Annotated in this window: 57 protein-coding genes (2 of these 57 running past the window's edge); 26 read left to right on the forward strand and 31 right to left on the reverse strand. The window is 66.0% G+C overall.

Annotated features, from left to right (window positions below; all coding sequences use genetic code 11):
* A protein-coding gene (gene paaX / locus ACFPO9_RS24475) for a phenylacetic acid degradation operon negative regulatory protein PaaX (protein ID WP_379776169.1) crosses the window boundary here: on the forward strand, window positions 1–468 show its 3' portion. The gene continues 453 nt to the left of window position 1, outside the view; 468 of the gene's 921 nt are visible here — the last part of the coding sequence; its start codon lies beyond the left edge, outside the window; it ends in the stop codon at window positions 466–468.
* Here paaX and ACFPO9_RS24480 read toward each other — a convergent pair.
* Window positions 441–704, reverse strand: coding sequence for a DUF2442 domain-containing protein (locus tag ACFPO9_RS24480; protein WP_379776172.1), 264 nt, complete (start codon window positions 702–704; stop codon window positions 441–443). The genes paaX and ACFPO9_RS24480 overlap by 28 nt on opposite strands.
* Window positions 705–831: 127 nt before the next feature.
* Here ACFPO9_RS24480 and ACFPO9_RS24485 point away from each other — a divergent pair, with 127 nt between their 5' ends.
* Window positions 832–1965: a M14 family metallopeptidase gene (locus ACFPO9_RS24485; protein WP_379776175.1), complete on the forward strand. Its 1134-nt coding sequence runs from the start codon at window positions 832–834 to the stop codon at window positions 1963–1965.
* Between the two features lie 75 nt (window positions 1966–2040).
* On the forward strand, window positions 2041–2871 hold the full coding sequence (locus tag ACFPO9_RS24490) for a hypothetical protein (protein WP_379776178.1): 831 nt from the start codon (window positions 2041–2043) through the stop codon (window positions 2869–2871).
* Here the strand turns inward: ACFPO9_RS24490 and nfsB are convergent.
* Complete coding sequence (gene nfsB / locus ACFPO9_RS24495; RefSeq protein ID WP_379776181.1) at window positions 2858–3511, reverse strand: oxygen-insensitive NAD(P)H nitroreductase; 654 nt, start codon at window positions 3509–3511, stop codon at window positions 2858–2860. The two genes, ACFPO9_RS24490 and nfsB, sit on opposite strands and share 14 nt — an antisense overlap.
* Window positions 3512–3563: 52 nt before the next feature.
* Window positions 3564–4916: a metalloprotease PmbA gene (gene pmbA, locus ACFPO9_RS24500; protein ID WP_379776183.1), complete on the reverse strand. Its 1353-nt coding sequence runs from the start codon at window positions 4914–4916 to the stop codon at window positions 3564–3566.
* Between the two features lie 93 nt (window positions 4917–5009).
* On the opposite strand from pmbA, the gene yjgA reads away from it, so the two are divergent.
* From yjgA to ACFPO9_RS24520, 4 genes are read left to right on the forward strand one after another with little or no spacing between them, the layout of a single operon-like run.
* Window positions 5010–5612 carry a ribosome biogenesis factor YjgA gene (gene yjgA, locus ACFPO9_RS24505; RefSeq protein WP_379776186.1) on the forward strand — a complete coding sequence of 201 codons (603 nt, stop codon included), beginning with the start codon at window positions 5010–5012 and terminating at the stop codon, window positions 5610–5612.
* Complete coding sequence (gene mog / locus ACFPO9_RS24510; RefSeq protein WP_379776189.1) at window positions 5596–6204, forward strand: molybdopterin adenylyltransferase; 609 nt, start codon at window positions 5596–5598, stop codon at window positions 6202–6204. The genes yjgA and mog overlap by 17 nt, the downstream gene beginning before the upstream one ends.
* Before the next feature lie 17 nt (window positions 6205–6221).
* Entirely contained in the window at window positions 6222–6890 is a 669-nt protein-coding gene (locus ACFPO9_RS24515) for an alpha/beta hydrolase (RefSeq protein ID WP_379776191.1), read from the forward strand.
* A 6-nt stretch (window positions 6891–6896) separates the two neighbouring features.
* A complete protein-coding gene (locus ACFPO9_RS24520; protein WP_379776193.1) occupies window positions 6897–7094 on the forward strand; it encodes a hypothetical protein in 198 nt (65 codons plus the stop codon).
* 22 nt (window positions 7095–7116) lie between these two features.
* Here ACFPO9_RS24520 and ACFPO9_RS24525 read toward each other — a convergent pair whose 3' ends face one another.
* The 5 genes from ACFPO9_RS24525 to ACFPO9_RS24545 all read right to left on the reverse strand — a co-directional run bounded on the left by ACFPO9_RS24525 (window position 7117) and on the right by ACFPO9_RS24545 (window position 11235).
* Entirely contained in the window at window positions 7117–8175 is a 1059-nt protein-coding gene (locus tag ACFPO9_RS24525; protein ID WP_379776195.1) for a S41 family peptidase, read from the reverse strand.
* Between the two features lie 32 nt (window positions 8176–8207).
* Window positions 8208–8942 (reverse strand): LytR/AlgR family response regulator transcription factor, encoded by a 735-nt coding sequence (locus tag ACFPO9_RS24530; protein WP_379776198.1) that lies wholly within the window; start codon window positions 8940–8942, stop codon window positions 8208–8210.
* Entirely contained in the window at window positions 8939–9985 is a 1047-nt protein-coding gene (locus tag ACFPO9_RS24535; RefSeq protein WP_379776200.1) for a sensor histidine kinase, read from the reverse strand. Before ACFPO9_RS24535 ends, ACFPO9_RS24530 begins: the two co-directional genes overlap by 4 nt.
* The gene (locus ACFPO9_RS24540; RefSeq protein ID WP_379776203.1) at window positions 9982–10545 is read right to left on the reverse strand and encodes a transcriptional regulator; all 564 of its coding nucleotides are present in this window, start codon (window positions 10543–10545) and stop codon (window positions 9982–9984) included. Before ACFPO9_RS24540 ends, ACFPO9_RS24535 begins: the two co-directional genes overlap by 4 nt.
* Window positions 10546–10680: 135 nt before the next feature.
* Window positions 10681–11235 carry a carboxymuconolactone decarboxylase family protein gene (locus tag ACFPO9_RS24545; RefSeq protein ID WP_379776206.1) on the reverse strand — a complete coding sequence of 185 codons (555 nt, stop codon included), beginning with the start codon at window positions 11233–11235 and terminating at the stop codon, window positions 10681–10683.
* Between the two features lie 116 nt (window positions 11236–11351).
* Between ACFPO9_RS24545 and ACFPO9_RS24550 the strand changes: the two genes are divergently transcribed.
* Window positions 11352–12683, forward strand: coding sequence for an aspartate aminotransferase family protein (locus ACFPO9_RS24550; protein ID WP_379776209.1), 1332 nt, complete (start codon window positions 11352–11354; stop codon window positions 12681–12683).
* Between the two features lie 81 nt (window positions 12684–12764).
* Here the strand turns inward: ACFPO9_RS24550 and ACFPO9_RS24555 are convergent, their stop codons facing one another.
* From ACFPO9_RS24555 to ACFPO9_RS24565, 3 genes are read right to left on the reverse strand one after another with little or no spacing between them, the layout of a single operon-like run.
* Window positions 12765–13613: a fumarylacetoacetate hydrolase family protein gene (locus tag ACFPO9_RS24555; protein WP_379776212.1), complete on the reverse strand. Its 849-nt coding sequence runs from the start codon at window positions 13611–13613 to the stop codon at window positions 12765–12767.
* Window positions 13582–14892 (reverse strand): MFS transporter, encoded by a 1311-nt coding sequence (locus tag ACFPO9_RS24560; RefSeq protein ID WP_379776215.1) that lies wholly within the window; start codon window positions 14890–14892, stop codon window positions 13582–13584. Before ACFPO9_RS24560 ends, ACFPO9_RS24555 begins: the two co-directional genes overlap by 32 nt.
* Window positions 14893–14913: 21 nt before the next feature.
* Window positions 14914–16326 carry a KamA family radical SAM protein gene (locus ACFPO9_RS24565; protein WP_379776217.1) on the reverse strand — a complete coding sequence of 471 codons (1413 nt, stop codon included), beginning with the start codon at window positions 16324–16326 and terminating at the stop codon, window positions 14914–14916.
* Between the two features lie 283 nt (window positions 16327–16609).
* Here ACFPO9_RS24565 and ACFPO9_RS24570 point away from each other — a divergent pair, with 283 nt between their 5' ends.
* On the forward strand, window positions 16610–17059 hold the full coding sequence (locus tag ACFPO9_RS24570; protein WP_379776220.1) for a cache domain-containing protein: 450 nt from the start codon (window positions 16610–16612) through the stop codon (window positions 17057–17059).
* A gap of 39 nt (window positions 17060–17098) precedes the next feature.
* Window positions 17099–18784, forward strand: a complete 1686-nt coding sequence (locus tag ACFPO9_RS24575; RefSeq protein WP_379776222.1) for a methyl-accepting chemotaxis protein — start codon at window positions 17099–17101, stop codon at window positions 18782–18784.
* 7 nt (window positions 18785–18791) lie between these two features.
* Here the strand turns inward: ACFPO9_RS24575 and ACFPO9_RS24580 are convergent, their stop codons facing one another.
* The gene (locus tag ACFPO9_RS24580; RefSeq protein WP_379776224.1) at window positions 18792–19361 is read right to left on the reverse strand and encodes a DNA-3-methyladenine glycosylase; all 570 of its coding nucleotides are present in this window, start codon (window positions 19359–19361) and stop codon (window positions 18792–18794) included.
* A 177-nt stretch (window positions 19362–19538) separates the two neighbouring features.
* Between ACFPO9_RS24580 and ACFPO9_RS24585 the strand changes: the two genes are divergently transcribed.
* Both ACFPO9_RS24585 and ACFPO9_RS24590 read left to right on the forward strand, forming a co-directional pair.
* Complete coding sequence (locus ACFPO9_RS24585; RefSeq protein WP_379776226.1) at window positions 19539–20408, forward strand: HDOD domain-containing protein; 870 nt, start codon at window positions 19539–19541, stop codon at window positions 20406–20408.
* A gap of 69 nt (window positions 20409–20477) precedes the next feature.
* The gene (locus ACFPO9_RS24590) at window positions 20478–21635 is read left to right on the forward strand and encodes a tetratricopeptide repeat protein (RefSeq protein WP_379776228.1); all 1158 of its coding nucleotides are present in this window, start codon (window positions 20478–20480) and stop codon (window positions 21633–21635) included.
* A gap of 113 nt (window positions 21636–21748) precedes the next feature.
* On the opposite strand, the gene infA (ACFPO9_RS24595) is transcribed toward ACFPO9_RS24590, so the two are convergent.
* The 8 genes from infA (ACFPO9_RS24595) to ACFPO9_RS24630 form a co-directional block, all read right to left on the reverse strand.
* Window positions 21749–22009, reverse strand: a complete 261-nt coding sequence (gene infA, locus ACFPO9_RS24595; protein ID WP_379776231.1) for a translation initiation factor IF-1 — start codon at window positions 22007–22009, stop codon at window positions 21749–21751.
* Between the two features lie 218 nt (window positions 22010–22227).
* Window positions 22228–22494, reverse strand: coding sequence for a translation initiation factor IF-1 (infA, locus tag ACFPO9_RS24600; protein WP_230026758.1), 267 nt, complete (start codon window positions 22492–22494; stop codon window positions 22228–22230).
* A 323-nt stretch (window positions 22495–22817) separates the two neighbouring features.
* Entirely contained in the window at window positions 22818–23357 is a 540-nt protein-coding gene (locus ACFPO9_RS24605; RefSeq protein ID WP_379776235.1) for a DNA-deoxyinosine glycosylase, read from the reverse strand.
* Window positions 23358–23574: 217 nt separating this feature from the next.
* Window positions 23575–25179 carry an efflux transporter outer membrane subunit gene (locus tag ACFPO9_RS24610; protein ID WP_379776238.1) on the reverse strand — a complete coding sequence of 535 codons (1605 nt, stop codon included), beginning with the start codon at window positions 25177–25179 and terminating at the stop codon, window positions 23575–23577.
* Window positions 25176–28370 (reverse strand): efflux RND transporter permease subunit, encoded by a 3195-nt coding sequence (locus ACFPO9_RS24615; protein WP_379776241.1) that lies wholly within the window; start codon window positions 28368–28370, stop codon window positions 25176–25178. The genes ACFPO9_RS24610 and ACFPO9_RS24615 overlap by 4 nt, the downstream gene beginning before the upstream one ends.
* A 15-nt stretch (window positions 28371–28385) precedes the next feature.
* Window positions 28386–29591, reverse strand: coding sequence for an efflux RND transporter periplasmic adaptor subunit (locus ACFPO9_RS24620; RefSeq protein WP_379776243.1), 1206 nt, complete (start codon window positions 29589–29591; stop codon window positions 28386–28388).
* 161 nt (window positions 29592–29752) lie between these two features.
* A complete protein-coding gene (locus ACFPO9_RS24625; RefSeq protein ID WP_379776246.1) occupies window positions 29753–30622 on the reverse strand; it encodes an alpha/beta hydrolase in 870 nt (289 codons plus the stop codon).
* Complete coding sequence (locus tag ACFPO9_RS24630; RefSeq protein WP_379776249.1) at window positions 30619–30783, reverse strand: hypothetical protein; 165 nt, start codon at window positions 30781–30783, stop codon at window positions 30619–30621. Before ACFPO9_RS24630 ends, ACFPO9_RS24625 begins: the two co-directional genes overlap by 4 nt.
* Window positions 30784–30904: 121 nt before the next feature.
* Between ACFPO9_RS24630 and ACFPO9_RS24635 the strand changes: the two genes are divergently transcribed.
* The 7 genes from ACFPO9_RS24635 (at window position 30905) to ACFPO9_RS24665 (ending at window position 35442) form a co-directional block, all read left to right on the forward strand.
* Window positions 30905–31906, forward strand: coding sequence for a LysR family transcriptional regulator (locus tag ACFPO9_RS24635; RefSeq protein WP_379776253.1), 1002 nt, complete (start codon window positions 30905–30907; stop codon window positions 31904–31906).
* A gap of 16 nt (window positions 31907–31922) precedes the next feature.
* Entirely contained in the window at window positions 31923–32351 is a 429-nt protein-coding gene (locus tag ACFPO9_RS24640) for an Mpo1 family 2-hydroxy fatty acid dioxygenase (RefSeq protein ID WP_379776255.1), read from the forward strand.
* 74 nt (window positions 32352–32425) lie between these two features.
* A complete protein-coding gene (locus ACFPO9_RS24645) occupies window positions 32426–32872 on the forward strand; it encodes an outer membrane lipoprotein (RefSeq protein WP_379776258.1) in 447 nt (148 codons plus the stop codon).
* Window positions 32873–32898: 26 nt separating this feature from the next.
* Window positions 32899–33846 (forward strand): DMT family transporter, encoded by a 948-nt coding sequence (locus tag ACFPO9_RS24650; RefSeq protein WP_379776261.1) that lies wholly within the window; start codon window positions 32899–32901, stop codon window positions 33844–33846.
* Window positions 33843–34340, forward strand: a complete 498-nt coding sequence (locus tag ACFPO9_RS24655) for a GNAT family N-acetyltransferase (RefSeq protein WP_379776264.1) — start codon at window positions 33843–33845, stop codon at window positions 34338–34340. The genes ACFPO9_RS24650 and ACFPO9_RS24655 overlap by 4 nt, the downstream gene beginning before the upstream one ends.
* A gap of 183 nt (window positions 34341–34523) precedes the next feature.
* A complete protein-coding gene (locus ACFPO9_RS24660; RefSeq protein ID WP_379776266.1) occupies window positions 34524–35204 on the forward strand; it encodes a hypothetical protein in 681 nt (226 codons plus the stop codon).
* A 58-nt stretch (window positions 35205–35262) separates the two neighbouring features.
* On the forward strand, window positions 35263–35442 hold the full coding sequence (locus ACFPO9_RS24665; RefSeq protein WP_379776269.1) for a hypothetical protein: 180 nt from the start codon (window positions 35263–35265) through the stop codon (window positions 35440–35442).
* On the opposite strand, the gene ACFPO9_RS24670 is transcribed toward ACFPO9_RS24665, so the two are convergent.
* The 8 genes from ACFPO9_RS24670 to ACFPO9_RS24705 form a co-directional block, all read right to left on the reverse strand.
* Window positions 35434–36912, reverse strand: coding sequence for a glycine betaine ABC transporter substrate-binding protein (locus tag ACFPO9_RS24670; protein ID WP_379776272.1), 1479 nt, complete (start codon window positions 36910–36912; stop codon window positions 35434–35436). The two genes, ACFPO9_RS24665 and ACFPO9_RS24670, sit on opposite strands and share 9 nt — an antisense overlap.
* 59 nt (window positions 36913–36971) lie before the next feature.
* Window positions 36972–38198 (reverse strand): imidazolonepropionase, encoded by a 1227-nt coding sequence (gene hutI / locus ACFPO9_RS24675; RefSeq protein ID WP_379776563.1) that lies wholly within the window; start codon window positions 38196–38198, stop codon window positions 36972–36974.
* On the reverse strand, window positions 38191–38808 hold the full coding sequence (locus ACFPO9_RS24680) for a HutD/Ves family protein (protein WP_379776275.1): 618 nt from the start codon (window positions 38806–38808) through the stop codon (window positions 38191–38193). The genes hutI and ACFPO9_RS24680 overlap by 8 nt, the downstream gene beginning before the upstream one ends.
* A 12-nt stretch (window positions 38809–38820) precedes the next feature.
* Window positions 38821–40194 (reverse strand): formimidoylglutamate deiminase, encoded by a 1374-nt coding sequence (locus ACFPO9_RS24685; protein ID WP_379776278.1) that lies wholly within the window; start codon window positions 40192–40194, stop codon window positions 38821–38823.
* Window positions 40191–40979, reverse strand: coding sequence for an N-formylglutamate deformylase (gene hutG, locus ACFPO9_RS24690; RefSeq protein ID WP_379776565.1), 789 nt, complete (start codon window positions 40977–40979; stop codon window positions 40191–40193). The genes ACFPO9_RS24685 and hutG overlap by 4 nt, the downstream gene beginning before the upstream one ends.
* A gap of 19 nt (window positions 40980–40998) precedes the next feature.
* The gene (hutH, locus tag ACFPO9_RS24695; protein ID WP_379776282.1) at window positions 40999–42549 is read right to left on the reverse strand and encodes a histidine ammonia-lyase; all 1551 of its coding nucleotides are present in this window, start codon (window positions 42547–42549) and stop codon (window positions 40999–41001) included.
* A 5-nt stretch (window positions 42550–42554) separates the two neighbouring features.
* Window positions 42555–44261 carry a urocanate hydratase gene (gene hutU / locus ACFPO9_RS24700; protein WP_379776285.1) on the reverse strand — a complete coding sequence of 569 codons (1707 nt, stop codon included), beginning with the start codon at window positions 44259–44261 and terminating at the stop codon, window positions 42555–42557.
* Window positions 44262–44327: 66 nt separating this feature from the next.
* On the reverse strand, window positions 44328–45998 hold the full coding sequence (locus tag ACFPO9_RS24705; protein ID WP_379776288.1) for an amidohydrolase: 1671 nt from the start codon (window positions 45996–45998) through the stop codon (window positions 44328–44330).
* A gap of 230 nt (window positions 45999–46228) precedes the next feature.
* On the opposite strand from ACFPO9_RS24705, the gene ACFPO9_RS24710 reads away from it, so the two are divergent.
* Window positions 46229–46867, forward strand: coding sequence for a transposase (locus ACFPO9_RS24710; protein WP_379776290.1), 639 nt, complete (start codon window positions 46229–46231; stop codon window positions 46865–46867).
* A gap of 39 nt (window positions 46868–46906) precedes the next feature.
* On the opposite strand, the gene ada is transcribed toward ACFPO9_RS24710, so the two are convergent.
* Window positions 46907–47968, reverse strand: coding sequence for a bifunctional DNA-binding transcriptional regulator/O6-methylguanine-DNA methyltransferase Ada (gene ada, locus ACFPO9_RS24715; RefSeq protein WP_379776293.1), 1062 nt, complete (start codon window positions 47966–47968; stop codon window positions 46907–46909).
* A gap of 156 nt (window positions 47969–48124) precedes the next feature.
* Here ada and hutC point away from each other — a divergent pair, with 156 nt between their 5' ends.
* From hutC to ACFPO9_RS24740, 5 genes are all read left to right on the forward strand, one after another.
* Window positions 48125–48844: a histidine utilization repressor gene (gene hutC, locus ACFPO9_RS24720; protein WP_379776296.1), complete on the forward strand. Its 720-nt coding sequence runs from the start codon at window positions 48125–48127 to the stop codon at window positions 48842–48844.
* Window positions 48845–49149: 305 nt separating this feature from the next.
* Window positions 49150–49476, forward strand: coding sequence for a thioredoxin TrxA (gene trxA / locus ACFPO9_RS24725; protein ID WP_036236119.1), 327 nt, complete (start codon window positions 49150–49152; stop codon window positions 49474–49476).
* Between the two features lie 130 nt (window positions 49477–49606).
* The gene (gene rho / locus ACFPO9_RS24730; RefSeq protein ID WP_047821459.1) at window positions 49607–50869 is read left to right on the forward strand and encodes a transcription termination factor Rho; all 1263 of its coding nucleotides are present in this window, start codon (window positions 49607–49609) and stop codon (window positions 50867–50869) included.
* Window positions 50870–51088: 219 nt separating this feature from the next.
* Window positions 51089–51358, forward strand: a complete 270-nt coding sequence (locus ACFPO9_RS24735; protein WP_379776300.1) for a type B 50S ribosomal protein L31 — start codon at window positions 51089–51091, stop codon at window positions 51356–51358.
* A gap of 118 nt (window positions 51359–51476) precedes the next feature.
* Window positions 51477–53258, forward strand: a complete 1782-nt coding sequence (locus tag ACFPO9_RS24740; RefSeq protein ID WP_379776303.1) for an ArnT family glycosyltransferase — start codon at window positions 51477–51479, stop codon at window positions 53256–53258.
* Between the two features lie 69 nt (window positions 53259–53327).
* Here the strand turns inward: ACFPO9_RS24740 and ACFPO9_RS24745 are convergent, their stop codons facing one another.
* Window positions 53328–53921, reverse strand: a complete 594-nt coding sequence (locus ACFPO9_RS24745) for an FxDxF family PEP-CTERM protein (RefSeq protein ID WP_379776306.1) — start codon at window positions 53919–53921, stop codon at window positions 53328–53330.
* Window positions 53922–54211: 290 nt separating this feature from the next.
* Here ACFPO9_RS24745 and ACFPO9_RS24750 point away from each other — a divergent pair, with 290 nt between their 5' ends.
* Window positions 54212–54661 carry a hypothetical protein gene (locus ACFPO9_RS24750; protein ID WP_379776308.1) on the forward strand — a complete coding sequence of 150 codons (450 nt, stop codon included), beginning with the start codon at window positions 54212–54214 and terminating at the stop codon, window positions 54659–54661.
* A 3-nt stretch (window positions 54662–54664) separates the two neighbouring features.
* Here ACFPO9_RS24750 and ACFPO9_RS24755 read toward each other — a convergent pair whose 3' ends face one another.
* Window positions 54665–54982 carry the end of an APC family permease gene (locus tag ACFPO9_RS24755; RefSeq protein WP_379776311.1) on the reverse strand. It continues 1641 nt past the right edge of the window, so only the last 318 of its 1959 coding nucleotides appear in the window; its start codon lies beyond the right edge, outside the window; the stop codon is at window positions 54665–54667.

Raw genomic sequence — 54982 nt, forward strand, 5'->3', positions numbered from 1 at the left:
GCCCCGACCCTGGCCGACATCCTCGAGCGCGTCAAAGGCACCGGCAAGATCTTCGTCTGCAGCGCGGCCGAGCTGCCGGACTCGGGTTCGCGTCCCTTGGGCGAGCTGGTGCGCGAGGGCTGGGATTTATCGGGCGTGGTGGCCGACTACCGCCGCTTCATCGCCGAATTCACGCCGCTGCTGGCGGCCCTGCGCGAGGAGTCCGGGCTCACGGACCAGGACGCCTTCGTGGTGCGCAGCCTGCTGATCCACGCCTACCGCCGCGTCCAGCTGCACGATCCGATGCTGCCGCTCGACCTGCTGCCCCAGCCCTGGCCGGGTTCGGAAGCGTATGCGCTGGCGCAGGCGATCTACCGCCTGACCTGGGACAAGGCCGAGCAGCACCTGATGGCCGTGCTGGGACGCGAGGATGCGGAGGCGCCGGCGGCGGATGCCGGCTTCTACGACAGGTTCGGCGGATTGCGCTGAGGCCTTGCCATCGACAGGCGGATGCTGGCTATCCCCAGTTCGAGGTCCAGCCCCGGCCAGTACAGGCAGGTATCGCCGAAGCATTCGACCCGGCACAGCTGCGCCACGGTGGCGTGCTCGAACCAGGGGAACATGGCGAACGGCAGATACAGCTCTTCACGACGGCAGCGCAGCCAGAAGCCTTGCCCGTCGATGCTGGTGATCTCGGCGCGCGCCACGCGGATTTCGTTTTTCATCGTTTTTATTCCTCCCAAACGAGCACGTTAGCAAAAGCCGGAAGTCCGGCATTTGAGCCGCAGCAGATGCGCTGAAACGCGCTATCATGCTCGCCTCAGTACCTACAACACGCCAGGACACCTACCCATGTCTATTAAAATCAGCAGCCAGTTCGACGCTGGCGCCATCGAGATCGTCAGCGCCACGAGCGCCGGCGCCATCGACCTGAACATCCGCAAGGATTCGCACGCCGACATCACCCAGTGGTTCTACTTCCGCCTGCAGGGCGCGCAGGCCCAGCCCTGCACGATCCGCCTGCTCAACGCCGGCCAGTCGGCCTACCCGAAGGGCTGGGAAGACTACAACGCGATGGCGAGCTACGACCGCATCAACTGGTTCCGCGTGCCGACCAGCTTCGACGGCCAGGTGCTGACCATCGAGCACACCCCGGCCATGGACAGCGTCTACTACGCCTACTTCGAGCCCTATTCGTGGGAACGCCACCTGGAGCTGCTGGACCGCGCCCAGCTGTCCGAGCAGGTGCGCATGGTCGACCTGGGGTCGACCGTCGACGGCCGCGACCTGAACATGCTGGTCATCGGCGAACCGGCCGCGGGCAAGAAGAAGGTGTGGGTGATCGCACGCCAGCACCCGGGCGAGACCATGGCCGAGTGGTTCGTCGAAGGCATGCTGGACGCCCTGCTCGACCCGGCCCATCCCTTCGGGCGGCAGCTGCTGAAAGAGTCGGTGTTCTATGTGGTGCCGAACATGAACCCGGACGGCTCGGTGCGCGGCAACCTGCGCACGAATGCCGCCGGCGCCAACCTGAACCGCGAGTGGCTGAACCCGAGCATGGAGCGCAGCCCGGAAGTGTTCCTGGTGAAGCAGAAGATGCACGAGACCGGCGTCGACATGTGCCTGGACGTGCATGGCGATGAAGGCCTGCCCTATGTGTTCGTGGCCGGCAGCGAATCCCTGCCGAACTTTACCGCCGAACAGGCCGCCGCCCAGAAGGCCTTCTCGGACGCCTTCATGATCGCCAGCCCGGACTTCCAGGACGTGCACGGCTACGGTGAGTCGCCCTACAGCGAAGAAACGCTGACCATGGGCTCGCCGCACATCACGCACGCCTTCGGCTGCCTGTCGCTGACCCTCGAACTGCCGTTCAAGGACAACGCCAACGACCCGGATCCGCAAGTCGGCTGGGACGGCGCACGCAGCGCCCGCCTCGGCGCCGCCGTGCTGCAGCCGGTGCTGCAAGCCGTACGCGCCATCAAGTAAGCATCCACCCAGCCGGGAACAGTCTGCGCCGCCCCATGTCAAAAGCATGAGTGGCGGTCAGAAGCGGGGAACGGTATGGGGATTGTCTATCGGCCAGGTGAAGATCCGGAACGGGGAGCGCCGTCTCCCGCCGGACTGGCGCTGGGCGACTCCTGGTTCTGGCACGCCGAGCAGACCTTGCTGCAGGCGCTGGTCGAGCATCCGCGGGTGGCGCCCGAGCATGCGGCCATCCGCCTGCTCGGCTTCAACGGCGCGCGCCTGAACCAGTACATCGGCGACGGTCCGTATGCCGGGGTGGTCCACATGGAGCTGGCGCCGAACTTCCACTTCACCGAGTTCTATCTCGGCGGCTTCGCCAACGATGCGCTCGAGCACAGGCTGGCCCTGCGCGACGACTGCACCTCCGCCCCCGACCCGGCAGCCTGCTTTTCAGCCGCACGCCTCGACCTGATGCTTTACCACATCAGCGAAGGCGTGAACGGCATCATCCGGGCCATCCGCTGGGCCTACCGCAAGACGCACTGGCAGCAGCCGATCTTCCTGAACGGCTACGACTACCCGGTGCCCGACGGCCGCGGTTTCGTCGACAGCCATGGCGGCTGGATCACGACGGTGATGGACGACGCCAACGTCGATCCCGACCCGGCCTTCCGCACCCAAGTCATGAGGCACCTGATCGACGCCGTCAACGACGAGGTGCTGGCGGAATTCCACGCGCCCCTTGAACACGTGTTCCACGTCGACAGCCGCGGCGTGCTGGCCACGGCCGCGCCGCAATATAGGGAAGACTGGGAAAACGAGGGCTATCCGACGCGCGAAGGTTTTGCCAAGATCCTGGAGCGGGCCTGGTTTCCCATGCTCGCTCCGTTCGGCATCGTGAACCCGGAAGGTTTTACAGGAAGGTGAAGACCTGTTCCTCGGCCAGGCGCGACTTCGGCAGGCCGGCGTTGAAGTCGGTCTCGGCGTGGTAGCCGAAACTCAGCATCACGAGGCTGGTCAGGCCGCGCTCGTGCAGGCCGAACTCGGCGTCCAGCACGGGCACATCGATCCCTTCCATCGGCGTGGTGTCGATGCCCAGCTTGGCCGCGCCCAGCATGGCGGCGCCGAGGGCGATGTAGACCTGCTTTTCCAGCCACTGCGGCAGGTCTTTCTGGGTGTAGCGGTGCAGGTTCACGTAGCCGAGGCGGCCCTTGGCCTGGCCGGCTCTCGCGGCTTCGTCGCGGAAACGGCCGTCGCGCTGCTCCTGCTCCAGGATATTGTCCAGGTGCGCCTGGTCGGCGTCGGCACGTACGCAGAACAGGATCACGTGCGAGGCGTTGAGGATCTTCGGTTCGTTGTACGAGAAGCCGCCCTGCGCCCCCTTGGCCATGCGCGCCTTGGCGTCGGGCGTGCTGGCGACGATGAAGTGCCAGGGCTGGGAGTTGACGGACGAGGGGCTGTTGCGCAGCAGGCCGTAGATCTGCTGCATCAGCTCGTCGGGGACGCTGCGGGTCGGGTCGTAGGCTTTGACGGTGTGGCGTTTGGTGGCGGCGGCAAGAATGTCCATGGATTCCTTTTATGTGCGATGCATAGATCGCACATTATTGCAGGAACCGGATTCAGCTGCCGGCGATGACCATCTTCTCGATCAGGATCGACCCGGTCGACTTATTGCCACGCGTCAGCACATCATTGCCGATGCCGACGATGGACTGGAACATGTCCTTCATGTTGCCGGCGATGGTGATCTCTTCGACCGGATACTGGATGACGCCGTTCTCGACCCAGTAGCCGGAAGCGCCGCGCGAATAGTCGCCGGTGACGTAGTTGGTGCCCTGCCCCATCAGCTCGGTGACCAGCAGGCCGGTGCCCATCTTGCGCAGCATGCCTTCGAAGTCGTCGGCACGCCTGGTGTCCTTCGAGCTCATGGTCAGGTTGTGCGAGCCGCCGGCATTGCCGGTGGTCTGCATGCCCAGCTTGCGCGCCGTGTACGAGGACAGGAAATAGCCCTGCAGCACGCCATCGCTGACGACCTTGCGGGTCTGGGTGCGTACGCCTTCCTCGTCGAAGGGCGAGGAGCCGACCGCGCCGACGATGTGCGGGTCTTCCACGATATTGATGTGCGACGGGAAGATCGATTGTCCGAGAGAATCCAGCAGGAAGGTCGACTTGCGGTAGAGGGCGCCGCCCGACGTTGCCTGGACGAAAGAGCCGAGCAGGCCGGCGGCCAGCGGGGCTTCGAACAGCACCGGGCAGGTACGCGTGTCGAGCTTGCGTGCGTTCAGGCGGGCCAATGCGCGCTCGGCGGCATAGCGGCCGACCTTTTCGGGATCGGCCAGCTTGTTCGGGTCGCGCGCCGAGCTGTACCAGTCGTCGCGCTGCATCTTGTTGCCCTTGCCGGCGATCGGCGCCACCGACAGGGTGTGGCGCGAGAACGGGTAGCCGGCGCAGAAACCGAGGCTGTTGGCGGCCACGAAGTGCGACTGCTGCACGTAGACGCTGGCGCCTTCGCTGTTGGTGATGCGCTTGTCGACGCCGAAGGCGGCCGCTTCGCAGCGCTGGGCCAGCTGTACCGCGCCCGCGGCGTCGATGTCCCATGGGTAGCACAGGCGCAGGTCGCGCGGGTTCATTTCCAGGAGGTCGGCGTCGGGCAGGCCGGCGGCCGGGTCTTCGGCGGTGAAGCGGGCGATGTTGTAGGCCGCTTCCACGGTGGCGCGCAGCGAGGCGCTGGAGAAATCGGAGGTGCTGGCATGGCCGCGGCGCTGGCCGCAGTAGACGGTCACGCCGATGCCCTTGTCCTTGTTCTGCTCGATGGTCTCGACCTGGCCCTTGCGCACCGTTACCGCCAGCCCGCTACCCTCGCTGATCTCGACCGCCGCATCGCTGGCGCCGGTTTCCCTGGCAATCGCCAGTACGTCCTGCGCGAGCTGCTTGAGCTGATCCTGGGAGTGGGTGAAGACGGTGTCGTTCATGTGCGTTTTTCGTAGCGAGCCCTAAAACAGTTATCATAGCAGCCGTTTACTGTTTTTACCGTCCAGACTTGCGTCTGACGAATCTAGATCATCATGCCAAATGCAAACCGCGGCGCTGTCGGCTTCCGCTCCGACGAGTTCGAACCCGAATACGATCGTCCCTCCAAGTCCGAACTGAAACGGCAGAGTAACGAGTTGCAGAAGCTCGGCGAAACGCTCATCGAAGCGCCGCGCGACCGCGTCAAGCGCGTGCCGATGCCGGACGAAGTGAAGGACGCGATCCTGATGGCCCAGACCATCAGCAACCACGAAGGCCGCCGCCGCCAGCTGCAGTTCGTCGGCAAGCTGATGCGCACGCTGGACGAAGAGGAAGTCGCCGTCATCCAGCGCACCATCGAGAGCTGGAAAGGCGCCTCGAAGGCCGAAACCGCTTCCCTGCACGCGCTCGAGCGCCGCCGCGACAAGCTGCTGGCCGACGACAAGGCCCTCACCCAGCTGCTGGAAGAACATCCGCAGCTGGACGTGCAGCACCTGCGCACCCTGATCCGCAACGCCCGCAAGGAACAGGCCGAGAACAAGCCGCCCAAGGCCTACCGCGAGATCTTCCAGATCCTGAAGGACCTGGCCAAGCCGGCCAAGGCGGCGCCCGCGGAAGGCGAAGAAGGCGAGGAAGCCGACGATGAGTCTGGAGAATAAGGCGCAGTCGAGCACCGGGCTGGTCGTCGGCCTGGTCTCGGTCTCGGACCGCGCCAGCGGCGGCATCTACGAGGACAAGGGCATTCCGGCCCTGCAGGAATGGCTGGGCAAAGCCCTGACCACGCCCTTCCGCGTCGAGACCCGCCTGATTCCCGATGACCGCGCCAGCATCGAGGCCACGCTCATCGAGCTGGTCGACAGCCGGCGCTGCCACCTGGTGCTGACCACCGGCGGCACCGGCCCGGCGCGGCGCGACGTCACCCCGGAAGCGACTCTCGCCATCGGCACGAAAGAGATGCCCGGTTTCGGCGAGCAGATGCGCCAGGTCAGCCTGCACTTCGTGCCGACCGCGATCCTGTCGCGCCAGGTGGCCGTGATCCGCGAGACGCCGGACCACGCCGCCCTGGTCCTGAACCTGCCGGGCCAGCCGAAATCGATCAAGGAAACCCTCGAGGGCCTGAAGGATGCGGACGGCAAAACCGTCGTGGGCGGCATCTTCGCCGCCGTCCCCTACTGCATCGACCTGATCGGCGGCCCGTTCAGCGACACCAACCCGGACGTCTGCACCGCCTGGCGTCCGAAGAAGAAATAAGCCCCAAGGATAAACGCATGAGCGAACTGCTCGACCACGTCACGATCGACACCAGCGACAAACCGGAAATCTCCGTCATCTGGCTGCACGGCCTGGGCGCCGACGGCAACGACTTCGTGCCCATCGTGCGCGAGCTGGACCTGACCGGCCTGCCCGGCATCCGCTTCATCTTCCCGCATGCGCGCAGCATCCCGGTCACCATCAACGGCGGCTACGTGATGCGCGCCTGGTACGACATCACCGGCGCGGAACTCACGCGCCGCGAAGACGAGAACGGCCTGCGCGCCTCGCAGAAGGAAGTCGAAGCCTTCATCGAACGCGAAAAGGCGCGCGGCATCCCGGCTTCGCGCATCGTGCTGGCCGGCTTCTCGCAGGGCTGCGCGATGACCATCCAGGCCGGCCTGCGCCACCCGGAACCGCTGGCCGGCATGCTCTGCCTGTCGGGCTATGTGCCCTTGTCGGCCAAGCTGGCCACCGAGCGCACCCAGGAAAGCCTGAAGACGCCGATCTTCATGGCCCACGGCCTCCACGACAACGTGGTGCCCTTCAGCCGCGCCGAGCAATCGCGCGACCTGCTGGTGTCGCTGGGCTACCAGGTCGAGTGGCACGAGTACACCATGCAGCACTCGGTGTGCCTGGAAGAGGTGCAGCACATGTCTGCATTCTTCAAACGTATTTTGGGGTAAGTTGCGATGGCAAAGAAGGAAGAACTCGACGAAGAGACGATGGCGCTGATTAACTGGTGCATCGAAGTCGAAAAATACCTGGTGGCCGGCGGCGCCACCCAGAAGCAGGCGCAGGAACACATCGAAGAGAACGTCGAGTGGTTCACCGACATGTTCTACGATGAGTTGACGCCGGAGCAGGCGGCCAAGGAAGCGCTGGCCTGATCCGGGTTGCAAGGCCTGCCGCCTAGGCGGCCGGCGGCGCCTTGGCCGCGCACTGCGGCGAATTGGCCGCCGCCCATTCCGCGGCCGTCTTCACCGCGTCCTCGGCCGGCGCGTCCTGCGCTGCCGGATGCATCGCCGGAATACCTCCCTGATAGACCGGACCATCGCCCAGCGCATAGCGCGAGGTGGTCAGCACCAGCATCGACCCATCCGCCAGCGGATAGCTGCTATTCGCCGTCGACTTGCCGAACGAGGTGCTGCCGAAGGTCTGCACCCGCTCCTCGCCCAGCAGCGCCACCAGCAGCATCTCGCCGGCGCTGGCCGTGCGCTTGCCCACCACCACAGCCAGCGGACCACTGCCGAAGCGGACCAGCGGATTGATGCGGTCCGGGGCATATTGCCGGTTCATTCCCTGCAGCCTGGCGGGACTGACGAAAGCCGTGCGCTTGCCGTCGCGGTCCACCCAGTTCGCCTTGTTGGCGGCGCCGAACAACGGATACATGGCCACGAAGGGCGGCCAGGCGTTGCCGCCCGTCTGTTCGCTCAGGTCGACCACGAGGGCGCAGGCGCCGCCGATATCGGGGCGCGCGGCGGCTTCGTCATAGAAGCTTTTCAGGTAGGGCGCGATGGCGCCCGGGCCGCTGCCGACGATGGCCGGCGGCGTCCAGCGGAGCACGCTGCCGCGGCCGGTCATGACCAGCGTGAAGACGGGCGGACGGAGGTCTTCCTGTACGCCCGGCCGGCGCGCCGCATGCAGGGTCTGGCCCGCGGGGATGATGAAGGAATGCTTGTCCGTGTCCAGGGTGCCGAGCAGCTTGCGGATGCGGCCGTACATGTTCTTGCGGTCGATGTCGGCCGGCTCGCCGTCGAAAGCGGCCAGCAGTTCGGCCCTGGCCTGGGCATATTCGGACTGCTGGCGCGGGTACAGGCCCCGGCTCTCGACCAGTTCGATGGTCCTGTCCACGACCTGGTGCGCGACCGGGGCCGGCAAGGTGGCCGCCGGCTGGTCCGCGGCCGCCGCATGCATACTCGGGGCGCATGACATCGCGCAGAACGTGGCAATCGCAAATCGACGAATCATCTTGAGCTCCTATGCGTTTTGGGAAGGTGATTTCACATACCGCGAAACAGGTGCTGGAAACGCTGGCTGACCGGCAGCCTGGCGCCATGCCCGCGTAACTGCACCCACAAACTGCCATCTTCGGCGCGCGCCGCTGCGGCGATGCGCTTGACCGCCACCATGTAGCCGCGGTGGATCTGCCAGAACGCTTCGCCATCCAGCGAGTCCGCCAGCTCCTTCAGGCTCAGGCGAATGTGCGCTTCCATCGCGTCCGTCACCACCCGCGTGTACTTGGCGTCGGCGCAAAAATAGACGACGTCGGCCAGGTCGATGAAGTGGATGGTGCTGCCGGCCGTGGCCTGCAGCCAGGCCGGCTGCTGGGTTTTGCGAGGCGCCTGCATCAGGCGCGACAAATCCGGCGGCGGCTGGTCCAGGCGCGCACGCACCCGCTCGAGCGCGCGCGCCAGGCGCTCCATGCCCAGCGGTTTCATCACATAGTCGACCGCGCCTTCGTCGAAGGCGGCCAGTGCATGCTCGCCATAGGCCGTCACGAACACCACGTGGGTGCGGGCGCCGAACACGCGCGCCAGTTCCAGGCCGTCCAGGCCGGGCATGCGGATGTCGAGGAAGGCCACCCGCGGCGCCAGCTCGCGGCCCAGGCGCAGCGCCGCGATGCCGTCCTCCGCCTCGACGATGCGGGCTTCCGGCCACAGCCTCGACAGCGCTTCGGCCAACTCCGCGCGCAGCAGCGGCTCGTCGTCCGCAACCAGGATGCAGGGTGGGTTCATGCGGCCATTTCCAGTTTCATGCACGGCAGTGTCAGCACCGCCTCCGTGATACCACCGGATGTACGGCGCAGGTCGAAGGCCGCTCTCCCGCCATATAGCGCGGCCAGGCGCTGGCGCAGGTTGCGCAGGCCGACGCCGCTGCCCAGCGCTGCATCGACCAGGCCGGCGCCATCGTCGCCGACCACGATCGTCACCGCGGCGCCGGCGCGCTGCGCGTCGAGCGTCACGCTGACGGCGCCGGGCTTGCGCTCGACCCCGTGCTTGACCGCGTTTTCCACCAGCGTCATCAGGAGCAGCGGCGGCACCGGCATGCCGGCCAGGCCGGGCGGGCAATCGAGGCGATACCGCAGGCGCTCGCCGAAGCGGATCGCCATCAGCGCCAGGTAGTGCCCGGCGAGGTCGAATTCGCGTCCCAGCGTGGAGTCGCGGCTGCGCATGTCCGGCAAAGCGCTGTGCAGGTAGGCGATCAGGTGCTCCAGCATCTGCGCGGCGCGCTCCGGATCCTGGCGCGCCAGGTAGCGGGTGTTGGCGAGGGTGTTATACAAAAAATGCGGTTCGACCTGGGCCTGCAGGGCCTTCAGCTCGGCCGCCAGTACCGCATGGCGCAGTTCGGCCAGCTGCTGGGCGTGGGCGCGGACCTGGGCCTGGCGCAGCGGCAGGCCGAGCACCAGTATGCTGATGCCAAAGGCGCAGGCCAGCACCTGCAGATTCGGCAGGCCGGACGAGCCATGCGCCGTCATCCACGCGCGATAGGCCGGGAGCGCCGCCAGCGACCCGGCGGTGCTGGCGAACACCAGCGCGCCCCAGGCCTCGCGCCAGCCGAAACGGCTGGCGAACACGCGTGCGCCCAGCAGCAGCAAGGCGCAGGCCAGCAGCATTGGCGCCAGGATGGCCGCGAACAAGCCGATCAGGGAATACCGTTGCAGCCAGGCGGCGCCCGCCACGAACACGCACAGGTGGACCAGGCTGAGCATGCCCTGGCGCGCGCTGCAGCCGTAGAGGCGCCGCACGGCCGCGGCCGCGGTGTCGTCGCGCGGATTCAAAGGACAGGCGCCGTCGGCAGGGCGTGGCCGCGATCCAGCGTATCGACCGGAACGTCCTGGCCGACCGTTTCGAAGCCGAGGCGGTCGATCCATACCTGGCCCTTGCCGTTGTTGACCACGCCGAACACGATGACGGCGGCATCCGGCGGCACGTCGAGCACCACGCTGCGTTCCTGCCAGTCGGCGCTGCCCTTGATCGGCCGGTCGGCGCTGTTGTAGAAGGCGATGCCGCGGCCGGCGCGGTTGTCGATCCGCATCCACAGCCCCGCCCAGCCGCTCACGTCGCGGGTCTTCACGAAGGCGCGGAAGCGGATCCGCTGGCCGAGGTAGTTCTGGGCCGAGATCGGCTGTGCCAGCGCGGCCCAGGCCTTCGGATCGTCTGCCGCGTTGCGCAGGAACTTGGCGCCCTTGAAGCCCTCGTCCTGGTCGATGCCGGCGCTGAATTTCTGCGGATGGCCACCGGCCAGCTGCCAGGGCGCCGGCAGCGGTTCGGGGGCGGCGGCCAGCGCCAGGACCGAGCTTGCGGCAATCGCCGCGGCGAGCACGTAATGTGGTTTCATGTGTTTTCAGTTCCTTCAAGGGCTGCTACAGGCCCTACTTTGCCCGCCGGCGGCGCATCGCGTCCGGGTACGCGACGAAAGCCCGCCCGGCGGCGACGAGCGCGGCATCGCGCCGACGAGCTGGCCCGGCAGCGCCTATTCGGGTAGCGGATCGGCGCTCGACGCCGGCGCCTCGGTCTGCGCCGTGTTCATCACCATCGCCAGGAAGGTGTAGTAGCCGTTCACGCCCATCAAATCGACCACGCCCTGCTCGCCGAACAAAGCCAGGGCGTCGTTGTAGACGCGGTCGGAGACGCGCTTGTCGCGGTGCAGCTCGAGGCAGAAATCGTAGACCACGGATTCGTCGACCAGCATGGCGGCCGGGCGATGGCGCCGCGCGATGGCGCCGATCACGTCGGCGGTGATGCCGACCTGCTGCGCGATCGGTGCGTGGATCGCCCACTCGACCTGCTGGTCCCATTCGCGCGCGGTGACGAGGATCGCCAGTTCCGACAGGCGCACGCCGATCGCGCTGCGGTAGCGCAGATACTCCCCCAGGCGCTGCGCATAGCCCATCAGCTCGGGGCTGCGCAGCAGCGGCACGAAGGGGCCGTACAGGCCGCCGCGCGGGCCGTTGACAATCTCCTGGGCCGCTTCGCGCTGGGCGGCTGTCCATTCGGCTTCGGGAATCGGGCGTAGGCGGTCGGTCATGGGCGCTCAAATAATGTCCAGAAAGAAAATATTCGCACGGCTTCCGGCAAAAATCAAAAGAATCCTGGCGCGCAGCGTTTATTGTCAATCGTCAACTTTTCGAAGGAGATTCCCCCATGAGCCGCATCCTTCACCGCAGCCTGCACCAGACGCCGCCCATGGCGGTCGGCGGCCAGGGCATCTGCCTGCGCGACAGCCAGGGCAAGACCTATATCGACGCAAGCGGCGGCGCGGCCGTGTCTTCGCTTGGCCATGGCCACCCGGACGTGATCGCCGCCATGCATGCCCAGATCGACCGCTGCGCCTACGCGCACACGGCCTTCTTCACCACCGAGGTGGCGGAGCAGCTGGCCGACCGCCTGGTGGCCCGCGCGCCGGCGGGGATCGGCGCGGTCTACCTGGTGTCGGGCGGCTCGGAAGCGATGGAGACCGCGCTCAAGCTGGCGCGCCAGTACTTCGTCGAAGGCGGCGAGGATCAGCGCTCGCTGTTCATCGCGCGCCGCCAGAGCTACCACGGAAACACGCTGGGCGCGCTGGCGGTGGGCGGCAACGAGTGGCGCCGCAAGCCCTTCGCGCCGCTGCTGATGGACGTGCCGCGCGTGGCGCCCTGCTACGAATACCGCGACCGCCTGGAAGGCCAGACCACGGCCCAGTACACCGCCATGCTGCTGGACGAGCTGGAAGCGACGATCCTGCTGGCCGGACCCGAGCGCGTGATCGGCTTCTGCGCCGAGCCGGTGGTGGGCGCCACCGGCGGCGCGATCCCGCCGACGCCGGACTACTTCCGCGGCGTGCGCGCGCTGTGCGACAAGTACGGCATCCTGTTCATCGCCGACGAGGTCATGTGCGGCATGGGACGCACCGGCACCATGTTCGCGATCGAGCAGGATGGCGTGGCGCCGGACCTGATTGCGGTGGCGAAAGGGCTGGGCGCGGGCTATGCGCCGATCGGCGCGGTGCTGGCCAACGGCGCTATCATCGAGCGCCTGCGCAGCGGCAGCGGGACCTTCCTGCACGGGCACACCTACATCGGCCATCCGGTGGCGGCGGCCGCCGCGCTGGCGGTGCAGGACGTGATCGAGCGCGACGACTTGCTGGTGCAGGTGCAGAAGCGCGGCGCTACCCTGCGGCGCATGCTGGGCGACGTCTTCGCCAGCCACCCGCATGTGGGCGACATCCGCGGCCGCGGTCTGTTTCTGGCGCTGGAACTGGTGCGCGACCGCGCCACCAGGGAGCCCTTCGCCCCGGAGCTGAAGCTGCACGCGGCGATCAAGGCGAAAGCGATGGAATGCGGTCTGATGGTGTACCCGATGGGCGGCACCATCGACGGCCGCCGGGGCGACCACGTGCTGCTGGCGCCGCCCTTCATCGTCAGCGCGGCGCAGTTGTCGGAAATCGTGACGCGGCTGGATGATGCGCTGAAGGCCGCACTCAGGCAGGTATCCTGACCGTCGTCCCCGCGCAGGCGGGGACCCAAGTTTTTTGAACACTTGGCGAACTTGGATTCCCGCCTGCGCGGGAATGACGAATCATTTCGAAAACGCCACCACTTCCTGCTGCTGTTCGCCGAGACCGGCGATACCGAGCCGCAGCTTGTCGCCCTTTTTGAGGAAGCGCTGCGGCGTGCGCCCCAGGCCCACGCCCGGCGGGGTGCCGGTGGTGATGATGTCGCCCGGCTCGAGGGTCATGAAGCGCGACAGGTAGCTGACGATTCTAGCAACCGTGAAGATCATGTTCGACGTGTTCCCGCTCTGCATGCGCTTGCCGTTCAGTTCCAGATAGAGGTCGAGGTCCTGCACGTCGAAGATCTCGTCCTTCGTCACCAGGAAGGGGCCGACCGGGCCGAAGGTGTCGCAGCCCTTGCCCTTGTCCCACTGCGAGCCCATCTCGAACTGGAAGGCGCGCTCGGAGACGTCGTTGACCACGCAATAGCCGGCCACGTATTTCATGGCGTCCGCTTCGCTGACGTACTGCGCGCGCTCGCCGATGACGACGCCCAGCTCGACCTCCCAGTCGGTTTTCTTCGAGCCTTGCGGCAGGCGGATGCCGTCGTCCGGGCCGGACAGGCAGCTGGTGGCCTTCATGAACATGATCGGCTCCTTCGGAATCGGCGCGCCGACCTCGGCCGCGTGGTCCGAGTAGTTCATGCCGATGCCGATGAATTTGCCGACGCCCTTGACCGGCACGCCGAAGCGAGGTTCGCCGCGCACGATGGGCAGGGTCTTCCAGTCGACCTTGGCCAGCTTGCGCAGCGCCTTTTCCGACAGCACCGAGGCGTCGATGTCGTCGACGATGCCGGCCAGCGAGCGCAGGCGGCCTTCTTCGTCGAACAGTCCGGGCTTTTCCTTACCGGGGCGACCGTAACGTACCAATCTCATATTCTTCCTTCTCTGCGAGTAAAGCGATCCCGCATTTTACCGGACGCCGCCGGCGTAGGAAGTCGAGGTAGTAACGGATCAGGCCCGGCAGCTGCAACAGCACCAGCACGCCGAAGGCCACGCGGTAGGCCTGCGCCGGGTAGTGGCCGAGCAGGTCGGGACGCCAGAACCCGACCACCTGGCCGAAGCCGGCCTGCACCAGGAAGGCGCCGATGAAGATCAGCAGGTTCAGGCAGGTCGCCGCGCGCCCGGTCAGCTCGCGCGGCAGGCTTTGCGCCACGATCGCATACTCGATGCCGGTGATGGTGCCGACCAGCGTGAACAGCACCGACAGGGTCTGCAGGCTGGGCTTGTAGCCGATCACGAGGAGTGCCTGCACGATCACGAACAGGGCCACGCCAACCGCCGCCACGTCCAGCGAGCGTATCCCGCGCCGCCCTGCCCACTCGGTGATCATGCCGACCGCGATCGCGCCGAAGATCACCGAGGCCATGCCCATGTAGAGCAGATAGGCCACGGCGCTTTCCGGAAAGCGCGCGACGTCGGACAGCCAGCGGCCGATCCACAAACCCTGGATGCCGAAGAAGACCGCATGCGGCAGCAGAACCAGCGAGATCGTGTTGCGGAAGGCCGGCGTGCGGTAGACGTCGAGCACCGAACGCACCGTCGGCGCCTTGCCGCCCTGCGGCTTCGAACGCGGACTCACCAGCCAGATCAACAGGCCCGAGCAGGCCGACAGGACGGCCAGCAGGATGAACAGGCCGCGCCAGTCGGTATGCTGCAGCAGCGCGCGCACCGGCATGGTGCTCGATGCCGCGCCCAGCCCGCCGACCGCGATCAGGTAGCCCTGCACCGAGGGCAGCTTCTTCGGCGAGATCCAGATCGAAATCGCCTTCACCGCCGACATGAAACAGCCGCCCAGGCCAAGGCCGATGATGGCGCGCGCCACCACCAGCTGCGCGAAGCTGTGCCCGTGCCCGAACATCCACGCGCCGCTGGCGGCAAGGAACATCAGCACCAGCTGCACCTTGCGCGGCCCGTAGCGGTCGAGCGCGATCCCGACCGGCAGCTGGACCAGCGCGAAGGCGAAGAAGAAGGCGCTGGTGAGCAATCCGAGCTGGCCGGGCGTGAGCGCCAGCGCGCCGACCAGCTGCGGGGCCAGCACGGCGTTCACGTTGCGCAACAGGGAAGACAGGTAGTGTCCCAGCGCGAACGGCAGGAACACGTAGAAAAAAACCGCCACGCCGGAGAGGCGTGGCGTCGTCTGGTCAGCGTCCATGACAGGAAGCTCGGGCGCGAGTTACGCGGCGTCGGGCTGCGAATCGCTGGCGCGGCGGTCGCGCGGCGCCTGGACGATGGGGGTCACGCGCCCGGCCGGCACATGGAAATCGGCGTCCCCGCTGTCGGCGTCGGCTTCGAAGAAGAATTTCTTGCGGCCGAAGGCGGGCTTCAGGTGATCCAGCCAGGTCGCGTCCGGGTCGTATTTGGCAAAGAAGGGACGGCGCACCCACGCCGGATTGCGGGCCTGCAGGAACTGCAGCGCGAACAGCTTTTCGCCGTTGATGGTGACCACGCCGTCGATCACGACCTTGCCCGGGAAGGCGCTCATCGACGGCCCGCGCACCGTGCGCGACAGCCCCGACACCATGCTGTAGGCGGACTGGAAGATCTCGTGGGCGCGCGCCAGCGGCAGCGAGAAGTACTCGCGCGGGCCGGTGTCGCGCTCGACGAACATGTAGTACGGGATCGCGCCCAGGCGCACGCCGGTGGTCCACAGCTCGGCCCAGCTGTGCGGATCTTCGTTGATGTGGCGGATCAGCGGGCCCTGCATGCGCAGCGTGGCGCCGGTGCCGACGATGCGCTTGACGGCCTGCTGGGCAATGCTGCTGCGCAGCTCGACCGCATGGTTGTAGTGGCCCATGATGGCCAGGTTCTTGCCGGCCCTGACCACCTTCTCGAACAGGCGCAGCAGGTCGTCGCTGTCCTTGTCGGACACGTAGCGCTGCGGCCAGTAGGCCACCGACTTGGTGCCGATGCGGATGTTCTGGATGTGGGCCAGCTCCGGCGCCAGCAGCGGCTCGATGAATTCGGTCAGCGAGCGCGTATTCATGATCATCGGGTCGCCGCCGGTGATCAGGACGTCGGTCACGTCCGGGTGGGTCGCCAGGTAAGCCACCAGCTCGGTGCATTCGCGGGCGTCGAACTTCATGTCGTCCATGCCGACGAACTGCGGCCAGCGGAAGCAGAAAGTGCAGTAGGCGTGGCAGGTCTGGCCGGCGCTGGGGAAGAACAGCACCGTCTCCTTGTACTTGTGCTGCAGGCCCTTGAGCGGGGCGTCGTTCACGCGCGGCACGTTGTGGGTCATCTGCCCCGCCGGGTGCGGGTTCATGCGCATGCGGATGTCGTGCACCAGCTTCGCGATCGCGGCATCGTCCTTCTTATATAGCACCAGGTCGCGCAGCTGCTCGTACTCCTTGGCGGGCAGCATGTCGCGGTGCGGGAAGGTCAGGCGATAGATCGGATCGTCAGGGATGCGGTTCCAGTCGATCAGTTGCTCCATCACGTATTCGTTGGTGCGGAAAGGCAGGACGTGGGATACCACCTGGACTGCTTCCTGCAGGTCCGGGCTCATCCACTGCCACTGGCGTGCGGTGGCGATCGACTGGCGGGTATAAGGCTTGAATTTCGCTGGCAGGGCGTCTGGCGTGGTCACGGGAGTTCTCCATGGAGAAGAAAGGTTGACGTAAGGAACCGAAATTGCCGGCAGGAACTGATGGTAGACAGCGCCCCGCGACCTTGAGTTGCCATGAATCAAGTCTAATCCGACACCCTGTCGGAATATGACTAAGCACTGTGGAAGATCAGTTCCGGCTTTGCGACGCCACATCGGCGAGTGCTTGCGTTAAGACAATTCCTCAAGAGTGCCCACGGCGTAGAGTACTAAATGCAATTTGGCAACATTCAGACCAGCCGTCACTTCGAAAGGATTCGCCACTATGAAGCTGCTCGCTACCGCAACCGCCCTGTGCCTGGTCTCCGCCGCCGCACTGGCCAATGAACCGACCGAGAAAGACGCCATCGCCATGGCCGAGCGCGGCGCCGCCATGGTCAAGGCCAAGGGCAAGGAGGAGGTGATGAAACGCATCAGCGCCAAGGACCCGGATTTCGTCCAGGGCTCGCTGTACATCGACATGCGCGACGTCAAGACCGGCATTGTGCTGGCCCATCCCTACAACCCTTCGATCGTCGGCAAGGACCTGACCGACGTCCCCGATGCCAATGGCAAGAAGTACCGCCGCGGGATCATCGAGCTGGCCGCCGCCAAGGGCAAGGGCTGGGTCGACTACCAGTACAAGAACCCGACCAGCGGCAAGATCGAGCCGAAGACCACGTATATCCTCCTGGTCGACGGCGTGGTCCTCGAGGCAGGCCTGTACAAGAAGTAAGCACCAGCGCTCGAAAAAATGCCCGACAAGGAGTAGACCATGCTGAACAAACTGCGGATCGGTCCCAAGCTGCTGCTGGCCCCCGGACTGGTGCTGGTACTGCTGCTGATGCTGTCGGGCGCTGCGTACTACGGGATGGTGCGCCAGAACGCATCGCTGGAAAACATGGTGCAGGTGCGGGCCGCGCGGCTGCAGAACACGGCCGACGTGGCCGGCGACGCCAAATACGTCCACGCCAACGCCTACCAGCTGCTGGCCTGGATCAACGGCAGCTTCGCCAAGAACCGGCTCGACGCCCTGATCGCCGACATCGGCCGCCGCCATGCTTCGCTCAAGACCCAGCTGGGCGAGCTGGCGAAGGTCACCAGTGGCGCCGAACGCAAGCCGGTCGACGCCTCGCTGGCGGCGCTGGCGGCCTACGTCAAGGCGGTGCAGGAGACCATCGAGATGGCCCAGGTCGACCAGTCGATCGCGACCAACTCGATGCAGAAGGCGGAAAAGGAATTCGGCACCCTGAACCAGCAACTGGGCCAGCTGGCCGCGCTGGAAAAGAGCCTCAGCGAACAGGCCTATGCCGCCGCGCGCGAGGAATTCCACAGCCTGGGCAAGACCATGGCCTTCCTGGTGCTGCTGTCGATCGCGGTGTCGATCGTCGTGACCATGCGGGTGCGGCGCGCGATGCTGGGCGATATCGGCGCGATCTCCACGGTGGTCGACGAACTGGCCGCCGGCCGCCTCTCGGCCAGCGTCAGGAACGAGGGCCGCGACGAGATCGCCGGCGTCTCGCGCGCGCTCGATCACACCATCGCCACGCTCAACCAGACCCTGCGCAGCGTGCTCGATTCGGTGCGCTCGATCGACACCGCCTCGAAGGAAATCGCCAGCGGCAACCTGGACCTGTCGACCCGCACCGAGCTGCAGGCCGGCTCGCTGCAGCAAACCGCCAGCGCGATGGAGACGCTGACGACGGCCGTCAAGGACAACGCCAACAACGCGCGCCTGGCCACCGAGCTGGCGGCCGAGGCGGCGCGGCTGGCGTCCAGCGGCGGCGAGTCGGTCGAGCGCGCGGTGGCGACCATGGAATCGATCCGCGCCAGCTCGCGCAAGATCGTCGACATCATCGGCGTCATCGACGGCATCTCCTTCCAGACCAACCTGCTGGCCCTGAACGCGGCGGTGGAAGCGGCGCGCGCCGGCGAACAGGGACGCGGCTTCGCGGTGGTGGCCAGCGAGGTCCGCACGCTGGCCCAGCGCTCGGCCTCGGCCGCCAAGGAGATCAAGGCCCTGATTGCCGATTCGGTCGCCATCATCGACAGCGGCAACGCCTCGGTCCACGAGGCGGGCGCCAGCATGGGCAGCGTGGTGGCCTCGGTGCAGCAGGTGAACGACATCATCAACCGCATCAGCTCCGCCAGCACCGAGCAGGCGGACGGCATCGCCGACGTCAACCGCGCGGTCGGCCAGATGGACGACATGACCCAGCAGAACGCGGCCCTGGTCGAGGAAGCCGCGGCGGCGGCGGCCAGCCTGCACGAGCAGACCGTCAACCTGGCGCGCGCGGTGTCGGTCTTCAAGATCGAAGGCGCCGAGCAGGCCGCCGACGCCGGCGGCGAAGAGCAGGACGACGATGCGTTCGCGCGGGTCGACCGGCGCGCGCCCGCCAGTCCGATGCGCGGCCAGCGCCCGGTGCTGGAGCATCGCGCTCCCTCAAGGAAGCGCGCTTGAAGGGCGCTCAGGGAAAGCGCTTGCTGACGTAGCGCGAGTGCTTCAAGCCAAAGCGCCACGGCACCTCGATCGCCTTCGAAATGCCGATGCGCGGCCCGGTCACCACCTCGATTCCCTTGAGCGCGGCCACCAGCTCGAACGGCGGCTGCGCCAGCGGCATGCCGTTCTGCGCCCGCGTCACGCCCAGCGCCTGGGTCAGCTTGCCCGGCCCGGAGCAGAGCAGCCACTCGTCAGTCGTGCCGCGCCGCTCGCGCATCTGCTCCAGCCCGGTGACCGGCTCCAGCGCGCGGATCAGGACCCCGGCGCCATGCCCCTCTTCGCGGCAGACGAAGTTCAGGCACCAGTGGATGCCGTAGGAGCGGTAGACGTAGGCGTGGGCGGGCGGCCCGAACATCGCGAAGTTGCGGTCGGTCGGGCCGGAATAGCTGTGCGAGGCCGGATCCTCGCCGTCGTAGGCTTCGGTTTCGACGATCCGGCCGCCGACGCCGTTGAACAGCACGCTCACGCCGATCAGCTGGCGCGCTACCAGGTGCGACGGGGCGGAGAAATCGATACCGGCAAGAATGGTAGAAGACATGTAACAATCTTATAACGCCTGGATCCGTCGGGTCGCACGGACCGGGCTGTGTGTGACAAGAACAACTGTCTGATTTGCTACACAAAATCAATACTTTGGTGCAACTTGGTCTACACTCGTTTATAGTGACGAGCTTTGCACATCTTTCCGTGCAGCATCGTTTTCCCCTCCCCTGCCATGAGTACTGCATCCGTCCTGGCGCGTCCAAGCGCCGCCGAGGATCCCGTCGACGCCCTGATGAAGTCGATCCGCATCCCGCCGCGTCCCAGCCTGCTGGCGGACCTGCAGCGTGAACTGTCGTCGCCTGATCCGAGTCCCGAGACCATCGGCCGCATCGTCGCCAGCGACGTCGGCATGTCGGGCGCCCTGCTGAAGCTGGCCAATTCGTCCATCTACGGCGGCCGGCGCAAGGCCAAGTCGATCGAACAGGCCATCCTCTTCCTCGGCATTAACCAGGTCGCTTCGCTGATGACGGGCCTGCTGGCGCGCCAGGCGATCCCGGCCAACAGCGCGGCCCTGGCCAGCTTCTGGGACGTCTCGACACGGCGCGCGCAAGCGATGGTATTCCTGTCGCGCCGCCTGCGCATCGGCGAGACGGACGTCGCGCATACCTTCGGCCTGTTCTGCGATACCGGCGTGCCGCTGCTGATGGACCGCTTTGCCGACTACGACGCCACCTACGCCGCCGCCTCGCTCGAAGCGGAACGCCCGTTCACGGCGCTGGAGGAAGAGCGCCACTCGACCTCGCACGCGGCGATCGGCTGCCTGCTGGCGCGCAACTGGGGCCTGTCGGACCACGTGGCCTGGGCCATCCTGCACCACCACGACTACGCGGTGCTGGAAGACGCCAGCACCGCCGGCGCGGTGCGTTCGCTGGTGGCGCTGTCGCTGCTGGCGGAAGCCGCGATCTGCAAGTACCAGGGCCTTGCCGAATCGCTCGAATGGAACAAGGGCGGTGCGCACGCCTGCGCCTGGCTCGGCCTGTCGGCGGAAGAAACCGCCGAGCTGCTCGACGAGCTGCACGACGCCTTCCACGAAGAGGATTAAGAGCGTCTTTACATCTCCTCCGTACCGGCAGATACTGAAAGAAAAAGTTCACCGGACACGGAGGAAAAGATGAGACACCTCGTAGCGATCCTGCTGGTCTTGCTGGCCGGCTGCGCCAGTACGCCGAAACTGCCCCCCACCCCCGACCTGTACAGCGACGCGTCCTTCAAGCCGCCCTCGGCGCCGGTCAGCACGGCCGAGCTGTTCACGCTCAGTCCGGAAATGCGCGATTACCTGCACAGCGCGGCCTTCCAGAGCTATCTGCGCAACCGCGGCAAGGAATACGGCCTGCTCGAGGCCCTCTACAACGGCAGCAAGTCGGGCCTGAAACTCGACTACGACGCCACCTACACGCGCAACGCCGCGGAGACTTACCGCGACCGCGCCGGCAATTGCATGTCGCTGGTGATCATGACAGCCGCCTTTGCCAAGGAACTCGGCATGACGGTGCGCTACCAGAGTGTCCTCCTCGACGAGAGCTGGAGCCGCGGCGGCGGCCTCTACCTGCTCAGCGGCCACGTCAACCTGCTGCTGGGCTACCGCGCGCCCGACCAGCTCTACGGCTCGGATCCGGAACGCGCGCTGGTGGTCGACTTCCTGCCCGATCCGCGCGCCGACAAGCGCTACACGCAGCAGCTGGAAGAAGACGAGATCCTCATGATGTACCAGAACAACCGCGCCGCCGAGGCCCTGGTGGAGGGCAAGGTCGACGATGCCTACTGGTGGGCGCGCGCGGCGACCGCCAGCAATCCGCGCACCGCGCTGGCCTACAATACCCTGGGCGTGGTCTATGAGCGCCATGGCGACCTGACCATGGCCGAGCGCGCCTACCGCGCCGCCCTGATGCGTGAGCCGCAGAGCGTCATCGCGCTGCGCAACATCGAGCCGGTGCTGATGGCGCTCGGTAAGACCGAGGAAGCGAAGACGATCGCGCAGCGCGTCGCCAAGATCGAGCCGGTCGCGCCCTTCCAATATTTCAACAAGGGCATCGCGGCCTACCAGCAGGGCGAGTTCGGCGAGGCGCGGGACTTGTTCGCGCGCGAGGTGAAACGCGCGCCCTACTACGACGAATTCCATTTCTGGCTGGCGGCGAGCCTGATCCAGCTCGGCGAGCTCAAGCAAGCCCGCGAACAGCTGGCCCTGGCAGCGGACACCAGCACAAAGAAAGACACCCGCAACATCTACAACGCCAAGCTGGCCCACCTGCGCCAGCTCGGCATGCGCTGAGCTGGCGGGCCTTGTGACGCGCTCTTAGAACCTATCCCAGTAGGGAATGAGTCGTTGCTGACGCGCTTGCCATGCATCGTCATCAACTTCCTCCTCCCTACTGGGATAGGTTCTTAGTGGCGGCGCGGGCGGGGCGCCGGCTTCGGCATGCCCTGCCTGTCCAGGTGGCGGAAAGTGATCCGCCCCTTGTTCAAGTCGTACGGCGACATTTCCAGCGTAACACGGTCACCGGCGATGATGCGGATGTGGTTCCGCTTCATCCGCCCGGAGGTGTACGCGACCAGCTGGTGACCATTCTCGAGGTCCACGCGGAAGCGCATTTCCGGCAGCACTTCGGTTACCTTGCCATGCATTTCAATCAGGTCTTCTTTCATCTCGTGTCCTTTTCATGAATCGTTAACGCCAATGCCCAATCCCAGGCATTGCTGACGCAGCGCCTGGGGCGGTTGACAGGGTCGAAGTCGGGAAAAACGGCTCCGGCTGCAGTGTCGAGCCGTAGGGGGATTGGGGGATGGAACCGATATGGGGACGTTGCGCGAAAAAAAAAGGGCTGGCGCCCTTTTCTTCGCTTGCCGTGCTGCTTGCCGTGCTATCAGCGGCGGCCGCGGAAGTTCGAACGGGGTGCCGGCGCGCCGCGCTTCTCGATATGACGGAAGGTGATACGGCCCTTGCTGAGGTCATACGGGGACAGTTCCAGGCTAACCTGGTCGCCGGCGAGGATGCGGATGTGGTTCTTTTTCATTTTGCCCGCCGTGTAGGCGATCAGCTTGTGGCCATTTTCGCAATCCACGCGAAAACGCGAGTCGGGCAGGACCTCGGAGACAACGCCATTCATTTCGATGAGTTCTTCTTTTGCCATCTGCATACTCCAGTTCGGTAGGATGGTTGAAAAAAAAGCCCGCTCACTGCGGGCTTCGTTTCAATGTGACGCCAATGCTTCAATCGCCGCTCCAGCCCTTGCTATCTGCAAGGTGCGGAGCCCGGACGCCCGGGCTATCTGCCAGGTGCCTCCATCGTGTAAACCGACCAATGTATGTGGAATGACATCCCCATCCGGCTTGTTCGCTTGCGCCATTACACATGTCGCGCTGCGCGCCTTGCACAGGGAACGGCAGGACCATCGAGACCTGACCGCACACGCAGTGTAACACGGTTCTGTCTTTTGTGCAGCGCACAAAAATCCTAGAACAGCTGAGCGATGCTGTCGGAGGCGAGATGGGCATCGACCAGCCGGCGCCACACGGCCAGCTTCTGCTCGAAGCGCATCGCCATGTGCGCCGGCGACGACGAAGGCAGCACCACGCTGCGGTAGCCGGCCTGCTCGAACTGCGGCGCGAATTTTCCTGATGCCTGGCCGTTGAAGCCGACCGTTTCGAGCTGCGGGCACAGGTCGCGCAGGCGCTCGAAATCGTTGGCGGCCGGCTTGCGGATCGCGGAATCGAGGCTGCCTTCGCGCTCGCAAGCGGCCAGCACGTCCCACAGGCCGAAGCGATGGGCAAGTAAGCGCGGCAGGCGCTCGTTGTATGGCAGATTGTAGAGGTCTTCGCCGACCAGTTCGCCGACCAGTTTCCAGAATTGATTACGCGGGTGGGCGTAGTACTGCTGGGCCGCGAGCGATTGCGCGCCGGGGAAGCTGCCGAGGATCAGGATGCGCGTGTCGGGGGCGATGACCGGGGCCAGGCCGGTGAGAAGGGAGGTGGATTCGAGGTCTGAACTTGGCATGCAAGGATTGTATGCCGTTTGCCTCAAAACCGTCATTCCCGACCTGGCCGGCCGCCTTGGCGGGAATCCAAGTTGCACGCATCTCGGCGGCTCCTCGAACTTGGGTCCCCGCCAAGGCGGCCGGCTAGGTCGGGGACGACGCTGAAATGAAAAAAACGGCGGCACGCTCGCACATGCCGCCGCAAAGGGCTTTCCCAAGACTACCCACTCACTTCCTTCATTTGCTCGCCAGCGCCACCGTGTTTGCGGACGAGGAAGCCGGCGCCGCATCCCAGCCCCCGCCCAGCGCGCGGATCAGGGCGACGGTGGTGACCGCGCGGTCGCCGCGCAGCTGCACCGCGCTGCGTTGCGCGGAGGCCAGGTTGCGCTGCGCATCCAGCAGCTCCAGGTAGCTCGAGCGGCCGGCTTCGTACAGCTTCTGCGCCAGGTCGGCCGAGCGCCGCGCCGACACCACCGCCGCCTCGAGCTCCGCGCCCTGCCCGGCCAGCACGCGCAGGCCGGCCAGGTTGTCCTCGACTTCGGCAAAGGCCACCAGCACGCTCTGGCGGTAGCTGCCCACCGCTTCTTCCAGCGCGGCTTCGCTGCGGACCACGTTGCTGCGGTTGCGGCCGCCGTCGATCAGCGGCATGGCCAGGGTCGCGCCCAGCAGCCAGGAACGGCTGCTCCACTTGAAGACGTCGCCGAAGGCGCCGGCCACGCCGCCGCCGTTGGCGCCGATGCTCAAGGCCGGGAACATGGCGGAGCGCGCCACGCCGATGCGGGCGTTGGCCGCCTCCATCGTGCGCTGGGCGCCGGCGATGTCGGGGCGGCGCTCCAGCAGGCTCGATGGCAGGCCGGCCGGGATCAGCGGCAGGCTGGCGTTCGCTTCCAGCGGATCGCTGGCGGCGCCGAAGTTCGAGGCCGGCTGGCCCAGCAGCACCGCCAGCGCATGTTCAGCGGTGGCGCGCCGGCGCTGCAAGCCGATCGCTTCGGCGCGCGCGGTGGACAGCTCCGTCTTCGCCCGCGACAGGTCGAATTCGCCGATGTCGCCGAGTTCGAAGCGGCGGCCGGTCACGCGCACGCTCTCTTCGCGCAGGCGCACGGTCTGGTTCACCGTGGCGATTTCCGCGTCCAGGGCGCGCAGCCGGAAGTAGGTTTGCGCCACGTCGGCCTGCAGCGACAGCAGCACCGAGCGGTAGGTCGCTTCGACGGCGCCGGCATCGCCGCGCGCCGCCGCCACATTGCTGGACACGCGGCCGAACAGATCGAGCTCGTAGCTGGCGCTCAGGCTGGCCTTGTAGCTGGTCACCGGGGACATCCGCGTCCCCGGCGCCACGCCCGCTTCCAGCGGCGACAATTGCCCGCGCTGGGCGCCGACACCGACGCCGATCTGCGGGATGCGGTCCGCTTCGGCGATGCCGGCGATGGCCCGCGCCTGTTTTACACGCGCCGCCGCCACCGTCAGGTTCTGGTTGCTGGCCGTGGCCTGGGCGATCAGGCCATCCAGGCGAGTGTCATTGAAAGCCTTCCACCATTCGCCGCGCGGCTGGCTTTCGGCCGGCTGCGCGACCTTCCAGGTGCTGCCGTCGGCGGCGCTGCGCACCGCCTCGGGCGATGCCGCCGGCGTCGCCTGCGCTTCTTTAAAGGCCGCCGGCGTCGATACCGACGGCTGGTGGAAGGCCGGCGCCGCGCAGGCGCTCAGCAGCAGGGCCGCCAGCACGGTGGCGAAGCGCGGTGCGAATTTCGCGACCGTTTGCACCACCGGCTGTGCCAGCGGACGGCGCTGGGGCCGGGCGAGGGCCTCGTCGAGGGCCTGGTCCCGGATGTCATTCATGCTTGTCATTTCAAGGCTCCTTCAAGTTCGGTGGTATGCGGCTCGGCATGCACGAGGCGATGCGAGGGCTTGCCGAAGCGCGCCGCCAGGGTGCGCAGCAGGACGTAGAACACCGGCGTCAGGAACAGGCCGAAGAAAGTCACGCCCAGCATGCCGGCAAACACCGCCACACCCATCGCGTGGCGCATCTCGGCGCCGGCGCCGTGCGAGAACACCAGCGGCAGCACGCCCATGATGAAAGCGATCGAGGTCATCAGGATCGGACGCAGACGCAGGCGGCAAGCCTCCAGCGCGGCGGCGACGATGCTGCGGCCGTGCTGTTCCAGCTCCACCGCGAACTCCACGATCAGGATCGCGTTCTTCGAGGCCAAACCAACCAGCACGAACAGGGCGATCTGCGTGAACACGTTGTTGTCGCCGCCGGTCAGCTTCACGCCGATCAGGGCGCACAGGATCGACATCGGCACGATCAGGATCACGGCCAGCGGCAGCGTCCAGCTTTCGTACTGCGCGGCCAGCACCAGGAACACCAGCAGCACGCACAGCGGGAACACGTAGATCATGGTGTTACCGGCCAGGATGTCCTGGTAAGTCAGGTCGGTCCATTCGTAGGTAATCCCCTTCGGCAGCACTTCGCGGGCGATTTCCTCCATCGCGGCCTGGGCCTGGCCGGACGAGACGCCCGGGGCCGGGCCGCCGTTCATTTCGGCGGCGACGTAGCCGTTGTAGCGCTGGACGCGGTCCGGGCCGTAGGTGTCCTTGACCTTCATGATCGAGGACAGCGGGATCATCTCGCCGGTGCCGGAGCGGACCTTCAGCTGGGCGATCTGCTCGCGCTGTGAACGGAAGGGCGCGTCAGCCTGCACCCGCACCTGGTAGGTACGGCCGAACTGGTTGAAGTCGTTCACGTACAGCGAGCCGAGGTTGATCTGCAAGGTCTGGTTGATCTCGGCCAGCGACACGCCCAGCTGCTTGGCCTTCACGCGGTCGACGTCGGCGAACAGCTGCGGCACGTTGATCTGGTAGCCCGAGAACACGCCCTGCAGGCGCTTGTCGGCCGCGGCCTTGGCCATGAAGGCCTGCACCGCCTTGTTCAGCTCATCGTAGCCGAGGTTGCCGCGGTCTTCGATCATCATCTTGAAGCCGCCCGTGGTGCCCAGGCCGTTCACCGGCGGCGGCGGCAGCACCATCACGAAAGCGTCTTCGATGGCGCCCATGCGCTTGTTGATCTCGCCGGCGATGGCTTCGGCGCTCTGCTCCTTGCCCTTGCGCTGGTCGAACGGCTTGAGGCTGGTGAACACGATGCCGGCGTTCGGCGCATTGGTGAAGCCGTTGATCGACAGGCCAGGGAAAGCAATCGAGGATTCCACGCCAGGGATCTTCTTGGCCACGTCGGACATCTTGCGGATCACTTCATCGGTGCGGTCCAGCGAGGCGGCGTCCGGCAGCTGGGCGAAGCCGATCAGGTAAGCCTTGTCCTGCGCCGGCACGAAGCCCGGCGGCACGGCCTTGAACATGAAGATGCCGGCAATCGCGAGCAGCACATACACGCCCAGCGACGCGCTCTTGCGCTTCAGGACGCCCTGCACGCCTGCCTCGTACTTGTGCGAGGAACGGCTGAAGAAGCGGTTGAAGCCCTTGAAGAAGCGGCCCAGCACGGCGTCCATTCCGCGCGTCAGCCAGTCCTTCTTGGCGCCGTGCGGCTGCAGCAGCACCGCCGACAAGGCCGGGGCCAGGGTCAGCGACAGGAAGGCCGAGATCACGGTCGAAATCGCGATGGTCAGCGCGAACTGGCGATAGAACTGGCCGGTCAGGCCGGACACGAAGGCGATCGGCACGAACACGGCGCACAGCACCAGGGCGATCGCGATGATCGGACCGGACACCTCTTTCATTGCCTGCACGGTCGCATCATGTGGATTCAGGCCGTTCTCGATATTCCGTTCGACGTTCTCCACCACCACGATGGCGTCGTCGACCACGATACCGATCGCCAGCACCAGCCCGAACAGGGACAGCGTGTTGATCGAGAAGCCGAAGCCCAGCATCACGGCGAAGGTACCGACCACCGACACCGGCACCGCCAGCAGCGGAATCACGGACGCGCGCCAGGTCTGCAGGAACACGATCACGACCAACGCCACCAGCACCACCGCTTCGATCAGGGTGTGGACCACGGAGTCGATCGACTCGCGCACGAACTGGGTCGGGTCATAGACGATGCTGTACTCCATCCCCTGCGGGAAGTCTTTCGACAGCTCCGCCATCTTGTTGCGCACGTCGGTCGACAGCTGCAGCGCATTCGCGGTCGGCGACTGGAAGATCGGGATCGCGACGGCCGACTTGTTGTTGAGCAGCGAGCGCAGGGCATAGGAGTTCGAGCCCATTTCCAGGCGCGCCACATCTTTCAATAAGGTGGTGGCGCCGTCCTGGCTGGTCTTGACGACGATGTTGCCGAATTCTTCTTCCGACTGCAGGCGGCCCTGGGTGTTCACGGTCAGCTGGAAGTCGGCGCCTTTCGACGGGCCCTGGCCGACCACGCCGGCCGCGACCTGCACGTTCTGCTCGCGGATCGCGCCCACGACGTCGCTGGCGGTCAGGTTGCGTGCCGCGACCTTCTGCGGATCGAGCCAGACGCGCATGGCGTAGTCGCCCGAACCGAACAGCTGGACGTCGCCCATGCCCTTGATGCGCGCCAGCTGGTCCTTGACGTTCAGGGTCGCGTAGTTGCGCAGGTACAGGTCGTCATAGCGGCCGTCCGGCGAATTCAGGTGGACCACCATCGTGATATTGGGCGAGCTCTTGACCGTGGTGACGCCGATCTGGCGCACCTCTTCCGGCAGGCGCGGCAGCGCGCGCTGGACGCGGTTCTGCACGGCCGTCTCGGCCTGCTCGACGTTGGTGCCGATCTTGAAGGTCACGGTCAGCTGCAGCGCGCCGTCCGAGGTGTTCTGCGAGGTCATGTAGAGCATGTCCTCGACGCCGTTGATCTCCTGTTCGATCGGGGTGGCGACGGTTTCCGCGATCACCTTCGGGTTCGCGCCAGGGTACTGGGCGCGAACCACCACGGAGGGCGGCACCACTTCCGGGTACTCGGAAATCGGCAGCTGGAAGATCGAGATGAGGCCGGCCACGAAGACGATGACCGACAACACCGCCGCGAAGATCGGCTTGTCGACGAAAAAGCGTGAGATGTTCATGTTCTTGATTCCTTCTTATTTGGCGTCCGCCATGGCCAGCTGCTTGTCCTTCGCAGCGCCGGCGCCCAGGTTGGCCACCATCGGCACGGTCTGCGCGGTGATCGGCGAACCCGGACGCACGCGCTGCAGGCCGTTGACGACGATTTTTTCGCCCGGCTTCAGGCCGGTCTTCACCACGCGCAGGCCCTCGACCACCGGCCCCAGTTTCACCTCGCGGTACTCGGCCTTGCCGTCCTTGTCGACCACGAACACGAACTTGTGGCTCTGGTCGGTGCCGACCGCGCGGTCGCTGATCAGCAGCGCCGGCTTCTCGCTGCCGCCGCCGATCTGCACGCGGGCGAACAGCCCCGGCGCCATCACGTCGTCCTTGTTGGCGAAGGTGGCGCGCAGGCGCACGCTGCCGGCGCGGGTGTCGAGCTGGTTGTCGACGAATTCCAGCTTGCCCTCGTGCGGGAAGCCTTCTTCGTTGGCCAGGCCGACACGCACCGTCACCGGCTGGCCACTGTGGGCTTGCGAACGCACGCGCAAATAGGTGTCCTCGTCGCCGTCGAAGCTGGCGTAGATGCGGTCGGTCGAGACCACGGAGGTCAGCAGGCTGGAGGCGTCGACCAGGTTGCCCAGCGTGATCTCGGCCTTCGAGACGCGGCCGTCGATCGGCGAGACGACGCGGGTATAGGCCAGGTTCAGCTTCGCGGTCTCGTACTGGGCCTGGGCGGCGCGCGCATTCGCTTCGAGTTCCTTGTGGGCGGAGGCGCTGGCGTCGTATTCGCGCTGGGCGATGGCCTTGTCGCCCAGCAGGCGCTCGGCGCGGCTCAGTTCCAGCTTGGCCAGGTCGGCCTTGGCGCGCGCCGAGCTGGCGGCGGCGGCGGCGCGTTCGGCTTCGGCCTGGAAGGGACGCGCGTCGATCACGAACAGCACTTCGCCCTTTTTCACGGTGGCGCCGGGCTTGAAGTTGACGGCGGTGATGAAGCCGGACACGCGCGAGCGGATCTCGACGTGTTCGACGGCTTCCAGGCGGCCCGAGAATTCCTGGGTGTCGGCGACCTGCTTCTCGACCACGAGGGCGGCGGAGACCGGCGGACCTGCTTGCGCCTGGGGCTGGGCTTCGGCGGCCTTGCCGGTGGCATCCGAACAGCCGGCGATCAGCGCGGCGACGCCGGCGGCGCCAAGCGCGAGGACGACGGGACGCACGGCGCTGCGTAATTGATGAATGGATTTCATGGGTAAGCCCTCCGATTCTTGAAAACTTATTAATAAATAGGCGAAAGCGGTCCCTTCCGGTCTCGCGTCGGGGACGCAGACAGAAACGCAGGAAAAGACAGGTCTCCCGTGCCCGGAATGGGGCACGTTGTTCTGGTTTGGGTAAAGCTAGGCGTTAGCGATCAGCTGCCGGGCGGGGCGTTGTCGGATTCGAGCCCGGCGATGAAGTTGGCGATTTCGTGTAGCGCATGGCCCGTACAGGCGCATTCGTTACGGGCGTTCGGTTCCTCGATGCGGGCAGGCGCCATGCGCCGCACCGTGGTCTTCACGCCCGCGTTGATCAGCTTTGCGCCATAGGCTTCGGCCTCGTCGCGCAGCGGGTCGTCGTCGGCCGACAGGATCAGTGCCGGCGGCAGGTTCTTCAATCGGCTCGACTGCAGCGGCGAAGCGTAGGGGTGGCCGCGGTCGGCGGCGTGCGGCAGGTAGCCGCGGTAGGCCGCCGCGCATTCGTCGAACACCCTGGCCTTGTCCGGGCAGGTCGGCATCTCGCGCATCGAGCAGCTCGACAGGCCCGGGTCGAGCATCGGCATGATCAGGATCTGGCCGGCAAGCGCCGGGCCGCCGCGGTCGCGCGACATCATCGCCGCCACCGCCGCCAGGTTGCCGCCGGCCTCGATGCCGGCCACGATCAGGCGCTTGCCGGTCCAGCCGAGCCTGGTCTTGTTCTTCTTGGCCCAGTTGACGACCGCATGCGCATCCTCGGCCGCCGCCGGGAAGGGTTTGACCGGCGCCAGCGTATAGGTCGAGGACAGCACCACCGGGTAGCCGCTCGCGTCGGCGAGACGGCGCAGGAAGCTGTCGGACTCGTCCAGGTCGCCGTCGTCGAAGCCGCCGCCGTGGAAGAACACGATCAGGATGTCGCGCTTGCCGTCCACGGCCGCGCGGTACAGGCGGCCCGCCAACGGGGTCTCGAAACCCGCTACCTCGAGGTCCTTCACCACCAGCTCGTGCTGGCCGTCCATCTGCGCATTGTTCAGTACTGCCGCATTCATTGTTGCACCTTGCTGGTTGCCACGACGTGGAACAGGGCCTGGTAACCGACGGCTTCGCCGGCGGCGGCATTCGCGTAGACGCCGCTGCCGACCAGCGCGGCCATGAGCGTGACGCTCAGCGCCAGCGCAAGGCTTGCAAGGATTCCATCGCGATTTTTCATGTCCTGCTCCCGTGTGTGTCTGTCACATTTATCAGTGACCGTGCCGATACTATAGACATGAACTAGAATCTGATAAATACCGCAATCGCGAATCCATTATTCAGATCCCTGAACAATCCAAATGAACAATAAGCTGCAAGCGATGGAAGTCTTCGTGCAGGTGGTCGACGCCGGCAGCTTCACGCGCGCGGCCGAAACCCTGCAATTGCCCAAGGCCACGGTCTCGACCCTCGTGCAGTCGCTGGAGACCTCGCTGTCGGCCAAGCTGCTGCACCGGACCACGCGCATGGTGACGGTCACCACCGACGGCGCCGCCTATTACGAACGCTGCGTGCGCATCCTCTCGGACGTGCGCGACGCCGAGGAATCCTTGTCGCGCACCCGCCTCTCGCCGAGCGGACGGCTGCGCGTGGACGTGCCGACCGGCCTGGCCAGCGAGATCCTGATCCCGGCGTTACCCGCTTTCTTCGAGCGTTATCCGGACATCATGATGGAACTGGGCAGCACCGACCGCCCGGTCGACCTGATCGAGGAAGGCGTCGACTGCGCGATCCGCGGCGGCGAGCTGGGCGACGACAGCCTGATCGCGCGCCGGGTCGGCATCATCAACTTCGTGACCGCGGCCTCCCCTGGCTACCTGGAACGCTACGGCGTGCCCCAGCACCCGCGCGACCTCGAGCGCCATCGCTGCGTGAATTATTTTTCCGCCAAGACCGGCAAGACCTACGACTGGGACTTCCGGCGCGGCGAGGAACGCATCGACATCGGCATGCGCGGCGTGATCGCGCTGAACGATTCGAACGCCTACGTGCAGGCGGGCCTGTCCGGCCTGGGCGTGATCCAGATGACGGATTACCTGCTGACCCAGCACGTCGCCGCCGGCCGCATGGTGCAGCTGCTGGCCGACTGGACCAGCGAGCCGCTGCCGGTCCACGTCATCTATCCGCAGAACCGCCACCTGTCGGCCAAGGTGCGGGTGTTCGTCGAATGGGTGTCGGAGCTGTTCGCGAACCATCCCTTCATGCACCTGCGCGCGGTGCCGCGGGTGGGTAGCAACGCGCTGCCGCTGGCGGCGATGGAAACCGTGACCGCGGGCGCAGCCGCTGCTACCATGTCTTCATGACACCAAGGAGACCCGGATGCGCACCATCGACACCCTGCTGGACCAGTACGGCGAAAGCCACCGCAACCCGACCAATGAGCTGATCCATTTCGTGTGCGTGCCGGTGATCGTGTTCACGCTGCTGGGCATCCTGTGGAGCATCCACCCGGCCGTCGCCGTCGCGGCCTGCCTGGCTGCGCTGGTCTATTACTTCAAACTGTCGCGCCCCTTCGCCTTCGGCATGCTGCTGATGAGCGCCCTGATGCTGGCGGTGCTGGCCCTGATGCCGCCGATGACGGTGTTGCCGCTGTCGATCGCCATCTTCGTGGTGGCCTGGATCGGCCAGTTCATCGGCCACAAGATCGAAGGCAAGAAGCCATCCTTCTTCGACGATGTGCGCTTCCTCCTGATCGGACCGCTGTTCGTGCTGGGATTCCTGTACCGCCGGCTGAACGTGGCTTACTGAGCTTCTCATTAAGGAGTAGGCTAGTCTGACCGCTGCAATCGCGGCGGCCTGGCCTATTGCATGAGGAGCTCATCATGAAAACCGTCGCCGCCCTGGCCTTGATCGGCATCCTGGCCGGATGCGCCACCCCGCCCGAATCGGGCAGCGTCTACAACAGCTACCAGACCATGAACGAACAGGTGGTGCGCATGGGCACCGTCGAGTCCGTGCGCAACGTGAGCATCGCCAGTCCGGAATCCGGCGTCGGCACCATGACCGGCGCCGCGCTGGGCGGGCTGGGCGGTTCCGAAATCGGCGGCGGCAAGGGTTCGATCGCCACCGGCATCATCGGCGCCGTGGCCGGCGGCCTGGTCGGCCAGCAGGTCGAGCGCGGCGCCGGCCGGCGCAACGGCTTCGAGATCACCGTAAAACTCGACAGCGGCGAACTGCGCGCCATCACCCAGCCGGCCGACGAACTGTTCCGCCCCGGCGAACGGGTGCGTCTGCTGAGCAACGGCTACAACACCCGGGTTACGCACTGAGGACAGTTTCCACGTATACTTTCTGGATGCCATCTTATGTCCTCTTCACCATTGCCTCCCTGATCTGGGGTTCCACCTTCTGGGCCATCACCCTGCAGCTGGGGGAGATTCCGCCCGCCGTCTCGGTCGTCTACCGATTCGCGCTGGCGTCCGGCGCCCTGTTCGCCTGGTGCCTGGTGCGCGGTGACAAGCTCTGGTTGCCCTGGCGCACGCAGAAGTGGACTTTGATGCAAGGTTTCTTCACCTTCGGCTTGTCGTATGTCTGCACCTACAACTCGGAGCAGTATGTGGTGTCGGCCCTGGTGGCGGTGCTGTTCGCGCTGATGGTGTTCTGGACGCCGCTGCTGTCGCGCCTGTCTTTCGGCACGGCGATCCCGCGCAAGACCTGGACCGCGGGCGTCGGCGCCATCGCCGGCGTGGTGCTGCTGTTCTGGCATTCGATCCAGGGCGCGCTGCATGATATCAACCAGGGCGGCCAGGGCCATTTCCTGCTCGGCCTGGGCCTCGGCATCGTCGCCTCGATCGCCAGCGCGGGCGGCAGCATCGTGGTCGGCAAGGTGCGCGAGCAGTCGAGCAACCTCATTTTGACAACTGGCTGGTCGATGTTCTGGGGCACCTGCATGGTCGCGCTGTGGTGCGTGCTCAGCGGCCAGCAGTTCATCCTGCCGCACACGACCAGCTACGTGCTGGGCCTGCTGCACCTGGCCATCTTCGGCTCGGTGGTGGCCTTCATCTGCTATTTCACGCTGATCAACCGCATCGGCTCGGCCAAGGCCGTCTACATCGGCGTGATCACGCCGGTGCTGTCGGTGCTCATGTCGATCAAGCTCGAACACTACCGCCCCGGCCTCATCGAATGGCTGGGGATGGCAGTCTGCCTGGGCAGCGTCGCCTGGGCTCTGCACACGCCCAAGCGCAAGGCGCCTACCATCAACCTCACCGATGCGCTCGACGCACCTCTCGAAACACCATGACCGCCGATACCATGAACACCTTCGCCATCCGCCCCGCCACCCCGGCCGACGTCACCCACATCATGGGCATGATCCACGAGCTCGCCGTGTTCGAGAAACTCGAGCACCAGGTGGTGGCGACCGATGCCCTGCTGCACGAAGGCCTGTTCGGCGCCCGTCCGTCCTGCGAAGCGGTCATTGGCGAGGAAGACGGCAAGGTGGTGTCCTATGCCCTCTTCTTCCACAACTTCTCGACTTTCCTGACCAGGAAAGGCCTGTACCTGGAAGACTTGTACGTGCGCCAGGATCGCCGCGGCAAGGGCTATGGCAGCCTGATGCTCAAGCACCTCGCCCGCATCGCCGTCGACCGCGAATGCGGCCGCTTCGAGTGGTCGGTGCTGGATTGGAATATGCCGGCGATTAATTTCTACAAGTCCATGGGCGCCGAGGTGATGCCGGACTGGCGGATTTGCCGGGTGTCGGGCGAGCCGCTGAGCGCACTGGCAAAAGGCTGAGCTGGAAAAGAAAAAACCCACGGGCTGCTACAAGCGCCGTGGGTGAACCCATTTGATGGGAGGGGAGATTGAATCCAACGGTTTCAATATACGCTCTGGCCCGCCTGGCCGAAAGGATCCCTTACAATTGCTTACGTCGGTAACGGGGCGTTAAGATGGCTTAACTGAGGCTTAAACACGCTGATGTCCAAGGAATCCTTTTCCGCCGAGTTGAACGCCTGGTTCACGCATATTGCCAACGAGGTGTCCGGCATGGCGCTGCGCCGTTCCTTGAACCTGTTGGACACGGTACAGTCGGCAGCATTGACGCAAGATCTCTCCTTTCATCCCCTGGTTGCCACGCTCGGCGGTATCGCGCTCGACGATCCCGAAACCAGTAATTTCCATTTGTACCTGACTCGTTCGCCACTGAGCGGTGGCATTTTCTATTTGTCGCACGACGGCGATTCACGGCTTGTCTTTCCTTCTGTGGATACATTGCTTGCCGCAGCACGCGAAGCAAGCCTGGATCACCTTTCCCTGGACGAATTACATCCGCCATCCGCGCCGCTCGCGCAAGACCAGGCTGCGCTGGAACAGTTCATCGCCAGCCTGCTGGACGCTGGCGAAGACGATGATCTCGCGGTAATCATCGCGCTCATTCCTTCGTTGGCGCTCGCCGATCTCCCGCTGCTCGAGCGTCTTGCCACGCACGAGGATTTTTTCGTGGCCGAAGCGCTCGCCGACGCGATCACGGAACGTCCCGCCGCTGGACTGCGGGACTTGGCGGAACGCTGCAGCAGGCATCCGCACCCACAGGCTGCGCAGGCCGGCGCCCGCGCCCTGGCAGCGGTTGACAACGCACTGCCGCGCCCGATTGAGTGATCACAAATGCAATAAGCGGGCGTATCCGACAATGTGGCCTCAAGACGAGGACAAGGACATGAAACTGCTCTTCCAAGCGATCGCGAGAATCATCTACCGGGCCTGGCTGCGGTCCCGGCTCGACAACTACACCCGCAGCCTGCACATCATCGCAGCGCAGCGCGAGAACGATTTCCACGCCGAGCGCATCCTGCACCGCGCGATTTCCGCCACCCGTTCCAAGCTGCAATCACTTTAAGCGACGCGTCAGCAGACGCTCAGCCAATTCGAAACCGGCCTGCGTCAGCAAGGCCAGCAAGGCGGCAGGGATCGCTCCCGCCAGCAGCATGTCGTTGTCGTTCAGCGCCAGCCCGGTAGTGATGCGTTCCCCAAAGCCGCCGGCGCCGATGAAGGCGGCGATCGTCGCCGTTCCCACACTCATCACCGCGGCCGTCTTCACACCGGCCAGGATCACCGGCGCCGCCAGCGGTAGCTCGACCTTCAGCAGCGCCTGGCGGCGGCTCAGGCCCAGCGCCAGCGCGGCGTTGCGCAGCCCCGCCGGCACCTGCAGCAGCCCGGTGCAGGTATTGCGCACGATGGGCAGCAAGGCATAGGCGCACAAGGCCACCAGCGCCGGCACCATGCCGATACGGCCCAGCAGCGGGATCAGGATCGCCAGCAGGGCCAGCGAAGGCACGGTCTGCAGGGTGCCGGCCACCGCCAGCACCGGCTGGCGCAGGCGCGGCGCCAAGGCCGCCAGCACGCCCAGCGGGATGCCGGCCGCGCAGCCGAGCAGCACCGCGACCAGCACCAGCAGCAAATGCTGGCGCGCCAGCTGGCCGAAGCCGTTGCCGAAGGTCTTGGCCAGCAGGCCGTCGCGCTGCGTGCTCGTGCGGTCGGCCCTGCCGGCCAGCCAATCGCGCGCAATGGCCGCAAACGGCTTGCGATCCAGCTCCGCCTGCGCATTCATCGCAATCATCGCATCGGCATTGATGCGTCCCTCGAGCCCCTGCAGCGCATGCCAGGCCGCCGGCATCCGCTGCGGCAGGTCGAGCCGGTACAGCAGCACGGCGTCGTAGCGCGGGAAGTAGTGCTTGTCGTCGTCCAGCACGCGCAGGCCGTACTGGCGGATCCTGGCGTCGGTGGTGTAGATGTCGATGACGTCCACCTGCTTCTGCTGCAGGGCTTCGTAGGCGATGCCGTGGTCGATGCCGCGCGGCGTCTGCGGCAGGCCGTAGCGCGCGGCGAGACCCGGCCAGCCGTCGCCGCGGCCGATGAATTCGTGCGACAGGCCCAGTTTGAATGCGGGCTTCGCCGCCAGCCCGGACAGGGCCGCGATGCCGCTGTCGCCGCGCGTGGCCAGCGCATAGCCGTTCGAGAAACCGAGCGGCACGCCCACGCCCAGGCCCAGCGGGCGCAGTTGTTCGCGCATCGCGGCCAGCGAGGTCGGCCTGGCGTTCTTGAGGATCTCGAGGTCGATGGTGCCCAGGTATTCCGGATACACGTCGATCGCGCCGGATTGCAGCGCGCTCAGGACGATGGCGGTGTTGCCCAGGCCTTGGCGGTGCTCGGCCTTCGCCACCGGCGCGGCGGCCTGCACCAGAATCTCGCCGAGGATATAGGATTCGGTGAAGCGCTTGGAGCCGACCTTCAATACCTGATCGGCCGAGGCCATGCCCGGCACACAGCAGACGATCCACACCAGCACCAGCAAGGCAAACCTGCGCATACGTCCTCATGTCGTGACGCCGGCGGATGCGCCGCCGGCCACGCACATGATAGCCGGGTTCAGGCTGGCAGGCTCACGCGCGGCGCACGCGGCACGCCGCCATTGACGACCAAGCGGCAAGGATTCGCGCCGATCGCATACGCCAGGTCGGCCGGGCGCGCGATGTCCCACAGCGCAAAGTCCGCCCGCCTGCCCGCTTCGATGACGCCGACGTCGCCGCGGCCCAGCGCGCGCGCCGCGTTGACGGTGCAGCCGCGCAGGGCTTCCAGAGGCGTCATGCGCCACATCGTGCAGGCCATGTTCATCGCCAGCAGCAGCGAGGTCATGGGCGAGGTGCCGGGATTGCAGTCGGTGGCCACCGCCAGCGGCACCCCGAGCTCGCGCAGCAGGGACAAGGGCGGCATGACGGTCTCGCGCAGGAAGTAGTAGGCGCCGGGCAGCAGCACCGCCACCGTGCCGGCGCGCGCCATCGCCTCGGCGCCGCGCGGCGACAGATGTTCCAAGTGATCTGCCGACAGCCCGCCGTATTCCGCCACCAGCGCCGCGCCGTCCTGGTCGGACAGCTGCTCGGCGTGCAGCTTGACCGGCAGCCGATACTTTCGCGCCGCCTCGAACACCTGCGCCGTCTGCGCATGCGTAAAACCGATGCGTTCGCAGAAGACGTCGACGGCATCCACCAGTCCCTCTCGCGCCAGCGCCGGCAGCATGCGCTCGCAGACTTCGACGATGTAGTCGCCGGCGCGGCCCGCGAATTCCGGCGGCAGCGCGTGCGCGCCGAGGAAGGTCGTCGCCACATTCACCGGCATGGTCGAAGCCACACGCCGCGCCACGCGCAGCATCCTGGCCTCGGATGCGAGATCGAGACCGTAGCCGGACTTGATCTCCAGGGTCGTCACGCCCTCGGCCAGCAAGGCGGCAATCCGCGGCGCGCTCTGGCGCAGCAGCTCGTCCTCGCTGGCGGCGCGGGTCGCGCGCACGGTCGACATGATGCCGCCGCCCTGGCGCGCGATGTCCTCGTAGCTGGCGCCGTTCAGGCGCGCTTCCCATTCGTCGCTGCGGTTGCCGGCGTGGACGATGTGGGTGTGGCAGTCGACCAGGCCGGGCGTGAGCCACAGGCCGCCGCAATCGTGTTCGCGCGCAGCTGCCGGCGCCTCGCTGCGCGGCCCAACCCAGCTGATAAGGCCATCCCGCACCGCCACCGCGCCATCGTCGACGATGCCGTAGCCGCCGTCGGCCATCGTGGCCAGGCGCGCGTGCGTAAACAGAACGTCGGCCACATCACTCATAGTGGCCGTCTTCATCCTCGAGCTCTTCCTCTCCGTCGTAGTAATGGATGTCGGCGATGAAGATCATCCCCTGCCCCGCCTGCAGGGTCCAGGTCGTGCCCTGGTCGAGCAGCACGGCGTCGTAGCGGACCATGTTGATGCGCTGGTCGTCGCTGCACAGCTCCAGGGCATCGCCTTCGGCCAGGAACAGCACGGTCACGGGCGCGCGCGCGACGAAGCGCGACTCGCCGCTCAGCATGCGCCGGCCGAACTGGTGGTAGCAGCGGTCGAGGCGGGTCATGACGTTGAAGTCGGTGCTGGCGCCGCGATTCAGCTTGGCCACCACCCGCGATTCGCCGTCGAAGATGGCCACCGGATCGGCTTTCGACAGCAGCATGGCCTCGCCGTCGATCTCGAGCGTCATGCCATGGCCGTCGACCAGGGCCAACGTGCGTTCGATGCCCGGGAATTCGGAGAAGGCGCCGTCCTCGGCGATGGTCGCCAGGCTGACGCGCCAGTCGAATTCCTCGAAACCGGCGTCGGGCGGAAACACGGCGATCTGCGTCGTGCTGCCGCCGCCGTTCTTCCAGGACACCGGACTCAGGCCGGCATAGGGGATAAGCATCGTCATGGGCACCTCCTCTCACATGCTGCGCAAGGCGCGCACCGCAGCAGTATAGCGCCGGGCGATCGCATCCTGCCCGGCGTGGCGTCCGCCGCGCACCACCCAGCGCCCGCCGGCCAGCACGTCGCGCACCAGGTTGTCGTTACCGCAGAACAGGAAGCGGCCGAGCACCTCGTGCGAGTCTACGCCATCGAGAGTCGGATGGGCGCTGTCCAGCACCAGCAGGTCCGCGCGCCGTCCCGCCGCCAGGCTGCCGACCGCGCGCCCGGAGGCCTGGGCGCCGCCGCGCAGGGCCTGCCGCCATAAATAGGTACCGACGTCGCGACCGCCTTTATCCTCTCCGTCGTCCACGGCGATGTTGCGCTGCTGCTGCGCCAGGCGCTGGCCGTATTCGAGCCAGCGCAGCTCTTCGACCGCGCTCTGCGACACGTGGCTGTCGCTGCCGATGCCGAATACGCCGCCGGCGGCGATATAAGGCGCCAGCGGGAACAGGCCGTCGCCCAGGTTGGCCTCGGTGGTTGGGCACAGGCCGGCACAAGCGCCGCTGGCCGCCAGCGCGGCGGTTTCGCTGTCCGACAGATGGGTCGCGTGCACCAGGCACCAGCGCGCATCGACCTCGACCTCATGCATCAGGTAATCGACCGGCCGCATGCCGGTGGCGTCGAGGCACTGCTGCACTTCGAGCTGCTGCTCGGCGATGTGGATGTGCAGCGGGCGCCCGGCCGGCATGCCCGCCACCAGGTCGCGCAGCTGGCCGCCGGATGCCGCGCGCAGCGAATGCGGCGCGGCCCCCACTTCCAGCTGCGGCCCGCGCAGGGCTTCGAGCTTGTCGACGATGCGCAGCACCAGCTCGGGATCGGTGCGGAAGCGCTTCTGCGCCGGCTTCAAAGGCTGCTCGCCGAAGCCGGCGTAGCTGTACATCACCGGCAGCAGGGTCAGGCCGATGCCGGACTGGCGCGCCGCCTCGGCGATCCGCAGCGCGGTCTCGGCCGGATTCGCATACAGCTCGCCGTCCGGGTCGCGCTGCACGTAGTGAAATTCGCAGATGCCGGTGTAGCCGTGGCGCAGGCATTCCACATGCAACTGGCTCGCCACCGCTTCCATCTGCTCGGGCGTGATGCGGCCGGCAAAGCGGTACATCAGTTCGCGCCAGGTCCAGAAGCTGTCCCGGGTGTCGCCGGCCTGTTCGGCCAGGCCGGCCATGGCGCGCTGGAAGGCGTGCGAGTGCAGGTTGGTCATGCCGGGCAGGACGTAGTCGGCCTGTTCGACGCCGGCAGGCGCCTGCATGCCTGCGAGGACGCCGGTCAGGTCGCCGCGCTCATCCCATTCCAGCAGCACGTCGTCGCGCCAGCCTTCGGGCAGCAGCGCGTGGCGCGCAAATAAAGCGTTCATGCCCGCACCCACTCCACCGCCGCGCCGAGCAGCTCGCGCAGCAGCGGCTGTATCTGTCCCGCCAGGTCCGGGCGGTATTCGAAGGGCGCGGCCTCGTTCATGTACAGGCACTGCGCCATCTCGAGCTGGATCGCGTGCACGCCGCCGGCCGGGTTGCCGTAGAAGCGCGTGATATGGCCGCCCTTGAAGCGGCCGTTGAAGACGAAGGAGAACTGGTCCTGGCTGTCCACCAGCTTGATCATCGCGCCTTCCAGCCCCTGCGAACAGGACTTGCCGTCGGCGGTGCCGAAATTCAGGTCCGGCAGGCGGCCTTCGAAGAAGCGCGGCACCGTTGATGCGATCGAATGCGCATCCCACAGCACCACCTTGCCGTGCAGCGCCAGCAGGCGGTCCAGCTCCGCGCGCAGCTGATTGTGGTAGGGGCGCCAGTACAGTTCCAGACGGCGCCGCACCTCGGCTTCATCCGGCTCCATGCCTTCGCGGTACAGGCGCTCGCGCCCGAAGGTGTCGACCGGGCACAGGCCGGTGGTGTCCTGGCCCGGATACAGGTTGGTGTTCTCGGGAGGCCGGTTCAGGTCGATCAGGTAGCGCGACCAGCGCGCCGACAGCACGGAGGCGCCCATCTCCCTCGCGAAGCCATACAGCCCGGTGAGATGCCAGTCGGTGTCGGCGCGCGCCGCCGCGCAGGGCATCAGGCTTGCGGCCACGTCGTCGGGAATGTCGGTGCCCACATGGGGCATCGATACCAGCAGCGGCAGCTTGCCCGCCTCGAACCTGAAATCCATCATGTCTCCTGTGCGAGAGTCAAGGATGCAGCGCGGCGAACAGCTCCCGGCATTCGGCGGACAGCTCGCCCTGCATCACCATCCGCTTGGCCGCCTCGATATCCGGCGCGAAGAAGCGGTCTTCATCGAAGGCCGCCACCCGGCCGCGCAGCTGGGCGTGCACGTGCTCCAGGTGGCTTGAGCTGGTGAGCGGACGGTGGAACTCGATCCCCTGCGCCGCCGCCAGCAGCTCGATGCCGATGATGACACCCGTATTGTGCGCCATCTGGTCGAGACGGCGCGCCGCGAAGGTGGCCATGCTGACATGGTCTTCCTGGTTGGCCGAGGTCGGCAGGCTGTCGACGCTGGCCGGATGCGCCAGCGACTTGTTTTCCGAGGCCAGCGCGGCCGCCGTCACGTGGGCGATCATGAAGCCGGAATTCACGCCCGGCTCCTTGACCAGGAAGGGCGGCAGGCCGGACAGCGTGGAATCGATCAGCAGCGCGATGCGGCGCTCGGCCAGCGCGCCGATCTCGGCGATGGCCAGGGCCAGGGTGTCGGCGGCGAAGGCGACAGGTTCCGCATGGAAATTACCACCCGAGACGATCATGGCGCCGCCGGCGGCTTGCGCGTCCGGGAAGATCAAGGGGTTGTCGGTGACGGCGTTCGATTCGATCAGCAGGGTGCGGCCGGCATTCGCAATCAAGTCCATCACCGCGCCCATCACCTGCGGCTGGCAGCGCAGGCTGTAGGGGTCCTGCACGCGCTCGTCGCCGACCAGGTGGGAAGCGCGGATCGCGCTGCCGGCCACCAGTTCGCGGTAGATCCTTGCCGCGGCGATCTGGCCCGGCTGGCCGCGCACCGCGTGCACGCGCGGGTCGAAGGGCGCGTCGCTGCCGCGCGCGGCGTCCAGCGACAGCGCGCCTGTCACCATCGCGCCTTCCAGCAGGCGCTCGGCCATGAACAGGCCGTGCAGGGCCAGCGCGGTCGAGACCTGGGTGCCGTTGATCAGGGCCAGGCCTTCCTTCGCCGCCAGCATGACCGGCTCGATGCCTGCCGCTTCCAGCGCGGCGCCGGCGTCCATCAATTCGCCCTTCATGCGCACCTGGCCGACGCCCAGCATCGCCAGGGTCATGTGGGCCAGCGGCGCCAGGTCGCCGGACGCGCCCACCGAACCCTGAGCGGGAATGGCGGGCATGATGCCGGCGTTGTACAGGGCGATGAGGGTGTCGACGATCAGCGGGCGCACGCCGGAATAGCCGCGCGCCAGGCTGCCGATTTTCGTCAGCAGGATCAGCCGCACGACGTGGTCCGGCAGCAGTTCGCCGGTGCCGACCGCGTGCGACAGGATCAGGTTCTGCTGCAGCTGTTCGAGCTGGGCCTGCGGAATGTGGCGCTTGGCCAGGATGCCGAAGCCGGTGTTGATGCCGTAGGCCGGATCGCCCTTGGCGACGATGGCTTGCACGGTGGCGGCCGAGGCTTCGATGTCGGCGTAGGCTTCCGCGGCGAGGGCCAGGCTGCCGGCGGATTGCCAGACGGTGCGCAGGTCGTTCAGGGTGAGAGAGCCGGGTGCGAGAGTCAGGTGGTTCATGGTGCTTATTTGATCATTGGGAGTTTCAGGCCGAAGCGCTTGGCGGCTTCGATCGCGAGTTCGTAGCCGGCGTCGGCATGGCGCATCACGCCGGAGGCGCAATCGTTCACCAGCACGCGGGCCAGGCGTTTGTCCGCGGCCTCGCTGCCGTCGGCGACGATGACGACGCCGGAGTGCTGCGAGTAGCCCATGCCGACCCCGCCGCCGTGGTGCAGCGAGACCCAGGTCGCGCCGCCTGCGGTGTTCAGCATGGCGTTCAGCAGCGGCCAGTCGGAAACCGCGTCGGTGCCGTCGCGCATGGCTTCGGTCTCGCGGTTCGGGCTGGCGACCGAGCCGGTATCGAGGTGGTCGCGGCCGATCACGATCGGCGCTTTCAGTTCGCCGGTGCGGACCATCTCGTTGAAGGCGAGGCCGGCGAGGTGGCGTTCGCCCAGGCCCAGCCAGCAGATGCGCGCCGGCAGGCCCTGGAAGGCGATGCGTTCGCGCGCCATGTCGAGCCAGCGGTGCACCCGCGCGTGCTGCGGGAACAGCTCCTTGATCTTCGCGTCCGTCTTGTAGATGTCTTCCGGGTCGCCGGACAGCGCCACCCAGCGGAAGGGACCGCGGCCTTCGCAGAACTGCGGGCGGATATAGGCCGGCACGAAGCCCGGGAAGTCGAAGGCATTCTTGACGCCTTCGTCCAGCGCGACCTGGCGGATGTTGTTGCCGTAGTCGACCGCCTTGGCGCCCATCTGCTGGAAGTCGAGGATGGCCTGCACGTGGACGGCCGCCGATTCCGCTGCTTCCTTTTTCAGGCGCGCATGCTGGGCCGGATCCTGCTGCGCGGCCTTCCACTGCTCGACGGTCCAGCCGCGCGGCAGGTAGCCGTTGATCAGGTCGTGGGCCGAGGTCTGGTCGGTGACCAGGTCCGGCACCAGGCCGGTTTCCTTTGCACGGCGCACCAGCTCCGGCAGGACGTCGGCGGCGTTGCCGAGCAGGCCGATCGAGATCGCGTCCTTGTTCTGCTTGTGCTGGCGGATCATCGCCAGCGCTTCATCGATGCTGTGCGCCTGCTTGTCCAGGTAGCGGGTGCGCAGGCGGAAGTCGATGCTGCTCTGCTGGCATTCGACGGTCAGCGAGACCGCGCCGGCAAAGGTCGCGGCCAGCGGCTGCGCGCCGCCCATGCCGCCCAGGCCCGCGGTCAGGACCCAGCGCCCGGCCAGGTCGCCGCCGAAGTGCTGGCGCCCTGCTTCCGCGAAGGTTTCGTAGGTGCCCTGCACGATGCCCTGGGTGCCGATGTAGATCCAGCTGCCGGCCGTCATCTGGCCGTACATGAACAGGCCCTTGCGATCGAGCTCGTTGAAATGCTCCCAGTTGGCCCACTTGGGCACCAGGTTCGAGTTCGCGAGCAGCACGCGCGGGGCGTCCGGGTGGGTCTGGAACACCCCGACCGGCTTGCCGGACTGGATCAGGAGGGTCTGGTCGTCCTCGAGATCGCGCAGCGAGGCGAGGATCTGGTCGTAGCAGGCCCAGTCGCGCGCCGCGCGGCCGATGCCGCCGTAGACGACGAGGCTTTGCGGGTTCTCCGCCACCTCGGCATCCAGGTTGTTCTGCAACATGCGGAAGGCCGCTTCGGTCAGCCAGCTCTTGCACTGCAGCTGGCTGCCGCGCGGGGCGCGGATCTGGCGGGTCGGGTCGAAGCGGGGATCTTGCATCGGCGAAGCGTTGGTCATGGCGGGCTCCTGGGAATGTCAAGAAAGTCTAGGTTGTCTATACAACCTCGTCAACCCCCTCCTCTGTTATTTCTTCTGGTAGACCTGGCGGCCGCCGACCCAGGTTTCGAGCACGGTGGTCTTGTAGATGTCGTAGGGCGACATCTTGAACAGGTCGCGGTCGATGACGATGAAGTCGGCGTATTTGCCGGCTTCGAGCGAGCCCAGCGTCTTTTCCTGGTGGCCGGCATACGCGGCATCCAGCGTGAAGCAGCGGAAGGCTTCCTTGAGCGACATCTCCTGCTCCGGATACCAGCCAGCGATCGGCGCGCCGTCCTTGTCCTGGCGGGTGACGGCGGCGTGGATGCCGAAGAAGGGATTCGGCGCCTCGACCGGGAAGTCGGAACCGCAGGCGATGCGCGAACCCTGAGCCAGGAAACTGCGCCAGGCGTAGGCGCCCTTCATGCGGTCCGCGCCGATGCGGGTCTCGGCCATGTTCTTGTCCGAGGTGGCGTGGGTCGGCTGCATCGACGGGATGATGCCGATGCTTTTAAAACGCGGGATGTCGTTCAGCGTGACGACCTGGGCGTGTTCGATGCGGTGGCGCTTGTCGCCTGCTTTATTCGCCGGGATTTCCTTGGCGAAGGTGTCGAGGATCTGCTTGTTGCCGGCGTCGCCGATCGCGTGCACGTTGACCTGGTAGCCCTTCCTGATGGCCTTGGTGATCATCGCGTCGATCTCCTTGTTCGTGTGGAACAGCAGGCCGTGCGAGTGCGGATCGTCGCTGTAGGGCGCCAGCAGGGCCGCGCCGCGGCTGCCCAGGGCGCCGTCGGCGTAGAGTTTTACCGCGCGCAGTGCGTACATGTCGTGGCCGTAATTCAGGAGCGGGCCATTTTTTGCCAACTGGTCAAAATCCGGGCCGGTGCCGCCGATCATGGCGTAGATGCGGGCCGTCAGCTTGTCGTGGTCGGCGTAGTCGCGGTAGAGCTTGTCCTCGCCGACGGTGATGCCGGCATCGTGCACGCTGGTCAGGCCGACGCTGGCCATGTTTTCCAGGGCGCGGTCGAGCATCATGCGGCCTTCCTGCTCGGTCTCGTGCGGCAGCACCTTGGTGACCAGTTGCTGGGCGGCGTCGACCAGCACGCCGGTGGCGACGCCGTTCGCATCGCGCACGATCTTGCCGCCGGCCGGGTCCGGCGTCTTGTCGGTGATGCCGGCCAGCGCCAGCACGCGGCTGTTGGCCCAGCCGGCGTGGCCGTCGACGCGTTCGAGCCAGACCGGGCGGTCCGCTACGGCGCCATCGAGCTCCCTGGCGGTCGGGAAGCGGCCCAGCTTCCAGATCTCCTGGTTCCAGCCGCGCCCGCGCACCCAGGCCTGCTGCGGATTGGCGCGCGCGTAATCGCCGATCGCCTTCAGGGCGCCGTCCAGCGAGGTCGAGGTCGACAGGTCGAGCTGGGTCAGCATCGCGCCCAGGCCGAACACGTGGCCGTGCGCATCGATCAGTCCCGGCAGCACGGTGCGGCCCTGCAAGTCGACATGCTTCGCATTCGGCGCCCTGGCCGCCACTTCCTTCGCTGCGCCCACCGCGATGATCCTGCCCTTGTCATCGAAGGCCAGCGACGCGAACTGGACGACGTCGCCCCTGGCGTTGAGCGTGTAGCCGTTGGCGTTGTCGATCACGGTGTCGGCGTGGGCCGCGCCCATGGCGCCGGCGGCGATCAGGATGGACAGGGCGGATTGCAAGGGTTTGAGGCGCATCGTGGGGCTCTCCGTATTCTTGTAAAGGAGGAGAGTGTATAGAAAATTGCGCAACGGTCAATGTGCATCAAACCGGGGTCAGAGCCCGATTTTTGGCAATTACTCAGCAGAAGTCTTTAGGCATCAACAAAGCATACGTCCTCAACAGTCTTGCGCATGATTGATGTCGGTCGGAAGGTTCAGCGGCAAACATATTTACGCTCATGCTTCCTTCAAGCTTCGCCTTTCCCATGCCACGTCCTCGCCGCGTCGTTTCTCCTTCGATTCCGCTGCATGTCATCCAGCGTGGCAATAACCGATCCCCCTGCTTCCATCTGCAGAATGACTACCTGATTTACCTCGACGCGCTACGTGAGTGTGCTTTCGACACTGGCTGTGCCGTGCATGCCTATGTCCTCATGAGCAATCACGTTCATCTCCTGCTCTCGCCAGACACGACCGATAGTGTGAGCACGATGATGCAGCGGCTGGGCCAACGCTATGTGCAATATTTCAATCGCCGTCATGCGCGCACAGGCACATTATGGGAAGGGCGGTTTCGCTCGAGTCCGGTGCAGGACGAGCGCTATTTCCTGATCTGCCAGCGCTACATCGAACTCAATCCCGTGCGGGCAAATATGGTGGATGTGCCTGCTGACTATCCGTGGTCCAGCCACCAGACGAATGCTTTCGGTCGGGAGAACGCCCTGATCACACCGCATCCTGCGTATTTAGGCTTGGGCAAGGCCGCGGTGCTACGCCAAGCGGCATACCGCCATTTGTTCAACGACGCCTTGCCGGAAGAGTTGCTCGACGAGGTCAGAAAAGCTGGCAACAGCAATCGTCCGCTAGGCCTTGCACCAAACGCGATGGACACTGGCATGCTCTAACCGCAGAGATATTTCCAAAAATCGGGCTCTGACCCCGGTTTAACTTTGCTCAAGCTCGCGTTCGAGCAGCGTCTTCTTCCGCTCCACCCCCCACCGATACCCCGAAATCGACCCATCATTGCGCACCACCCGATGACAGGGCACCGCAATCGCCACCGGATTCGCCGCGCAGGCGCCGGCCACCGCGCGCGCGCCCTGCGGCATGCCCAGTTGCGCGGCCAGTTCGGCATAGCACACCGTGCGGCCGGCCGGGATACTGCGCAGCGCCTGCCAGACGCGCTGCTGGAAGGCGGTGCCGCGCAGATCCAGCGGCAGGTCGAGGCCGATGCGCGGCGCTTCGACGAAGGCGACCACCTGCGCCACGGTCGCCTCGAACGTGGGCTCGGCGCCGATCAGTTCGGCCTTCGGGAAGCGGTCCTGCAGGTCGCGCACCAGCGCATCCGCATCGTCGCCGAGCAGGATCGAGCAGATGCCCTTGCCGGTGGCGGCGACCAGCAAGGCGCCCAGCGAGCAGGCCGCCACCGCGAAGCGGATGGCCTCCCCGCCGCCGCCCGAACGGTAGCGCAAGGGCGTCATCCCCAGCACCCCAGGCGATGCCGCATAAAAACGGCCGCTGGAATTGAAGCCGGCATCGTAGGCGGCCGCGGTCACGCTCGGCGCCTGCGCCAGTCCCTGCTGCAGACGCCCGGCCCGCCGCGCAGCCGCATAGGCCTTGGGCGTGATGCCGGTATGCGCCTTGAACACGCGATGAAAATGGAAGCGGCTCATGCCGCAGGCTTCGGCCAGCGTCTCGAGATCCGGCTCATCAAACGATGCGTCGATCAGCCGGCAAGCCTGCGCCACGGCCGCGGCCTGCCGCTCGGCCAGCGGCGGCTGGTCCGGCTTGCAGCGCAGGCAGGGCCGGAAGCCGGCCGCCTCGGCCTCGGCACGGGTGGCATGAAACGCCACGTTGGCGCGCAGCGCGCCGCGCGAGGGGCAGGATGGCTGGCAGTACACGCCGGTGGTGCGCACCGAGTAATAGAAGATGCCGTCGGCATCAAGGCTGCGCGCCTGCACCGCGGCCCAGCGCGCGTCGTCGGTCTTGAAAGCGGGTTTGTCCATGATCGTCTCCATGCTCCACGAATCGAATGCAGCCATCGTATCGGCATGGCGGAGGCGCCGTCATCCCGGGTCTTGCTTTCAAATTCGCAGTGCTAGAATGTCGCGTCACTCGGCACGAAGCACGAGGCACGAGACACCTGAACCCCGGAGAGTAGTTTGGACGAACAGTTCGCGCAAGACGCCACGCCCATTTTTCAGCGCATCAAGGATTACCTGATGGGCGAGATCGCCTCCGGGCGCTGGAAGGAAGGCGAGCTGGTCCCGTCCGAGCAGGCGCTGGTGCGCCAGTTCGGCGTCTCGCGCATGACCGTCAACCGCGCCGTGCGCGAGCTGACGGCGGAACAGGTGCTGACGCGGCGCCAGGGCGCGGGCACCTTCGTCGCGCCGCAAAAATACCAGGCCACGCTGGTCGAGATCCGCAACATCGCCGAAGAGGTGCGTGCGCGCGGACACAAGCACACCAGCCGCCCGCTGCTGCTGGAGCAGGCCGCCGCCGGCGAGGCGCTGGCCCTGCAGTTCGCGCTGGCCCCGGGCGCGCCGCTGTTCCACTCGGTGATCGTGCACCACGAAAACGACCGGCCGATCCAGATCGAAGACCGCTGGGTCAACCCGGCCTGCGCGCCCGCCTACCTGGACCAGGACTACACCCGCGTCACCCCGAACGAGCACCTGATGGCGGCCGCGCCCCTGCAGGACGCCACCTATAGCATCGAGGCCCTGCCGGCGCCGCGCGAGGTGGCCGAGATGCTGGCCATCGCTCCAGGTGCCGCCTGCCTGGTGCTGCGCCGCCGCACCACTTCACAGGGCAAGGTGGCGACAGTGGCGACCATGTGGCATCCGGGACAACTGTATAAATTCACCGGCAACGTCGGTTGAAAATCACTTGCCGTAACGACCACGCCGCAAAATAAATCCGGGGACAAATGTGCACGCGACACTGTCGTCGGCAATAATGGAAGCAGGTCAAACCGGCACCGCAGCCCGGGCGCGCTTGCGAGTTGCGCTAACGTGTTAAGATTTTGTACAAAGCTTGCGAACACGTTTCAGGAAAATCGGTTATTATTTCAGCTAACCCCCGCCTGACACCTCCTTGCAGCTCTTCCACTATTGAATATTGCACACAGTGTCTCCACCATTGTGCGTTTCAGGCGTTAATTGACCTACCTCTCACTGAGGAAAACATGAGCGAAAACATCAAACACATTAGCGATGCATCCTTCGAAACCGACGTGCTGAAGTCCGAGCGCCCGGTCCTGGTCGACTTCTGGGCCGAGTGGTGCGGTCCCTGCAAGATGATCGCCCCGATCCTCGAAGAAGTCGCTAAGGAATATGACGGCAAGCTCCTGATCGCGAAGATGGACGTCGATGCGAACCAGGCCGTGCCGGCCAAGTTCGGCATCCGTGGCATCCCGACCCTGATCCTGTTCAAGAATGGCGTTGCAGCCGCGCAGAAAGTCGGCGCGATGGCAAAAGGCCAACTGACTGCTTTCATCGACAGCAACATCTGATACCATAGCCGGCGGCAGCGCGCCCGCGTTGCCGCCATTCCGGGAAGGTCATCGACTCCGATCCCTCCCATTATTAACCCACGTAGTTCCCTCCCCTACCTTTACTTTCCCGTCACGGGACACCCGACACATGCACTTATCTGAACTGAAGGCCATGCACGTCTCCGCCCTTCTGGAGATGGCGATCAGCCTGGACATCGACAACGCAGCCCGCCTGCGCAAACAAGAACTGATGTTCGCGATCCTCAAGAAGCGCGCGAAACAAGGCGAGCAAATTTTCGGCGACGGCGCACTCGAAGTGCTGCCGGACGGCTTCGGCTTCCTGCGCTCGCCGGATGCCAGCTACATGGCCTCGACCGACGACATCTACATCTCGCCGTCGCAGATCCGCCGCTTCAACCTGCATACGGGTGACTCGATCGAAGGGGAAGTGCGTACGCCGAAGGATGGCGAGCGCTATTTCGCGCTGGTGAAGGTGGACAAGGTCAACGGCGAATCGCCGGAAGCCTCGAAGCACCGCATCCTGTTCGAGAACCTGACCCCGCTGCACCCGCAAGTGCCGCTGCGCCTCGAACGCGACATGAACGGCGCCGAGAACATCACCGGCCGCATCGTCGACCTGATCTCGCCGATCGGCAAGGGCCAGCGCGGCCTGCTGGTGGCCTCGCCGAAGTCGGGCAAATCGGTCATGCTGCAGCACATCGCCCACGCGATCACCGCGAATCACCCGGACGTCACCCTGATCGTCCTGCTGATCGACGAGCGTCCCGAGGAAGTCACCGAGATGCAGCGTTCGGTGCGCGGCGAAGTGGTCGCCTCGACCTTCGACGAACCGGCCACCCGCCACGTGCAGGTCGCCGAGATGGTGCTCGAAAAGGCCAAGCGCCTGGTCGAGATGAAGAAGGACGTCGTGATCCTGCTGGACTCGATCACCCGCCTGGCGCGCGCCTACAACACCGTGATCCCGGCTTCGGGCAAGGTGCTGACCGGCGGTGTCGACGCCAACGCGCTGCAGCGTCCGAAGCGTTTCTTCGGCGCCGCCCGTAACGTCGAGGAAGGCGGTTCGCTGACCATCGTCGCCACCGCGCTGATCGAAACCGGCTCGCGCATGGACGACGTGATCTACGAAGAATTCAAGGGTACCGGCAACATGGAGGTGCACCTGGAGCGCCGCCTGGCCGAGAAGCGCGTCTACCCGGCCATCAACCTGAACAAGTCGGGCACCCGCCGCGAAGAGCTGCTGATCAAGCCGGACCAGCTGCAGAAGATCTGGATCCTGCGCAAGCTGCTGTACTCGATGGACGAGATCGAGGCGATGGAGTTCATCCTCGACAAGATGCGCGCGACCAAGAACAACGTCGAGTTCTTCGACATGATGCGTCGCGGCGGCTGATCCCGGCCGTTTGATAACGGGATCCACGGAAAAGGCGGGCCATGCTCGCCTTTTCTGCTTTCTGCGCCACGTTCTGCCGGCCATAAAGTTGCTTCTCAACCCTGCGTGGCATATAATCTCCGGTTCATTACCACCCCTGGCAAGTGATCGGCAATCGGGTCGAGAAGCAGCATGACCGACGAAGTGCCTTTTGGCTACCAACCTAACCGAGGCAAAACCATGAAAACCGATATCCATCCGGATTACCGCGAAGTCGTCTTCCACGACCTGTCCTGCGATTTCAAATTCATCACCCGTTCGACCATCAACACCCGCGAAACCATCGATTTCGAAGGTAAGCAATACCCGCTGGTCAAGATCGAGGTGAGCGCTGAATCGCACCCGTTCTTCACCGGTAAGCACAAGATCGTCGACACCGCTGGCCGCGTTGAGAAATTCCGCCAGAAGTTCGGTTCGGTCGGCTCGAAGACCAGCGTCGCCAACGGCTAATTCCCGAGCGAACGCACTGGAGGCCTCCGGGCCTTCAAGAAGGAAGCCTCGGGCTTCCTTTTTTTTTGTCGCTATACTAGCGCGACATTAATTTATTGCATCAAGCATCTCCGTATCGATGAAACCAGTCCGCCTCCCCGCCGCCGCCACACTCGCGCTGCCACGATGGGCCTTGTACGCACTTGGCCTGTTGTACATCCTGCCGGGCCTGATCGGCCGCGACCCGTGGAAGGACGATGCCGCCAGCTTCGGCATCATGTGGACCATGGCCCACGGCGGGGTCAAGGACTGGCTGCTGCCGAACATCGCCGGCCTGCCCTCGCCCGAGGAAGGGCCGCTGGCCTTCTGGCTGGGCGCGCTCTGCATCAAGCTGTTTGGCTGGCTGCTGGGCGACGTGCTGGCGGCGCGCCTGTCGACCATCGCCATTTTCGTGCTCGGCACCGTGTCGCTGTGGCAGACCGCGTTCCGGCTGGGCCGGCGCTCGGAAGCCCAGCCGCTGCGCCTGGCCTTCGGTGGCCAGCCCGAACCCGACGACTACGGCCGCACCCTGGCCGACACCGCCGTCCTGATCTACCTGGGCTGCCTGGGCCTGCTGCTGCAAAGCCATGAAACCCTGGCCGTGACCCTGCAGGGTTCGCTGCTGGCCTGGTTCCTGTACCGTTCCGTGCGCTATCTCGAAGAAGCTTCCCGGCGCAACGCGGCGCTGCTCGGCCTGGTGCTGGGCGCGCTGGCGCTGACCCGCGGCGTCGCCTCCCCCATCGTGCTGCTGGGCGCGCTGTTCCTGTGCACCCGCTTCCTGAAGCTGCCCCCCCGCCCCGTGCTGCGCGATCTCGGCGTGGCCGCCGGCTCGGCTGTCCTGCTGATGCTGGTCTGGATCCTGCCCTCGCTGCTGGCCCACCCCTACAACCAGGCGCCGGTGGGCGAATGGCTGGTCTGGAACGCCAGCCAGCTGAGCATCCCGAGCTGGCATTCCATCGGCGCCTTCTTCCGCGTCGGCATCTGGTTCTGCTGGCCGGCCTGGCCCTTCGCCGCCTGGGCCGCCTGGGCCTGGCGCCGCCAGCACGGCATGCTGCACATCATCCTGCCGACCTGCTTCGTCGGCCTGCTGGTGCTGCTGGTGCTGTGCGATCCGGTACCGGAAAACGGCGACCTGCTCAAGCTGCTGCCGCCGATGGCGCTGATGGCGGCCTTCGGCCTGCCGACCATGAAGCGCGGCACCATCAATGCGATCGACTGGTTCTCGGTGATGGTCCTGACCCTGCTGGGCGCCATACTGTGGCTGTTCTGGATCGCCAAGCTGACCGGCTGGCCTGCGCAGCTGGCCAAGAACGCGCTCAAGCAGGTGCCCGGCTTCCAACCCGAATTCGGCCTCGTCGCCTTCATCGTCGCCGCGGCCGCCACCGCCGGCTGGTTCGTGCTGGTGCACTGGCGCCTGTCGCGCCAGCCCTCGGTGCTGTGGCGCGCCGTGGTGCTGTCGTCCGGCGGCCTGATCCTGCTGTGGGTGCTGCTGATGACCCTGTTCCTGCCGGACCTGAACTATGCCCGCAGCTATGCCTCGGTGGCCCAGCAGATCGCGGCGCGCCTGCCGGCCGGCGCCGACTGCATCGAGACCAATGTCGGCCCGGCCCAGCGCGCCTCCTTCGCCTACTTCGGCCACCTGCCCTTCGCCGGTGTCGAAGGCGGCAAATGCAGCTTCCTGCTGCTGCAGGAAAGCCTCAAGAAGACCGCCGACGGCACGCACAGCGACACCAGCCGCCAGAGCGTGATCCAGTCCGGCGACGGTCCGCGCGGCGGCCAGGTGGTGCTGGACGAATTCCGTCCGCGCGACTGGAACCTGCTGTGGGAAGGCCGCCGCCCCTCCGACCGCCTCGAACGCTTCCGCCTGTACCAGCGGCGTTGAGCGCGGCGCCGCAATGAAGAAGCCACCCGGGCGGGTGGCTTTTTTACGTCCGCGAAGCCCTGCACGCGTTCAGATCTTCTGCAACACCGGCTTGCGGCGCTTCATCATCCCGACCATGCCCAGGCCCAGGCCCGCGAGCAGCATGCTCCAGGCCTGCGGTTCCGGCACCGCCGACACCACCAGGTCGCCGCCAAAGGCGCCACCGCCGGCACCCAGCACCTGGCCGTCGACCTTCAGCGCGTAGTAGCCGTTGACCAGGTCGTAGGCCGACAGCGACCACGAATCGGCCGGATGCGAGCCGAAGCCGGTTTCGTTGATGCCGGCGATGGCCGTGCCGAGCATCGTCATCGCCGACGGGTCGTAGCGGTACAGGCTGAAGCCGGTGATCAGGAGGTCCTTGGTCTGTGGCGTGTTGAGGTAGGAGGAGGTGATCGAGGCCGCGGCGTCGAAGGGCGAGCCGATGTTGAAAGTGAAGATGTCGCTGAAGGTCCTGCCGACGGTCGAGGCCGCAAAGGTATCGCCGAAATGCGCGTTGAAGCCGCCCACGCCGTCGCCCACTGTCACTAGCGGAACGGTGCGCTCGATCGCCTGCGCGGCGGCGCCCTGGGAGGCGACCGCCGCGCCCGCGATGAGGGCGCTTAAAACGAAAGATTTCAGTTTCATGATAGTTCCTGAGATAAGTTATCGGGACTTACTATCCGCAGGGCCGGCGTATTGACACCGATCCTTGATAACAGCATAGGTTCGCGCCTACCCCTCAACTGTTAGATTGCGCACAAATCTCAGCCGTTTTTCGACGAAAAGTGGCATTTTTGAGCCATTAATTTCCAAATCGAAAAAACTTCATTCTCGGCAAGGGCTCGCTTGAGAAAGATCAATTCCTCGCGGTCCTGAATTATCAGAATGATGGATGTGCCCGCTATCCCGCGGCATCGCCAGCCAAGGAGCCCATCATGAAAAGCGTGACGTTTTCCGATATCGAGCGCGTCCCGGAACAGGCGCGCCGCCCCTCTCCTCTCGGTTCACCGCAACGCCTGGCCTTGCTGGCGCTGACGCTGGCGCTGGGCCTGTCGGCACTGATGATCGCTTTCCGCCAGGTGGACCCGGGCGCGCCGCTGGCGTATATCGTGCTGCCGGTGCTGGCCGGCGGCCTGCTGCCGATGATGACCATGATGCCGGGCCGCTTCGAGGTGACGACCCGCTTCGACGCCTGCCACCTGGTCGTCACCCTCGACGAGGCGCTGAGCCGCCTCGGCTATGCGCCGGCCGAGCGCGCCCCGGGCGCCGTGCGCTACCGCGCGCGCGGCGGCAAGGAGATCGCCGTGACCGTGCGCGCCCACGCGCTCGAGGTCAGGGGCCCGATGCCGGCGCTGCGGGCGCTGCGCCGGCAGATGGATCGCTAAGGTTTACACCTTCATTGGCAGGATCACCATTTGTAATCCTTCCAGGTGCAGGCGGCGCTGCACGGCGAGCGCCGCCTGGTTATGCAGCAGCCGCGTGAACCAGTTATCCGATGCGAAGATCAGCTTGCTGGTGAAGAAAATCGAGTTCGGATATTCGCTGTTGATCTGCTCGCACATGCGGGTCACCTCCTCCACCGCATCCGTGCCGAAGCCGATATAGGACGCCGACGCCATCCCGTGGCTCTGGCAGAAGTCGACAAAGAATTCCAGCGTCTCCGCCGCATTCTCCCGCATCTTTTCCAGCGCGCCCTCGCCGCCGTA

Source organism: Massilia aerilata, from assembly GCF_042656905.1.
Lineage (GTDB): Bacteria > Pseudomonadota > Gammaproteobacteria > Burkholderiales > Burkholderiaceae_D > Telluria > Telluria aerilata.

Coding starts and splice junctions, on each gene's coding strand:
- ACFPO9_RS24480 (WP_379776172.1), bottom strand. CDS start 704: ATGAAAAACGAAATCCGCGTGGCGCGCGCCGAGATCACCAGCATCGAC.
- ACFPO9_RS24485 (WP_379776175.1), top strand. CDS start 832: ATGTCTATTAAAATCAGCAGCCAGTTCGACGCTGGCGCCATCGAGATC.
- ACFPO9_RS24490 (WP_379776178.1), top strand. CDS start 2,041: ATGGGGATTGTCTATCGGCCAGGTGAAGATCCGGAACGGGGAGCGCCG.
- nfsB (WP_379776181.1), bottom strand. CDS start 3,511: ATGGACATTCTTGCCGCCGCCACCAAACGCCACACCGTCAAAGCCTAC.
- pmbA (WP_379776183.1), bottom strand. CDS start 4,916: ATGAACGACACCGTCTTCACCCACTCCCAGGATCAGCTCAAGCAGCTC.
- yjgA (WP_379776186.1), top strand. CDS start 5,010: ATGCCAAATGCAAACCGCGGCGCTGTCGGCTTCCGCTCCGACGAGTTC.
- mog (WP_379776189.1), top strand. CDS start 5,596: ATGAGTCTGGAGAATAAGGCGCAGTCGAGCACCGGGCTGGTCGTCGGC.
- ACFPO9_RS24515 (WP_379776191.1), top strand. CDS start 6,222: ATGAGCGAACTGCTCGACCACGTCACGATCGACACCAGCGACAAACCG.
- ACFPO9_RS24520 (WP_379776193.1), top strand. CDS start 6,897: ATGGCAAAGAAGGAAGAACTCGACGAAGAGACGATGGCGCTGATTAAC.
- ACFPO9_RS24525 (WP_379776195.1), bottom strand. CDS start 8,175: ATGATTCGTCGATTTGCGATTGCCACGTTCTGCGCGATGTCATGCGCC.
- ACFPO9_RS24530 (WP_379776198.1), bottom strand. CDS start 8,942: ATGAACCCACCCTGCATCCTGGTTGCGGACGACGAGCCGCTGCTGCGC.
- ACFPO9_RS24540 (WP_379776203.1), bottom strand. CDS start 10,545: ATGAAACCACATTACGTGCTCGCCGCGGCGATTGCCGCAAGCTCGGTC.
- ACFPO9_RS24545 (WP_379776206.1), bottom strand. CDS start 11,235: ATGACCGACCGCCTACGCCCGATTCCCGAAGCCGAATGGACAGCCGCC.
- ACFPO9_RS24550 (WP_379776209.1), top strand. CDS start 11,352: ATGAGCCGCATCCTTCACCGCAGCCTGCACCAGACGCCGCCCATGGCG.
- ACFPO9_RS24555 (WP_379776212.1), bottom strand. CDS start 13,613: ATGAGATTGGTACGTTACGGTCGCCCCGGTAAGGAAAAGCCCGGACTG.
- ACFPO9_RS24560 (WP_379776215.1), bottom strand. CDS start 14,892: ATGGACGCTGACCAGACGACGCCACGCCTCTCCGGCGTGGCGGTTTTT.
- ACFPO9_RS24570 (WP_379776220.1), top strand. CDS start 16,610: ATGAAGCTGCTCGCTACCGCAACCGCCCTGTGCCTGGTCTCCGCCGCC.
- ACFPO9_RS24575 (WP_379776222.1), top strand. CDS start 17,099: ATGCTGAACAAACTGCGGATCGGTCCCAAGCTGCTGCTGGCCCCCGGA.
- ACFPO9_RS24580 (WP_379776224.1), bottom strand. CDS start 19,361: ATGTCTTCTACCATTCTTGCCGGTATCGATTTCTCCGCCCCGTCGCAC.
- ACFPO9_RS24585 (WP_379776226.1), top strand. CDS start 19,539: ATGAGTACTGCATCCGTCCTGGCGCGTCCAAGCGCCGCCGAGGATCCC.
- ACFPO9_RS24590 (WP_379776228.1), top strand. CDS start 20,478: ATGAGACACCTCGTAGCGATCCTGCTGGTCTTGCTGGCCGGCTGCGCC.
- infA (WP_379776231.1), bottom strand. CDS start 22,009: ATGAAAGAAGACCTGATTGAAATGCATGGCAAGGTAACCGAAGTGCTG.
- infA (WP_230026758.1), bottom strand. CDS start 22,494: ATGGCAAAAGAAGAACTCATCGAAATGAATGGCGTTGTCTCCGAGGTC.
- ACFPO9_RS24605 (WP_379776235.1), bottom strand. CDS start 23,357: ATGCCAAGTTCAGACCTCGAATCCACCTCCCTTCTCACCGGCCTGGCC.
- ACFPO9_RS24610 (WP_379776238.1), bottom strand. CDS start 25,179: ATGACAAGCATGAATGACATCCGGGACCAGGCCCTCGACGAGGCCCTC.
- ACFPO9_RS24615 (WP_379776241.1), bottom strand. CDS start 28,370: ATGAACATCTCACGCTTTTTCGTCGACAAGCCGATCTTCGCGGCGGTG.
- ACFPO9_RS24620 (WP_379776243.1), bottom strand. CDS start 29,591: ATGAAATCCATTCATCAATTACGCAGCGCCGTGCGTCCCGTCGTCCTC.
- ACFPO9_RS24625 (WP_379776246.1), bottom strand. CDS start 30,622: ATGAATGCGGCAGTACTGAACAATGCGCAGATGGACGGCCAGCACGAG.
- ACFPO9_RS24630 (WP_379776249.1), bottom strand. CDS start 30,783: ATGAAAAATCGCGATGGAATCCTTGCAAGCCTTGCGCTGGCGCTGAGC.
- ACFPO9_RS24635 (WP_379776253.1), top strand. CDS start 30,905: ATGAACAATAAGCTGCAAGCGATGGAAGTCTTCGTGCAGGTGGTCGAC.
- ACFPO9_RS24640 (WP_379776255.1), top strand. CDS start 31,923: ATGCGCACCATCGACACCCTGCTGGACCAGTACGGCGAAAGCCACCGC.
- ACFPO9_RS24645 (WP_379776258.1), top strand. CDS start 32,426: ATGAAAACCGTCGCCGCCCTGGCCTTGATCGGCATCCTGGCCGGATGC.
- ACFPO9_RS24650 (WP_379776261.1), top strand. CDS start 32,899: ATGCCATCTTATGTCCTCTTCACCATTGCCTCCCTGATCTGGGGTTCC.
- ACFPO9_RS24655 (WP_379776264.1), top strand. CDS start 33,843: ATGACCGCCGATACCATGAACACCTTCGCCATCCGCCCCGCCACCCCG.
- ACFPO9_RS24660 (WP_379776266.1), top strand. CDS start 34,524: ATGTCCAAGGAATCCTTTTCCGCCGAGTTGAACGCCTGGTTCACGCAT.
- ACFPO9_RS24665 (WP_379776269.1), top strand. CDS start 35,263: ATGAAACTGCTCTTCCAAGCGATCGCGAGAATCATCTACCGGGCCTGG.
- ACFPO9_RS24670 (WP_379776272.1), bottom strand. CDS start 36,912: ATGCGCAGGTTTGCCTTGCTGGTGCTGGTGTGGATCGTCTGCTGTGTG.
- hutI (WP_379776563.1), bottom strand. CDS start 38,198: ATGAGTGATGTGGCCGACGTTCTGTTTACGCACGCGCGCCTGGCCACG.
- ACFPO9_RS24680 (WP_379776275.1), bottom strand. CDS start 38,808: ATGACGATGCTTATCCCCTATGCCGGCCTGAGTCCGGTGTCCTGGAAG.
- ACFPO9_RS24685 (WP_379776278.1), bottom strand. CDS start 40,194: ATGAACGCTTTATTTGCGCGCCACGCGCTGCTGCCCGAAGGCTGGCGC.
- hutG (WP_379776565.1), bottom strand. CDS start 40,979: ATGGATTTCAGGTTCGAGGCGGGCAAGCTGCCGCTGCTGGTATCGATG.
- hutH (WP_379776282.1), bottom strand. CDS start 42,549: ATGAACCACCTGACTCTCGCACCCGGCTCTCTCACCCTGAACGACCTG.
- hutU (WP_379776285.1), bottom strand. CDS start 44,261: ATGACCAACGCTTCGCCGATGCAAGATCCCCGCTTCGACCCGACCCGC.
- ACFPO9_RS24705 (WP_379776288.1), bottom strand. CDS start 45,998: ATGCGCCTCAAACCCTTGCAATCCGCCCTGTCCATCCTGATCGCCGCC.
- ACFPO9_RS24710 (WP_379776290.1), top strand. CDS start 46,229: ATGCCACGTCCTCGCCGCGTCGTTTCTCCTTCGATTCCGCTGCATGTC.
- ada (WP_379776293.1), bottom strand. CDS start 47,968: ATGGACAAACCCGCTTTCAAGACCGACGACGCGCGCTGGGCCGCGGTG.
- trxA (WP_036236119.1), top strand. CDS start 49,150: ATGAGCGAAAACATCAAACACATTAGCGATGCATCCTTCGAAACCGAC.
- rho (WP_047821459.1), top strand. CDS start 49,607: ATGCACTTATCTGAACTGAAGGCCATGCACGTCTCCGCCCTTCTGGAG.
- ACFPO9_RS24735 (WP_379776300.1), top strand. CDS start 51,089: ATGAAAACCGATATCCATCCGGATTACCGCGAAGTCGTCTTCCACGAC.
- ACFPO9_RS24740 (WP_379776303.1), top strand. CDS start 51,477: ATGAAACCAGTCCGCCTCCCCGCCGCCGCCACACTCGCGCTGCCACGA.
- ACFPO9_RS24745 (WP_379776306.1), bottom strand. CDS start 53,921: ATGAAACTGAAATCTTTCGTTTTAAGCGCCCTCATCGCGGGCGCGGCG.
- ACFPO9_RS24750 (WP_379776308.1), top strand. CDS start 54,212: ATGAAAAGCGTGACGTTTTCCGATATCGAGCGCGTCCCGGAACAGGCG.